The organism is Gramella sp. MT6, from assembly GCF_019357415.1.
Taxonomy (GTDB): Bacteria; Bacteroidota; Bacteroidia; order Flavobacteriales; family Flavobacteriaceae; genus Christiangramia.
The window spans coordinates 403,699-461,369 of record NZ_CP048410.1 but is presented as its reverse complement, the minus strand read 5'-3'; the positions used below and the strand labels follow the sequence as shown (position 1 = coordinate 461,369).

The 57,671-nt window shown below is 39.5% G+C and carries 51 protein-coding genes (1 of these 51 running past the window's edge); 25 read left to right on the top strand and 26 right to left on the bottom strand.

Annotated features, from left to right (window positions below):
* Positions 1 to 281, top strand: the 3' end of a protein-coding gene (gene tsaB, locus G3I01_RS02055; RefSeq protein ID WP_219550621.1) for a tRNA (adenosine(37)-N6)-threonylcarbamoyltransferase complex dimerization subunit type 1 TsaB. It extends 379 nt beyond the left edge of the window; only the last 281 of its 660 coding nucleotides appear in the window; its start codon lies off the left edge, out of view; its stop codon occupies positions 279 to 281.
* A gap of 3 nt (positions 282 to 284) precedes the next feature.
* Here tsaB and G3I01_RS02050 read toward each other — a convergent pair whose 3' ends face one another.
* Together G3I01_RS02050 and G3I01_RS02045 are read right to left on the bottom strand one after the other, a co-directional pair.
* On the bottom strand, positions 285 to 1,148 hold the full coding sequence (locus tag G3I01_RS02050; RefSeq protein ID WP_219550620.1) for a mechanosensitive ion channel family protein: 864 nt from the start codon (positions 1,146 to 1,148) through the stop codon (positions 285 to 287).
* 68 nt (positions 1,149 to 1,216) lie between these two features.
* Positions 1,217 to 3,265, bottom strand: coding sequence for a thioredoxin domain-containing protein (locus tag G3I01_RS02045; RefSeq protein WP_219550619.1), 2,049 nt, complete (start codon positions 3,263 to 3,265; stop codon positions 1,217 to 1,219).
* A 182-nt stretch (positions 3,266 to 3,447) separates the two neighbouring features.
* On the opposite strand from G3I01_RS02045, the gene G3I01_RS02040 reads away from it, so the two are divergent.
* Positions 3,448 to 5,718 carry an inorganic phosphate transporter gene (locus G3I01_RS02040; RefSeq protein WP_219550618.1) on the top strand — a complete coding sequence of 757 codons (2,271 nt, stop codon included), beginning with the start codon at positions 3,448 to 3,450 and terminating at the stop codon, positions 5,716 to 5,718.
* A gap of 57 nt (positions 5,719 to 5,775) precedes the next feature.
* Here G3I01_RS02040 and G3I01_RS02035 read toward each other — a convergent pair whose 3' ends face one another.
* Positions 5,776 to 6,693, bottom strand: coding sequence for a NifU family protein (locus G3I01_RS02035; RefSeq protein ID WP_219550616.1), 918 nt, complete (start codon positions 6,691 to 6,693; stop codon positions 5,776 to 5,778).
* A 124-nt stretch (positions 6,694 to 6,817) separates the two neighbouring features.
* Here G3I01_RS02035 and G3I01_RS02030 point away from each other — a divergent pair, with 124 nt between their 5' ends.
* Positions 6,818 to 7,807, top strand: a complete 990-nt coding sequence (locus G3I01_RS02030) for a type IX secretion system membrane protein PorP/SprF (RefSeq protein ID WP_219550615.1) — start codon at positions 6,818 to 6,820, stop codon at positions 7,805 to 7,807.
* Here G3I01_RS02030 and murI read toward each other — a convergent pair.
* The 8 genes from murI to G3I01_RS01990 all read right to left on the bottom strand — a co-directional run bounded on the left by murI (position 7,804) and on the right by G3I01_RS01990 (position 15,771).
* A complete protein-coding gene (murI, locus tag G3I01_RS02025; RefSeq protein ID WP_219550614.1) occupies positions 7,804 to 8,598 on the bottom strand; it encodes a glutamate racemase in 795 nt (264 codons plus the stop codon). The two genes, G3I01_RS02030 and murI, sit on opposite strands and share 4 nt — an antisense overlap.
* A gap of 71 nt (positions 8,599 to 8,669) precedes the next feature.
* Positions 8,670 to 9,179, bottom strand: a complete 510-nt coding sequence (locus tag G3I01_RS02020; protein ID WP_219550613.1) for an OmpH family outer membrane protein — start codon at positions 9,177 to 9,179, stop codon at positions 8,670 to 8,672.
* Between the two features lie 37 nt (positions 9,180 to 9,216).
* Positions 9,217 to 10,026, bottom strand: coding sequence for an OmpH family outer membrane protein (locus tag G3I01_RS02015; RefSeq protein WP_219550611.1), 810 nt, complete (start codon positions 10,024 to 10,026; stop codon positions 9,217 to 9,219).
* Between the two features lie 31 nt (positions 10,027 to 10,057).
* A complete protein-coding gene (gene bamA / locus G3I01_RS02010; protein ID WP_257710679.1) occupies positions 10,058 to 12,679 on the bottom strand; it encodes an outer membrane protein assembly factor BamA in 2,622 nt (873 codons plus the stop codon).
* 7 nt (positions 12,680 to 12,686) lie between these two features.
* Positions 12,687 to 13,427, bottom strand: a complete 741-nt coding sequence (locus G3I01_RS02005; protein WP_219550609.1) for an isoprenyl transferase — start codon at positions 13,425 to 13,427, stop codon at positions 12,687 to 12,689.
* On the bottom strand, positions 13,428 to 14,126 hold the full coding sequence (locus G3I01_RS02000) for a DUF6089 family protein (RefSeq protein ID WP_219550608.1): 699 nt from the start codon (positions 14,124 to 14,126) through the stop codon (positions 13,428 to 13,430). It lies immediately after the preceding gene.
* 100 nt (positions 14,127 to 14,226) lie between these two features.
* A complete protein-coding gene (locus G3I01_RS01995; protein WP_219550607.1) occupies positions 14,227 to 15,111 on the bottom strand; it encodes an NAD kinase in 885 nt (294 codons plus the stop codon).
* A 3-nt stretch (positions 15,112 to 15,114) separates the two neighbouring features.
* On the bottom strand, positions 15,115 to 15,771 hold the full coding sequence (locus G3I01_RS01990) for an acetoin utilization protein acuB (RefSeq protein WP_219550605.1): 657 nt from the start codon (positions 15,769 to 15,771) through the stop codon (positions 15,115 to 15,117).
* 90 nt (positions 15,772 to 15,861) lie between these two features.
* Between G3I01_RS01990 and G3I01_RS01985 the strand changes: the two genes are divergently transcribed.
* From G3I01_RS01985 to clpX, 8 genes are all read left to right on the top strand, one after another.
* A complete protein-coding gene (locus G3I01_RS01985; RefSeq protein WP_219550604.1) occupies positions 15,862 to 16,575 on the top strand; it encodes a pyridoxine 5'-phosphate synthase in 714 nt (237 codons plus the stop codon).
* Positions 16,576 to 17,337 carry an alpha/beta fold hydrolase gene (locus G3I01_RS01980; RefSeq protein ID WP_219550603.1) on the top strand — a complete coding sequence of 254 codons (762 nt, stop codon included), beginning with the start codon at positions 16,576 to 16,578 and terminating at the stop codon, positions 17,335 to 17,337.
* 121 nt (positions 17,338 to 17,458) lie between these two features.
* Positions 17,459 to 18,709: an outer membrane protein transport protein gene (locus tag G3I01_RS01975; protein WP_219550602.1), complete on the top strand. Its 1,251-nt coding sequence runs from the start codon at positions 17,459 to 17,461 to the stop codon at positions 18,707 to 18,709.
* An 8-nt stretch (positions 18,710 to 18,717) separates the two neighbouring features.
* Complete coding sequence (locus G3I01_RS01970) at positions 18,718 to 20,280, top strand: G-D-S-L family lipolytic protein (protein WP_219550600.1); 1,563 nt, start codon at positions 18,718 to 18,720, stop codon at positions 20,278 to 20,280.
* Positions 20,281 to 20,368: 88 nt separating this feature from the next.
* Positions 20,369 to 20,710, top strand: a complete 342-nt coding sequence (locus G3I01_RS01965) for a phage holin family protein (protein ID WP_219550599.1) — start codon at positions 20,369 to 20,371, stop codon at positions 20,708 to 20,710.
* A gap of 85 nt (positions 20,711 to 20,795) precedes the next feature.
* Complete coding sequence (gene tig, locus G3I01_RS01960; protein WP_219550598.1) at positions 20,796 to 22,118, top strand: trigger factor; 1,323 nt, start codon at positions 20,796 to 20,798, stop codon at positions 22,116 to 22,118.
* Between the two features lie 111 nt (positions 22,119 to 22,229).
* Positions 22,230 to 22,907, top strand: coding sequence for an ATP-dependent Clp endopeptidase proteolytic subunit ClpP (gene clpP, locus G3I01_RS01955; RefSeq protein WP_219550596.1), 678 nt, complete (start codon positions 22,230 to 22,232; stop codon positions 22,905 to 22,907).
* A 46-nt stretch (positions 22,908 to 22,953) separates the two neighbouring features.
* The gene (gene clpX / locus G3I01_RS01950; protein WP_219550595.1) at positions 22,954 to 24,186 is read left to right on the top strand and encodes an ATP-dependent Clp protease ATP-binding subunit ClpX; all 1,233 of its coding nucleotides are present in this window, start codon (positions 22,954 to 22,956) and stop codon (positions 24,184 to 24,186) included.
* A 64-nt stretch (positions 24,187 to 24,250) separates the two neighbouring features.
* Here clpX and G3I01_RS01945 read toward each other — a convergent pair whose 3' ends face one another.
* The 6 genes from G3I01_RS01945 to G3I01_RS01920 are packed head-to-tail and all read right to left on the bottom strand — an operon-like array spanning position 24,251 to position 27,970.
* Positions 24,251 to 24,823, bottom strand: a complete 573-nt coding sequence (locus G3I01_RS01945; RefSeq protein WP_219550594.1) for a pentapeptide repeat-containing protein — start codon at positions 24,821 to 24,823, stop codon at positions 24,251 to 24,253.
* A gap of 26 nt (positions 24,824 to 24,849) precedes the next feature.
* Positions 24,850 to 25,677: a TPM domain-containing protein gene (locus G3I01_RS01940; protein WP_219550593.1), complete on the bottom strand. Its 828-nt coding sequence runs from the start codon at positions 25,675 to 25,677 to the stop codon at positions 24,850 to 24,852.
* Positions 25,631 to 26,074, bottom strand: coding sequence for a TPM domain-containing protein (locus G3I01_RS01935; protein WP_219550591.1), 444 nt, complete (start codon positions 26,072 to 26,074; stop codon positions 25,631 to 25,633). Before G3I01_RS01935 ends, G3I01_RS01940 begins: the two co-directional genes overlap by 47 nt.
* Positions 26,075 to 26,077: 3 nt before the next feature.
* A complete protein-coding gene (locus G3I01_RS01930) occupies positions 26,078 to 26,662 on the bottom strand; it encodes a LemA family protein (RefSeq protein ID WP_219550590.1) in 585 nt (194 codons plus the stop codon).
* A 1-nt stretch (position 26,663) separates the two neighbouring features.
* Positions 26,664 to 26,993: a MerR family transcriptional regulator gene (locus G3I01_RS01925; protein ID WP_219550589.1), complete on the bottom strand. Its 330-nt coding sequence runs from the start codon at positions 26,991 to 26,993 to the stop codon at positions 26,664 to 26,666.
* Positions 26,993 to 27,970, bottom strand: a complete 978-nt coding sequence (locus tag G3I01_RS01920) for a M23 family metallopeptidase (RefSeq protein ID WP_219550588.1) — start codon at positions 27,968 to 27,970, stop codon at positions 26,993 to 26,995. Before G3I01_RS01920 ends, G3I01_RS01925 begins: the two co-directional genes overlap by 1 nt.
* Before the next feature lie 131 nt (positions 27,971 to 28,101).
* On the opposite strand from G3I01_RS01920, the gene alaS reads away from it, so the two are divergent.
* The 3 genes from alaS to G3I01_RS01905 all read left to right on the top strand — a co-directional run bounded on the left by alaS (position 28,102) and on the right by G3I01_RS01905 (position 32,630).
* Positions 28,102 to 30,717: an alanine--tRNA ligase gene (gene alaS / locus G3I01_RS01915; protein ID WP_219550587.1), complete on the top strand. Its 2,616-nt coding sequence runs from the start codon at positions 28,102 to 28,104 to the stop codon at positions 30,715 to 30,717.
* A 45-nt stretch (positions 30,718 to 30,762) separates the two neighbouring features.
* Entirely contained in the window at positions 30,763 to 31,713 is a 951-nt protein-coding gene (locus tag G3I01_RS01910; protein WP_219550585.1) for a GSCFA domain-containing protein, read from the top strand.
* A 302-nt stretch (positions 31,714 to 32,015) separates the two neighbouring features.
* Complete coding sequence (locus G3I01_RS01905; protein WP_219550584.1) at positions 32,016 to 32,630, top strand: DUF4230 domain-containing protein; 615 nt, start codon at positions 32,016 to 32,018, stop codon at positions 32,628 to 32,630.
* Here the strand turns inward: G3I01_RS01905 and G3I01_RS01900 are convergent.
* The 4 genes from G3I01_RS01900 to G3I01_RS01885 all read right to left on the bottom strand — a co-directional run bounded on the left by G3I01_RS01900 (position 32,627) and on the right by G3I01_RS01885 (position 37,238).
* Positions 32,627 to 34,384 carry an aromatic amino acid hydroxylase gene (locus G3I01_RS01900; RefSeq protein WP_219550583.1) on the bottom strand — a complete coding sequence of 586 codons (1,758 nt, stop codon included), beginning with the start codon at positions 34,382 to 34,384 and terminating at the stop codon, positions 32,627 to 32,629. The genes G3I01_RS01905 and G3I01_RS01900 overlap by 4 nt on opposite strands.
* Before the next feature lie 118 nt (positions 34,385 to 34,502).
* Positions 34,503 to 35,045 (bottom strand): DUF4136 domain-containing protein, encoded by a 543-nt coding sequence (locus G3I01_RS01895; RefSeq protein WP_219550582.1) that lies wholly within the window; start codon positions 35,043 to 35,045, stop codon positions 34,503 to 34,505.
* 27 nt (positions 35,046 to 35,072) lie between these two features.
* Positions 35,073 to 37,061, bottom strand: coding sequence for a urocanate hydratase (locus tag G3I01_RS01890; protein WP_219550581.1), 1,989 nt, complete (start codon positions 37,059 to 37,061; stop codon positions 35,073 to 35,075).
* A 6-nt stretch (positions 37,062 to 37,067) separates the two neighbouring features.
* Positions 37,068 to 37,238, bottom strand: coding sequence for a DUF5522 domain-containing protein (locus G3I01_RS01885; protein ID WP_011708162.1), 171 nt, complete (start codon positions 37,236 to 37,238; stop codon positions 37,068 to 37,070).
* 32 nt (positions 37,239 to 37,270) lie between these two features.
* Here G3I01_RS01885 and G3I01_RS01880 point away from each other — a divergent pair, with 32 nt between their 5' ends.
* The 4 genes from G3I01_RS01880 to hemL all read left to right on the top strand — a co-directional run bounded on the left by G3I01_RS01880 (position 37,271) and on the right by hemL (position 40,829).
* A complete protein-coding gene (locus G3I01_RS01880; RefSeq protein WP_108170351.1) occupies positions 37,271 to 37,597 on the top strand; it encodes a hypothetical protein in 327 nt (108 codons plus the stop codon).
* 95 nt (positions 37,598 to 37,692) lie between these two features.
* Positions 37,693 to 38,625 (top strand): pyridoxal-phosphate dependent enzyme, encoded by a 933-nt coding sequence (locus G3I01_RS01875; protein WP_219550579.1) that lies wholly within the window; start codon positions 37,693 to 37,695, stop codon positions 38,623 to 38,625.
* Position 38,626: 1 nt separating this feature from the next.
* Positions 38,627 to 39,436 carry a glucosaminidase domain-containing protein gene (locus G3I01_RS01870; protein ID WP_219550578.1) on the top strand — a complete coding sequence of 270 codons (810 nt, stop codon included), beginning with the start codon at positions 38,627 to 38,629 and terminating at the stop codon, positions 39,434 to 39,436.
* A gap of 103 nt (positions 39,437 to 39,539) precedes the next feature.
* Entirely contained in the window at positions 39,540 to 40,829 is a 1,290-nt protein-coding gene (gene hemL / locus G3I01_RS01865) for a glutamate-1-semialdehyde 2,1-aminomutase (RefSeq protein WP_219550577.1), read from the top strand.
* Positions 40,830 to 40,887: 58 nt separating this feature from the next.
* Here hemL and G3I01_RS01860 read toward each other — a convergent pair whose 3' ends face one another.
* The gene (locus tag G3I01_RS01860; RefSeq protein ID WP_219550576.1) at positions 40,888 to 41,484 is read right to left on the bottom strand and encodes a sugar O-acetyltransferase; all 597 of its coding nucleotides are present in this window, start codon (positions 41,482 to 41,484) and stop codon (positions 40,888 to 40,890) included.
* 18 nt (positions 41,485 to 41,502) lie between these two features.
* Entirely contained in the window at positions 41,503 to 43,014 is a 1,512-nt protein-coding gene (locus tag G3I01_RS01855; RefSeq protein WP_219550575.1) for a GH3 auxin-responsive promoter family protein, read from the bottom strand.
* A 113-nt stretch (positions 43,015 to 43,127) separates the two neighbouring features.
* Here G3I01_RS01855 and G3I01_RS01850 point away from each other — a divergent pair, with 113 nt between their 5' ends.
* Both G3I01_RS01850 and G3I01_RS01845 read left to right on the top strand, forming a co-directional pair.
* Entirely contained in the window at positions 43,128 to 43,925 is a 798-nt protein-coding gene (locus G3I01_RS01850; RefSeq protein ID WP_219550573.1) for a DUF2797 domain-containing protein, read from the top strand.
* A gap of 392 nt (positions 43,926 to 44,317) precedes the next feature.
* Positions 44,318 to 45,508, top strand: a complete 1,191-nt coding sequence (locus G3I01_RS01845; protein ID WP_219550572.1) for a histidinol-phosphate transaminase — start codon at positions 44,318 to 44,320, stop codon at positions 45,506 to 45,508.
* A gap of 207 nt (positions 45,509 to 45,715) precedes the next feature.
* Here the strand turns inward: G3I01_RS01845 and G3I01_RS01840 are convergent, their stop codons facing one another.
* Both G3I01_RS01840 and G3I01_RS01835 read right to left on the bottom strand, forming a co-directional pair.
* A complete protein-coding gene (locus G3I01_RS01840; RefSeq protein WP_219550571.1) occupies positions 45,716 to 48,418 on the bottom strand; it encodes an AsmA-like C-terminal region-containing protein in 2,703 nt (900 codons plus the stop codon).
* A 66-nt stretch (positions 48,419 to 48,484) separates the two neighbouring features.
* Positions 48,485 to 49,177: a queuosine precursor transporter gene (locus tag G3I01_RS01835; RefSeq protein ID WP_219552745.1), complete on the bottom strand. Its 693-nt coding sequence runs from the start codon at positions 49,175 to 49,177 to the stop codon at positions 48,485 to 48,487.
* 130 nt (positions 49,178 to 49,307) lie between these two features.
* Between G3I01_RS01835 and folK the strand changes: the two genes are divergently transcribed.
* The gene (gene folK, locus G3I01_RS01830) at positions 49,308 to 50,444 is read left to right on the top strand and encodes a 2-amino-4-hydroxy-6-hydroxymethyldihydropteridine diphosphokinase (protein ID WP_219550570.1); all 1,137 of its coding nucleotides are present in this window, start codon (positions 49,308 to 49,310) and stop codon (positions 50,442 to 50,444) included.
* Here the strand turns inward: folK and G3I01_RS01825 are convergent.
* Positions 50,441 to 50,986, bottom strand: a complete 546-nt coding sequence (locus G3I01_RS01825) for an RNA methyltransferase (RefSeq protein WP_219550569.1) — start codon at positions 50,984 to 50,986, stop codon at positions 50,441 to 50,443. The genes folK and G3I01_RS01825 overlap by 4 nt on opposite strands.
* A gap of 160 nt (positions 50,987 to 51,146) precedes the next feature.
* Between G3I01_RS01825 and G3I01_RS01820 the strand changes: the two genes are divergently transcribed.
* The 4 genes from G3I01_RS01820 to G3I01_RS01805 all read left to right on the top strand — a co-directional run bounded on the left by G3I01_RS01820 (position 51,147) and on the right by G3I01_RS01805 (position 57,565).
* On the top strand, positions 51,147 to 51,578 hold the full coding sequence (locus G3I01_RS01820; RefSeq protein ID WP_219550567.1) for a hypothetical protein: 432 nt from the start codon (positions 51,147 to 51,149) through the stop codon (positions 51,576 to 51,578).
* A 69-nt stretch (positions 51,579 to 51,647) separates the two neighbouring features.
* On the top strand, positions 51,648 to 53,675 hold the full coding sequence (locus G3I01_RS01815) for a S9 family peptidase (RefSeq protein WP_219550566.1): 2,028 nt from the start codon (positions 51,648 to 51,650) through the stop codon (positions 53,673 to 53,675).
* A 61-nt stretch (positions 53,676 to 53,736) separates the two neighbouring features.
* Positions 53,737 to 57,003 carry a S41 family peptidase gene (locus G3I01_RS01810; protein WP_219550565.1) on the top strand — a complete coding sequence of 1,089 codons (3,267 nt, stop codon included), beginning with the start codon at positions 53,737 to 53,739 and terminating at the stop codon, positions 57,001 to 57,003.
* 226 nt (positions 57,004 to 57,229) lie between these two features.
* Positions 57,230 to 57,565: a hypothetical protein gene (locus G3I01_RS01805; protein ID WP_219550563.1), complete on the top strand. Its 336-nt coding sequence runs from the start codon at positions 57,230 to 57,232 to the stop codon at positions 57,563 to 57,565.
* Positions 57,566 to 57,671 lie beyond the last annotated feature (106 nt).

The following is a 57,671-nucleotide window of genomic DNA, read 5'->3' as shown; positions in this document are numbered from 1 at the left end:
TTTACGATTCAGGTCTTAAACAAATTAGAGATACTAAGGCCCAGGTTCTTGATGAATTTGCTTTCGCTGAATATCTTGAAAAATCAAAGGTGCATTTTATTGGAAATGGGGTGGCGAAATTTGAGGAGGTCTGCAAACATCCTAATGCTGTTTTCCATACCCAGCAATATCCTTCAGCAAAGGAAATGGTTGAAATCGCTGAATTAAAGCATCAAAAAAGCGACACCGAAGATGTCGCTTATTTTGAACCTTATTATTTAAAAGATTTTATTGCCGGTTAAGATCTACTCAGACTGTTTTTCTCTTTCAGTACCTTTCATCTTGGTTTGATCATATAGATAAACATCTCTTTGTGGATATGGAATTGTCATTCCTGCTTCTTCCAGTCTTATTTTACCTTCTTCGATCATGTACCAGTGAATATCCCAGAATACCGCATTTGGAGCGAAATATCTTACTGAGAAATTGACCGAACTGTCCCCTAGCTCTGCTACCAGTACTTGAGGAGCGGGATCTGTAAGTATATCCTTTTGTTCTTTTACAAGATTAGTAAGCACTTCCTTAGCTTTCTTAATATCATCATCATAAGATATTCCGAAAGAAAGATTTTCTCTACGGGTACCGTTAAAGCTATAGTTAATGATATTGTCATTACTTAGTTGCCCGTTAGGAACGACTGCACGCTGGTTCCCAAAGGTATCGATCTTAGTGTAGAAAAGAGATATCTCTGCAACGCTACCAGATACTCCCTGAGCTTCTATCCAGTCACCAACTTTAAAGGGTTTTAATACTATAATAAGTACACCACCGGCAAGATTGGAAAGTGATCCCTGTAATGCCAGACCAATTGCTAAACCTGCAGCACCAATCGCGGCTACAAGCGAAGCACTTTCAACTCCCAGCTGTGTGATCACCAGAACAAATAATATGATCTTTAAGCCCCAGCTAGCCGCATTTAACGTGAATTTCTCCAGTGTAGGATCGTAATCTTTTTTATCAAATAACTTTCTAAGATACCCTACAATTAATTTAATAACCCATAAACCTACGAGTAACAGTACAATAGCGCCAAGTAAGGTAGGTAAATAATCTATGAATTTACCAGCATACTCTTTAGCGATATCCCTGTAGTCATTTAGCTTTTCCATATTTTTTGTTAGTTAATTTTTAAACCCTAATTGTAAAAAAATAGAGCTTATTTCCTGTTTAAATTATGTTAAACTTCCGAGATCAGTGGCATAGCGTCCGATACATTCTCTACCGGTAACTGGCAACTTCCTTCTTTACAAATATAAATTAGATCTTTTCCTTTTACCAATCTGTCTTTTAAAAGCGCCAGGTCTGAATCCAGATTTGTGGCAGCTATAACTGTATTTGGCAGATATTTTTCCAGAAATACACGGGCTGTTTTTTTAAAGTTTTCACCGGTAATCGCAATTTCGTAGAATGGAAAACTGAAATTCATCATCAGGTCCAGCCAGTTGGAATGTGATTGGGGATATTCAGGGATCTTATCTGTGATATTATGAAGCATTTTTTCAGCTCTTTCAACATGAGAGTTATTACCAGTTAATTTTCCAAACCGAAACAGGTTTTTTGCCATTTCTGAATTGGAGGCCGGGATAACATTGTCGCTGATCTCGATTGTTTTTGTTACCAATGGCCTATCCTGAGCGGAGGTGAAAAAGTATAATTCTGAAGTTTCATCGTAGAAATCCTTACGGACTATTTCAAAAAGTTCTTCAGATTTTTCCAGGTATTTGAGATCGAAAGTAGTTTCATAAAGATCTAGAAATGCAGAGATCGTAAAAGCATAGTCTTCAAGATATCCATTTATGCTGCTTTTACCGTTCTTGTAGCTATGGTATAGACGCCCGTTTTTCTGGATTTGGTTTTTTAGTATGAAACCGGCACTATTAACCGCGACCTCTAGATATTCCCGTTTTCCAAAGGCTTTATATGCTTCACAATATCCGCTAATCATCAACGCATTCCAGGAGGTAAGCGATTTGTCGTCGAGTCCTGGTTTCTCCCTTTTGGATTTTTCTTTTTTGAGTTTTTTATGACATTCGTGGATCCTCTTTTTCAATTCATCTAAAGTGATTTCAAATTCAGAAGCGATAGTCTCCCTTTTCTTTGTTCTTATCAGGACATAATTATTTTCTTCCCACTTGCCGTAGTTGTTGATATTATAATATTCAGAGAATAATTGAAAATCGTCCTTTAGAATATCCTGCAATTGAGGTTTGGTCCAGACATAATACGCACCTTCTTCTTTAACGCCTTTATCGTTCTCGCTGTCTGCATCCAGCGCCGAATAAAATGCATTAGAAGGATCGGTCATTTCACTGGCGATAAAATTAAGGGTATCTTCAACCACCTCTTTATACCAGTCATCTTTAGTGATCTTATAGGCTTTGGAATACAACCGCACCAATTGTGCATTGTCATACAACATCTTTTCAAAATGAGGAACATGCCATCTTTCATCTACCGAGTACCTGGAGAATCCACCTTCTATTGGATCATAGACGCCGCCCCAGGAGATCTTGTCTAGAGTTAGGAGACAGTGCTCCATCAATTCTTTGTCTGAATTCTGATGAGCATATCTCATAAGGAATTCGAAATTATTAGGCATCATGAATTTTGGTGATCTCTGATATCCTCCATTCTTAGAATCAAAGGAACGTTTCCATTTCTCAATAATAGGGATGAAAAAATCACGATGAAAACTATTTAAATCCTGATTAGGCTCGATGATTTGAATTTGCTGTAAGCCCTTCTCAAGCTGATCAGCATAATCTATCATTTTTTCCGGTTGATTTTTATATAAATGCGCAATCTGCTTTAAGGCATCCTTCCATTGTTCTTTCCTGAAATAGGTTCCTCCCCATACTGGACGACCATCTGGTAAGGCAACAACGTTCATTGGCCAGCCACCCATTCCCGTCATTACCTGTACTGCATTCATGTAGACCTGATCGATATCTGGTCTTTCTTCCCGGTCTACTTTAATGCAAACATAATTTGAGTTCATGATCTCAGCCACAGCTTCATCTTCAAAACTCTCGTGTTCCATCACATGACACCAGTGGCAGGCTGAATAGCCCACACTTATTAAAAGCAGTTTATTCTTTTCCTGCGCTTCCTCCAGAACGGCATCATTCCAGGCCTTCCAGTTCACCGGATTGTGAGCGTGCTGAAGCAAATATGGACTGCTTTCGTGAATAAGATCATTGGTGTATTCTGCTGATTTCTGGCTCATATAAATGTTTGAGAATTAAAGATATTGAGGAAAGAGGGCAAAAACTAGCCGAAAACCCTAAAATTAGTATAATATCAAAGCAAACTGAAATGGGTTTTGTATTATTAATCTTTTAATAACTTTAAAGCTCAGCCGGTTAATGGAAAAAACAACAATTTTGCTGGTTGATAATTGATCTGTTTATGGAAGATATTTACATAGTGATGCTAGTGGCCCTTTTTGCCCTTGCGATTACAGATTTGGTGGTTGGAGTAAGCAATGACGCTATCAATTTTCTAAATTCTGCTATAGGTTCAAAAGCAGTTTCTATGCGAACCATCATGATAGTCGCAAGTATAGGAGTAGCTGTTGGTGCGATATTCTCCAGTGGATTGATGGAAGTGGCTCGTAAAGGTATTTTTATGCCGGGTCAATTTTATTTTGAAGAGATCATGATCATTTTTATGGCGGTCATGATCACTGATGTATTACTACTAGACTTTTTTAATTCCCTTGGGCTTCCTACTTCTACCACCGTTTCTATAGTATTCGAATTGCTAGGTGCCGCAGTTTGTATGGCAGCTATCAAAATATATACACAGGGAGACGGCGATCTGGCTGCATTAACGCAATATATAAATACCGCCAAAGCAACCGAGATCATCGTAGGTATTCTGATGGCGGTAGTGATCGCTTTCCTTATAGGAGCGATCGTTCAGTATGTTTCCCGTTTAGTGTTTTCCTTTCAGTTTGAGAGAAAGATGAAATATGTAGGAGCTATTTTTGGAGGTCTCTCCCTAACGGCTATCCTTTATTTTATCCTTATTAAAGGGATGAAGAGTGTTCCTTATATTTCTCAGGAAACCATGGACTATGTAAATACACATACGGTCTTAATTGTCCTTATTGGGTTAGTTCTATTTACAGGAATCTCGCAGTTTCTAATGAGTGTTTTAAAGATCAATATTCTAAGAACTATCATTATCATAGGAACCTTTGCATTAGCCCTGGCTTTCGCGGGAAATGACCTGGTGAATTTTATTGGAGTTCCTATTGCTGCCTGGCAGTCCTTTGATCTTTGGCAAACGGCAAATGCAGCTACCGGAGTTTTACCTTCAGAATTTTCCATGACCGGCCTTTCCGGAAGCGTCCCAACCCCAGAAATACTTTTGATCGCAGCTGGAGCGGTTATGGTAATTACGCTTTGGTTTTCCAGTAAAGCACGATCGGTGGTTGATACCGGAATAAATCTTTCCAGGCAAGGGGATGCGGTAGAAAGGTTTGAGCCTAACTGGTTATCCCGTGGAATTGTAAGATATTCAGTTCTTTTTGGGAATGCTATTAGCACCGTTCTACCTGAGAGAATGCGGACTAGGATCGAAAATAAATTTGATAAACCTTCAGCCCATTCCAGGAGTAAGAGATTTGATGCTCCTGCCTTCGATATGGTACGCGCTTCAGTAAATCTAGTGGTAGCAAGTGTCTTGATTTCAATAGGTACAAATATGAAGTTGCCGCTGTCAACTACCTACGTGACCTTTATGGTAGCAATGGGTACTTCGCTGGCAGATAGGGCCTGGGACAGGGAAAGTGCTGTTTACAGGGTTGCCGGAGTTCTAAATGTGATTGGTGGCTGGTTTGTAACTGCCATCGTTGCCTTCACCGCTGCCGCTATCTTTGGTGCGATTATATATTTTGGGGGAGCCATCGCACTGGCGGTCCTTATTATTGTTGCATTGGTTCTTGTGGTTAGAAGCGGAATTATTCATTCCAGAAAAGCAAAAGAAGAGCAGACCAGAAAAAGGTTTAAAAAAAGTGATATCATTACGATCAATGAGATAACCTCTGAAACCTCTGAAAATATTTCGAATGTGATTGGGGGTATAAACAAGATGTACTCTAAAACAGTAGACCAGTTAGGCTATTACGACCTAAGTAAACTGAAAAAGAATTATAAAAGGATAGAAAAACTGGAGACCGAGGTAGATGAATTAAAAGATAATATCTTCTATTTCATTAAATCGCTAGATGAAGACTCAGTTGAAGCCAGTAAATTCTATATACTCACTTTGGATCATTTACAGGACATGGTTCAGTCTATTGGCTTTATAACCAGAAACAGTTACAATCACGTACATAATAACCATAAGAATCTAAAATTCAATCAAATTCGGGATCTTAAAAAGGTGGATGATAAGATGCAGATCCTTTTTGATGAGATCACCGAAACTTTCGATAACCATGAATTCGGGAATATCGATAATCTTTTAAGCGAGAAGCAGGATCTTATGGAATATGTAAGTGACCTTATTCAGAAACAGATACAAAGGATCCGTACTTCAGAATCCAGCCCGAAGAATACAAAACTTTATTTCGGGATTTTACTGGAGACAAAAGATCTTATTGGATCAACCATGAGTTTACTGCAACTTTTTCAGGAATTCTATAACGAAGCCAGAACAACTACTTATTAAAAACAAAAAATCCCTTTATAAAAAGGGATTTTTACTTTGAGCTGTTTTTTATCAGTGCTAGCCGTTAATAGCCTCCACATATTCTACTTTTCCTCTTAGCATATCTCTAAGCATGGTTTCAATTCCACTTTTTAAGGTCATGGTGGAAGACGGGCAGCCGCTGCAAGCTCCCTGTAGAATTACCTTTACTGTTTTACTTTCTTCATTGTAGCTTTCAAAAAGAATATTTCCTCCGTCACTAGCTACTGCCGGTTTAATATATTCATCAAGGATAGCCACGATCTGTTGTGAGGTGTCATCCATTTTTTCGAAATCTGCCTTCTTGGTTTCAGCTATTTCTGCATTGGCAGACTTGGAAGTTTCAACACTTTCTTTAGTAAGCACTTCATTTCCTTCTTCCAGGTAATTTCTGATGAATTCCCGAAGTTCCATAGTGATCTCTTCCCAGCTGGCCACGTCGTACTTTTGTATAGAAACGTAATTCTCATCGATAAAAACCTCTTTTACGAACGGAAAATGGAAAAGTTTCTGAACCAGCGGAGCATCTTTAGCGTCATCAATATTCTTGAATTCAGCAGCGTGCAGAACCAGTTTCTTGTTGGCTACGAATTTCATCACCGCGGGGTTCGGGGTACTTTCGGCATACACAGTAACCGGTACTTTCCCAGTTTGTGTCTTTGTTTCCTTAATAACTTCTCCGCCTTTATTAAGATAGGTTTTGATCTGTTCAGCAACTTCTTCCTGAACATCTGCCCAATCTACAATGTCATATTTTTCTATCGCGATAAAATTCTGAGCGATATAAACCGTTTTAACAAAAGGTAGATAGAATAATTGTTGTGCAAGAGGAGATTTCGCCGCTTCATCTATGTTTTTGAATTCATAGTTTTCGTGACGGGTAAGGAATTTATCAGCTTCAAATTTTACAATTGAAGCCGTGGTGGTTGGAACTATATTTATAGTGAAATCTTTCATCTCAAAATTTTTGGCAAAAATACTAAAGAAAATCAAGGTAATACATATATTTACAGCCTTTATGACTAGTTCTATACATTTAAATCCTTGCTTTAATTCTCAATTTTTCAGGTTAAAGTTTATAATGTTTTTAGTGTCGATATTATTTTTCAATAATTCTTCATTAAAGGCACAGGAGGTCATTCCTACTTATTCAGATTACCTTACCGATAACCTTTACCTGCTTCACCCTTCAATGGCAGGAGCTTCCAATTATGACCAGATAAGGCTCACCGGAAGACTCCAGTGGTTCGACGTGGAGGATGCGCCTAACTTACAAACCGTTTCTTACAATTCTAGGGTAGGGCAGAAGATTGGGTTAGGAGGAATCCTTTTCAGGGACGAGAACGGGAACTTTTCCAAGATGGGGGCATATGCGACTTTTGCGTATCACCTTATGTTTTCCAGAAGCACTGCAGATTTAAATCAGTTATCATTTGGATTAAGCATTGGTGCCATACAGCATAGACTTGATACCAGTGGATTTTCAGAATTCGATCCTTTATTAGGGGATAGCAATACTGATATTTTTGGGAATATGGATTTTGGGATCTCTTACTATGTTAGTGATCTTTATTTCCATTTTGCGGCTAAGAACATTCTCCTGGTTAACCGTGAGTTATTTTATTCAGATGCGGTGCCCAGTAATATGAGGAAATACCTGTTTTCTGCCGGCTATGTTTTTTCACTCAACCAAAATGATCCATGGAGTTTTGAACCTTCAGTTTTATTCCAGGCCAGGGAAGCTACCAGTGAAATGGCTATAGATGCGAATATGAAGGCGTACTATGAGCTTGAAGATGGTAATAGTATTTGGGGAGGTCTATCCTACAGGAATAGTTTTGAGAGTTCAGAAATTACATCAGACGGGCAGGAAGTTAATCGCCAGCAACTACGCTATATCACTCCATTTATTGGTGTTAATTATAAGAAATTCGTGATTGGGTATACCTACAGTTATCAACTTAATTCATTGGTTCTTAGTAATGGTGGGTTTCATCAAATAACCCTGGGATATAATTTTGGCGAGAGCAGGGAGCGATATGATTGTAAATGTCCTGCGATTAATAATTAAAAGTCCAACCGGGTTACCTTGTAGCCGTGATTCTTTGCCTCGATAATATTCGATAATACTTCAGGATCTATATTGCTGAAAAATTCCGGTTTTTCGGTCTTACCCTCCCCAGTATTTAATAACCCATTTTGTTGCAGTATAGCTTTGGTTTGTTTTGCCACCGCTTCGCCAGAATCTATGATCTCCACATTCTTAGGCAATATTTTTTTTAGCAGCGGAATCAAATAAGGATAGTGGCTGCAGCCAAGTACAAGGTAATCTATTTCTGCTTCGAGCATTGGCTTTAAAAGCTTCTTAAGTAGATCTTCGGCTTCTTCAGAACCTCTCTTTCCACTTTCTATCAATTCTACAAGTCCGTTTCCTTCCACTTCAATCACATTGATATCTCTCGCATATATCTCTGAAGTTTGTGTGAATAATTCACTGGTGAGAGTACCACGAGTGGCAAGGATGCCAATCGCTTTATTATTGCTTTTTAGAGCTGCGGGTTTAATAGCGGGTTCAATGCCTATAAAAGGCACTTTATAGGTCGATCGCAGAACTTTTATGGCATTCGTAGTGGCAGTGTTGCAGGCCACAACAATGATCTTGGAATTCATCTCTAAGAGCTTCTCAGTATTTTTTATAGAGAGCCTGATGATCTCTTCCTGGGTTTTTATGCCGTAAGGGGCATTTTTACTATCTGATAGATAAATTGTTTTTTCGTTAGGCAATAACTGGTGAATCTCCTTCCAGATAGAGGTGCCGCCTACACCTGAATCAAAAATGCCAATTGGTCTGGGATCGTTCATATAGGTGTAAAAATAAAAACTGCGTACAAATATGTACGCAGTTTTCTAAATTTATTAGTAAAAGGAATCAATTACATTCCTAATTCTTTCTTTACGTCTGGCATAAGGTTGTACCCATCAGCTAAAAGAACTCCTGTTCCGGTTGTTGAATCAAGAACATAGTCATATCCTTTCGCTCTTGCTACTTTCTGGATAGCAGTACGAACTTTTTCAAGGATTGGCTTAAGAAGATCAGTTTCTTTCTTTTGAAGATCCTGTCTTGCTTTAGCACTGTGTTCCTGAATTCTTCTTTGTGCAGCTTGCAATTCGGTAGCACGCTTCTGGTTCTCTTCTTCAGACTTTGTATTAGCTTCTGCCTCGTAACGTTGCATTGTGCTTTGAGCCTCAGATAACATATCTTTTATCTCTGCATCATAAGTCTTCTCAAGTTTTTGAAGCTGATCCATCGCGCTTTTATACTCTGGAAGGTCCTGTACCAGTTCCTGAGTAGCAATATGGGCAACTTTAGACTGTGCATTTGTAAAAGCAGTAGCGCCAATCATAAAAGCTAAAGCTATAAAAAGTGTTCTGAATTGTTTCATTGTAATCGTCGTTAAGTTTAATTTAAGGTTAAAAAATTTAATTTATTGTATCGTTCTTTTTCTCTCTTGCTTTAAGGATGGAGTCTTTCTTTCTTTCTCTGTCAGCGAGAATTTTAGCTCTCCTTTCCTCAAATTCTTTTTGTCTCACTGCTTTAAGCGAGTCCCTTTCTTTTTTCTTGGCTTCTATAAAGGCTTCCCGTTCAGATTTACGCTGCTCCACCAGTTCTTCTCTTTTGGTGATCTCGGCGTCCTGTTCCACAGTACGGTCTTCAGCCTTTTCCAGTTCTTCGATCTCTTCTTTACTTTCGAGCTGCTCGCGATTAGCGGTTCTTTTTATAGTTCTAAGAACACTTTCACTAACATCGTATTGCTTATCTGCATATATCATTCCAATATCTGCAGTCCTGTCAAAAACGAAATCCAGATTTCTGGTTTCGGCGATCTGCTGCACGGCGGTAAATACCTGATCCTGGATTGGTCTCACCAACTGTTTCTTCTGGATCATATAATCACCATTCGGGCCAAACCTGTTTTGCTGATATTCCATGGCCTGTTGTTCCATGTAAGCAATTTCGCTCTCTCTTTCTTCTATTAGCTCTTTAGTAAGCAAAGCTCTTTCATTGTCCAGCCTGGTTTTCATGTCTTCCACTTTGCTCATTTTCGCTTCAGCTTCAACTTTCCATTCCTGAACCCTGTTATCTAATTGTTTTGATGCTTCCTGATATTCCGGGACATTCTCAAGAATATATTCCATATCGATATAACCAAGTCTAATGGTTTTTTGAGCCGTTACCGTAGAAAGGCTTAAGGCTGCAATTGCGAAAATGGTAAATACTCTATTTTTCATTTAGATCGAATATAGAAAATATCATGCCAAATTAAAATTGTTGGCCAATGATAAAATGTGTTTCCCATCCATTTGGACCAGGTTGACCAACAATTGGGTCAAATCCATATCCAAAATCAATACCTAATAATCCGAAGGTTGGCATGAAAATTCTCAATCCAACTCCCGCAGATCTATTCAATTGAAACGGATTATAGTCTCTAAAATTGTCATAAGTGGCACCGGCTTCTAAAAACGAAAGTGCATAAATAGAGGCAGCTGGCTTTAATGTAATAGGGAAACGCAGCTCCAGTGAATATTTGTTGTAGATCACTGCACCATCATCTCTCTGATCTGCAGGCCTGTCAATTGGCACTACAGATTGGTTAGGATAACCTCTTAACTGAATTGTTTCTCTACCATCCAGGCTGTAGGCCCCAAGACCATCACCACCTAAATAAAATCTTTCAAATGGAGGAACTCCTCTTTCGTTATTGTATGCTCCAAGGAAACCGTATTCAGCGTGTGTTCTTAGAACAAGGTTACTACTTGGTCCAAAGCTGAAAAGGTTGGTGTACCATGTTCCGGCGAATTTAATTTTATAGAATTCCAGCCAGTTATATTTCTTCTGGTCTACCTTTTCCTGATCTGGAACTGAATTTTCAGGAGTTACCCTGTTACCCTGCTGGTCTATAAGATTGCCGTCCTCATCTCTTAACTGGTATTCGTCTAGATTCTCAAGATTTGCATAATCTACACCATTCCATAAAGAGTAAGGAGGTGTTAACTTGGCTGTAAAAGCAAATTTAGATCCTCCTGTTGGGAAGATCGGGTTCACCCTTGTATTATCTCTAGTGATCCCTAACTGATAGTATAAGTTGTTAGAGTGTCCATTTCCAAAAGTAAATAAACCTGTGTTGTAGTTGTTCAGATCATATCTCTGGAAACCAACAACATTCGATATAGTTACATACTGGTCTGGGGCAGTTAACCTTTTCGCAAGTCCTACGCTTACCCCAAGTATATCAAAACTCCTGCTTTTATCTGCTTCTCTTTCTACATAGTCATAAAGGAACTGTCTTGTATAGCTGAAAGAAGTTGATAGACTCACTGGCCTTTTACCTCCTAACCATGGCTCTCTGAAAGAAAGGCTATAGGTCTGGTAAAAAGTACTCGCCTGTGCTCTCAAGGAAAGGGTTTGGCCGTCTCCCATTGGGATTGGTCTATACGCATCTTTATCAAAAAGTCCCTGAATGGAGAAGTTGTTGAAAGATAGACCAAGTGTACCAATGAAGCCACCTCCACCGTAACCACCCTGAAGTTCTATCTGGCTGGCTCCTGCTTCTACTACCTGATATTCCAAACTTAATGTACCTTCTCTTGGATCTGGATCTACGAATTCAGGATTTAACTGCTCTGCATCAAAGAAACCTAAAGCACCAAGTTCACGTACCGTAGCAACTACCGCTTCCTGGCTATATTTCTGTCCTGGCTTGGTTCTAAGTTCACGGTAAATCACATGGTCTTTAGTCTTGTCGTTACCGGTAACCCTGATTTCATCAAAATAAGCTTCTTTTCCTTCCACGATCCTGATCTCAAAATCTATCGTATCATTATATACGTTGGTCTCTACAAGGTCAATATTTGAGAATAAATAACCATTGTTCTGGTATTCGTTAGCGATAGAGGTTTTATTAGGTTCTCTTCCCTGAACTCTTTCATCCAACAGAACTCCATTGTAAATATCTCCCTTTTTAACCCCTAAGAAACGGCTAAGCTGAGAATCTGAATATTCGTTATTCCCAAGAAAATCGATATTCCCAATGTAGTACTGATTTCCTTCTTCGATCTCCAATCTTAAGGCTATGTTCTCCTCGTCTTTTTTGATAAGAGTATCTGAAGTTATTCTGGCATCTCTAAAACCTTCTTCCTTGTATTTATCTATAATAGATTCTTTGTCTTCCTGATAATCGTTTCGAACGAATTTAGAACGCTTCCAGAATCTGAAAAGATTCTTTTGCTTAGTGTTCTTCATATTTCGTTTCAGTTTAGCATCAGATAATTCCTCGTTTCCTGTGAATTCAATATCAGAGATCTTTACACGATCACCCTGGTTTACATCAACCACCATGTTCACCCTGTTGGCGTTTGCGGTGTCTGCAACTTCAGAAGTCCTTATGTCTACCTTAGCGTTGAAGTAACCTTCTTTCTTGTATTTGTTTTCAATATAGTTTTTGGAAGTAGTGATTAGGTTCTCTGTAACCTTAACTCCTGGTTTAAGGTCATTTTCATCAATAAGTTCTTCTTTCTCGCTTTTCTTTTTTATTCCGGCGAAACTAACCTTGTTCAACACAGGAACTTCCTGGATTTCAAGTTCAAGGTCTGCAACATTTCCCTCTACATTGGTAATGTAGAAATTGATATCACTAAACAGGTCCAGTTTCCATAATTTGTTAATTACGTCCCGTAATTTTTCACCTGGAATGTAGATCTCTTCACCTTCTTTTAGACCGGTATAGGCAATTACCGTTTGTTCGTTATAAGTGGTGGTTCCGGTGACTTTTATATCTCCAATAGTATATTTTTTAGAATCTCCAAGGGGTAGGTCCTGTGCTTTGGCAGCTATACTGAATATGAAAAAAAATGCAAAAAGTGTAAAAATCTTTTTCGTCATGAATGCACTAACTGAGTTGCTCACTTGTTTTTCCAAATCTTCTTTCTCTGTTTTGATAGTTGTATATGGCTTCAAAAAGGTCTTCTCTTCTGTAATCTGGCCATAAGATTTTCGTAAAATACAATTCGGCATAAGCGATTTGCCACAAAAGGAAGTTGCTTATACGCTGTTCACCACTAGTGCGGATCAAAAGATCTACATCTGGTAAATTTCGGGTGTAAAGATGCTCATTTATAACGGATTCATCAACTGCATCAAGGGTTAATTCATCACTTTTTACTTTAGCAGCAATCTGAGTGATGCAATTTGTAATTTCTTCCCTGCTACCATAGCTTAACGCAAGGGTTAGAGTCATGCGCTTGTTGCCAGAAGTTTTTTCAATCACATCTAACAATTCTTTCTTTGCTTTGGTAGGTAAACTGGAAATGTTCCCAATGGAATTCAGCCTGATCTCATTATCTTTCAGGGTTTTCATTTCTTTTTTTAAGGAAGAAACCAGAAGTTTCATCAACGTGTCAACTTCTAATTTCGGGCGATTCCAATTTTCTGTGGAAAAAGCATATAGAGTAAGATTTTTCACTCCAATTTCAGCGCAGCCTTCAACAATATCCCTCACCGCTTTCGTGCCTTCTTTATGTCCAGAAGCCCTGAGGAAACCTTTTTGCTTCGCCCAGCGACCATTGCCATCCATTATTATGGCGATGTGCTCGGGTAATTTATCAAGGTTTAAATTGTCTTTATAATTCATTTAAAAGCAATAACATGGCTTTCGGCCAAAGGTAAATGTGAATGTTATACCGGTAAATACATACCAATCTTTTGTGTTTCTGTTTCCGAATTCTGCGGAAGGTTCTCTACGCCCCAAATATTCCTCCGGCCAGCTACCGTCAAGGTTATCGGTAAGCGTATACCTTGCTCCAATTTCGAATGCGCCTATGATGTGCTCTGTGACCGCTTCTTTATATCCCATAACCATTGGGATCGCGAATTCATAATTTGAACCTTCGTTCACCAGGTTATTGGCCCTTCCGTTCTTTAGCCAGACGTGATCTGCCCTAAAATAGGTGATCCCTGTGTAAAGATACGGCGTGCTTTGCGGTAATGGGTTCGTAAGATCAAAATCCCAGAAATTGAATTCTAATCCTAATGAAGCTTCGGCAATTGTATTTTCAAAAGAATAGCCTCGCTGCTGCCTTCTGGTATCTGAAGATTTAGTGTCATCTGCAGAAATCTCTGCATATAGCAAGGATAATCTTAGAGCATGCCTGCTGCTTCGATTCCATTTTGCGATCAAACCTCCTACCGGCGTATTTGGTAGAATATAATTGGTTCGACCCACATCACCAATAAAATTTGCACCTCCGGCAAAAACTCCAACCTCGACTTGCTGCGAGTATGTGGTTGTTGTAAAAAATGCCATCACTACAAATGCGATAAGGTACCTCATAGGTTTTCAAAAGTTTGCAAATATAACAATTCTGTTTGCTCTGCAATAATTTGAGCAGATTTGTGCATAATTATAAACAGCTTTTGGAAGATTTTATTGCTTAGTTACGCTTGTCTTCGCCCCAAAGCAGTTTTTTTCGAAGAGTATTTAAAAAACTATCTTCTCTTAATTCAACAAAATTAATGGTGTAGGGTGCTTTCGTGATAATGATCTCAGTATCGTTCTCTAAAGTTGCAATTCGGGAATCCATTGATACTAAATGGGTGTTTTCCCGGCCCGAAACTTTTAACTTGATCCTGGTATGATCTTTAATTACCAATGGCCTGGCATTCAGGTTGTGCGGTGCAATAGGTGTGATCACCAGGGAATCTGCATCTGGTGTGATTACTGGTCCTCCGCAGCTGAGCGAATATCCCGTTGAACCGGTGGGAGTAGAGACGATAAGGCCATCTGCCCAATATGAGGTAAGATATTGATCGTCCAGCCAGGTATCTACCGTGATCATGGAAGTAGTGTTTTTCCTGCTAACGGCGATCTCATTGAGCGCGATATGAGAAAAAACAGGATCAAAATTTTTGGGATTTGTTTCTATTGTCAAAACAGATCTTGGAGAAAGGCTGAATTTTTTCTCGAGAATTTCATCGAGAGTACTTTCTATCTGTTCTTTTTGGATAGTAGCCAGAAAACCTAGCCTTCCCGTGTTTATCCCCACAATAGGGATGTCAAGGTTGCGAATATAATTTATAGACTTTAAAATAGTACCATCGCCACCTATACAGAAAAAAAGGTCATAGGAGTTATCTAATTCTTCAAAAGCACTAAAATGGTCGTAATCTTTTTCTATGCTGTTGTTGCTGTGAATTAATTTCAGAAAATCTTCTTCGATTAAAACTTCAATATTCTTTTTGTCTAAAAGTTCCAGTAGCTGGCCTATGTACTGTGCAGCATTGGCATGGTAAAACTGACCGTAAATGCCTATTTTCATAAATTATATGTTCAGATATTTATCAAGGTATTGTGACCTGTCCTTGAGGTTTTTGTTGAAAGTATCTTCCTGATGTTCAGATATGATGATGTATCCATATCTTCTAAAGGCCTGGATGATCTCGTTCATTCCCGAAGGTGTGACCTTTATTGTGATCTCGGCCATGTCATCTTCCATTTTAGAAACAAACGCTCCCAGAAGGTGGGCGTTATTAGATTCTACGATCTGGCTAACTTCTCCAAAGGTAAAATCCTTAAATGCCTTTTCTATGACCAGGATATTGCCGGGTTCGTGTAAAAATGGTGTTTCCTTGAACAAGGAGATCATCTCATTCAGTTCTACGTAACCCAGATAATTATTGTTATCATCAAGAACCGGGAGGATATTAGAATTGTTCTGTGCGAAAGCCTCAAGACTGTCTAGCCAATAATTACTTTCTCTAACATAAAATCCTTCTAACGCATAGCGGTAATCATCGATGGTTTTTTTATTCTCAAAGCATCTGATATCATTTTCGGAAATACAGCCAACATACGCACCTTCGCTTTCTACAGGAAGATGAGTATAGGTTAGTTGATTAAAAAGTTTCTGAATGTCTCCGATATTATCAGAAACACTTAAAATTCCTACATCATTCAATATGTGTTTTTCCAAACTCATTTTTTTCGTTTCCTTTTCTGCAAATTAATCAAAATAAAATTCATTGAAGCAGACTGCACTTTGTATTTTTGTTAATAAAACAAGGGAAAAATGACGAAATTAAGTGTCAATATCAATAAAATAGCCACTTTGAGAAATGCTCGTGGAGGGGATATGCCAAATGTTGTGGAAGCAGCCAGAAAGATTGAATCGTTTGGAGCGGAGGGAATCACAGTACATCCCAGGCCAGATGAAAGACATATTAGGTATGCAGACGTTAAAGATCTTAAACCGGTGCTTACTACAGAATTCAACATTGAAGGCAAGCCTATTCAGCAATTCTTAGACCTCGTATTGGAAACACGACCGGCGCAGGTCACTCTGGTGCCAGATGCAGAGGATGCCATTACTTCTAACGCTGGTTGGGATACTATAAAGCATAAAGATTATTTGAAGGAGGTGATCGCAAAATTCAAATCACACGGAATAAGAACTTCCATTTTTGTAGATCCGGTAAAGAAATTCATTGAAGGTGCTGCTGAAACCGGCACTGACAGGATCGAATTATATACCGAAGCTTTTGCGGTAAATTATGCGAAAGGTAATCAGGATGCAGCTAAACCATATGCCGAATGTGCTGAACTTGCTCATAAACTCGGGCTTGGGGTAAATGCGGGTCACGATCTGTCTCTTGAAAATCTAAAGTTCTTTAAGGATAATGTTCCGCATCTAGCTGAGGTTTCTATAGGTCATGCGTTGATCTCAGAAGCACTTTATCTGGGCCTTGAAAAAACTATTTATGAATATTTAAAACTTTTAAAATAGATGGAGTTACATTCTACAATTCTTGGAGAAGGTAAGCCCTTTCTTATCCTGCATGGTTTTTTAGGGATGAGCGATAACTGGAAAACCTTAGGGAAACAATTCGCAAAAGATGGATTTCAGGTTCATTTAATAGACCAGCGTAACCACGGAAAAAGTCCGCACAGTGATGATTTTTCCTATGAGCTAATGGCTAAGGACATAAAGGAATATTGTGACACAAAAAATTTAAAGAGTATTATTTTGCTAGGTCATTCTATGGGCGGGAAAACCGCTATGCTTGCGGCATGTAAAAATGAAGATCTGGTAGAGAAATTGATAGTAGTAGATATTGCTCCAAAATATTACGCTCCCCATCACCAACAGATCTTGAAAGGCCTAACTGCGTTAGATGAAGCTAAACTGACCTCTAGGGGAGATGCTGAGGATTTTTTGAAAGAATATATACCCGAAACCGGTGTAAGATTATTTTTACTGAAAAATCTTTACTGGAAGACAAAGAAGCAGCTGTCCTTAAAGCTGAATCTTGATGTTCTTAAAGAGAATATCGAAAATATTGGGGAGGCTCTGCCAGTGGATAAATCCTACCAGGGTCCTGCACTTTTCGTGAAAGGGGAAAATTCAGATTATATAAAACCGGAGGATGAAACTGATATCAAAAGGCAATTTCCATTCGCTGAAATTCAGGAAATTAAAAATGCCGGTCATTGGGTTCATGCTGAAAATATGGAGGACTTCTACGAGGCTGTAGTGAGATTTGTTTAAAATCTTTCTAAATTTATTATGTATGCATAATAAATACCGCTGAATTGTTGCATAATATCTATTTTATGCTATTTTTGGCGCTAGCTTTTTAAGACATATTAAATATAATCCTAATTAAATTATGAAAAGACTATTTTTACTTGGCCTGGTATTATTGGCCACGGCCACAACTTATGCCGGTGGTTACAGGGTAAGTCTACAGGGACAACGTGGACTTGCTATGGGACACACTGGAGTGGCAGTGGTAAATAATGCGGAATTGGCCTTTTTTAACCCGGCCGGACTGGTTTTCCTTGAAAACAAGATTAATGTTGCAGTTGGAGCGAGTGCCGTATTTTCTGATGTTGTATGGCAAAATGAAGAATTTGGACAGATGGCTAGAACAGATAGCCCTGTTGGAACACCGTTTTATGCTTATTTTTCCTACCAGTTAAGCGAGAAGTTCAGTGTTGGACTTGCTGCATATACTCCATATGGTAGTTCTGTTGCATGGGAAAAAGACTGGGCAGGATCGCACCTTGTTAATGATATCGAACTTTCTGCAATTTATGTGCAGGCGTTAGCTTCTTATAAAATTACAGATAATCTTTCAGTAGGTGGTGGACCTATCTACGTTAGTGGATCAGTTAATTTCAACAGAAACCTTAACAGAACCCTTACAGATCTTGACGGAAATCGTTCGAATGTAACGATAGATGCTTCTGGCGTAAGCGCATGGGGATGGTCTGCAGGAGCAATGTGGAGACCTATAGACAGTCTTACCATTGGTGTTAATTACCGATCTGAAATTTTAGTTGAAGCTGAAGGTGGAGATGCCGATTTTGAAAATATCCCGAATTCACCATTAACTCCGTTTAGCGATACTCAGTTTGATGCTACTTTACCGCTTCCTGCTGAACTTACTATTGGAGCATCTTATCAATTAAATGACCAATGGTTATTCGCTTTTGACTATAACCGTACTTTCTGGGATGTTTACGAATCTCTTGATGTAGATTTCGCAAATCCAAATATTCCAGATTCAAGGAATCCAAGGAATTATAAGGACGCATCTATTTATAGATTTGGACTTCAATACATGGCTAATGAGACCTTTACTTTAAGAGCTGGTTATTATTTCGATGAATCTCCAGTACAATCAGGATATTTTGCTCCTGAAACTCCTAGAAACGATTCGAATAACTTCACCGGGGGACTTTCGGTAAACGTAACCGATAAAGTAGCTATCGATGCTTCCTTTCTTTACAGCAGATTTGAAGATGTTGAAGAATCCTATAATTACTATCAGGAGAATGGTCAGAATGTACCTTTCGGAGGAACATACAAATCAAGCGCGTTTGTACCTGGTCTAGGTGTAACAATTAAAATTTAATGAGAACGATGAAGAACTATTTTAAATATATCGCAATATTAGCCTTAGGGGTTGTATCCTGCGAACCTGAATTAGAAAATGCTATTGAAGATGGCGAAGTTTATTCCAATGGGGAAGCAGATTTCTCAAATTACGTAGCCCTTGGAAATTCACTTACCGCTGGTTATGCAGATGGTGCACTTTATATCACTGGCCAGGAAAATTCATATCCTAATATCTTAGCTCAGAAGTTTGCGGTAACTCAGCCAACGAATGGTTTTACACAGCCATTGATGAATGATAATACTGGTGGTCTTTTATTAAGCGGAACCCAAATCACTGAAAACAGGCTGGTTCTTGCTGTAGGTTCTACAGGGCAACCACGTCCTGCCAGATACACCGGAGCTGCTCCTACAACAGATGTAGCAAATAAACTTTCAGGTTCATTCAATAATATGGGCGTGCCTGGTGCAAAATCCTATCACCTGGTTGCTCCAGGATATGGGAATGTTGCTGGAGTTCCTGCAGGATTAGCTAATCCTTATTTTGCGAGATTCGCAAGTGCAGATAATGCAACTGTATTAGCAGATGCTTTAGCTCAGGACCCAACTTTCTTTACTTTATGGATTGGGAACAATGATGTTCTTGGGTATGCATCTTCAGGAGGTACTGGTGAATTTCAATTAGGAAATACAGATTTTACTTCTTATGGAGAAAATGATATTACAGATCCTACTGCTTTTTCAATGGTATACGGTCAGATCGCCGGAGCTTTAGCTCAGACTGCAGACGGAGTGCTTTTAACTATTCCAGATGTGACTTCTGCGCCATATTTCACTACGGTTCCAAATAACGCATTAGCGTTAGATGCCGCTACTGCAGCTCAATTAACCGGGTATTTCCAGGCTGTTGCCGGAGTTTTCGCTGGTGGATTAATGGCTCAGGGAGTACCTGCAGAGCAGGCTCAGGCTTTAGCTTCTCAATATGCTATTCAGTTTAACGAAGGTTCAAACAGATTCCTTATTGATGTTCCGGTTACTCAGGCAAATCCTCTTGGATTCCGTCAAATGACCGAAAATGAACTGCTTCTTTTAACGATAGATCAGGCAGCATTGGCTGGTGGATATGGTTCTGTTCAATTAACCCAGGAAGTTGGGGAGGTTCTTGCAATATTACAGGCAGGAGGAAGCCCAACTCCAGAGCAGGCTCAAATCCTTTTCGGAGCAGTTAGCGGTATAGATGATAAAGATGCTTTAGATTCAGAAGAACTTCAATACATCAGCCAGGCTACAAACCTTTATAATGATGCTATTGAAGCAAATGCTGAAACTTTAGGTCTTGGATTAGTAGATGTAAATGAAGTGCTAAGTCAGTTAAAAGGGCAGGGAATTCCTTTTGACGGCGGTGTAATTACTTCAGATTTCGTTACAGGTGGTGCGTTCTCTTTAGATGGTGTTCACTTAACTCCTCGTGGATACGCGGTTGTTGCAAACGAAATTATTGCTGAGATCAATGCTACTTATGGATCTAATGTTCCAAAGGCAGATGTTGGTACATACGGAACTGTGACTTTAAGTCAGGACGTTCAGTAATATTAAAATTGCCATAAAATTTAAAAAGGCCGGGATTTTCCCGGCCTTTTTTTTGCAACTTTACTAAATAATCAACCATTGTAATATTATGAATTTTATACTAAGATTATTACTTACCGCACTCGCCGTGGTGATACTGGCGAAAGTCTTGCCGGGAGTAAGTGTAGATAGCTACTGGACCGCGATAATCGTAGCGCTGGTACTGGCATTGCTTAACTTTATCGTGAAACCTCTTTTGATCCTTTTCACCCTGCCTGTGACCATTCTTACCTTAGGATTATTCCTACTGGTCATTAATGCGATTATCATATTTATGGCCGACGGATTTGTTGGAGGATTCGATGTGGATGGATGGTTTATTGCCATAATTTTTAGTTTGTTACTGTCCCTGGTGCAATCTTTGCTCTTTTCAATTCTGAAATCAGATTAGATTTAACTGAATTTCAACAAATTGAAACTTTGCAGACTTTAAGAAAAAACGTAATTTTGCACTCCAATTTTTATAATAGATCAAAATGAATATTACCAGAGAGAATATTGATGAATTAAATGCGGTAGTTAAAGTTGATATCGCTAAAGAAGATTACGCGGGCAAAGTAGATAAGATTTTAAAAGATTACCGTAAGAATGCCAATATTCCCGGTTTCAGAAAAGGTCACGTACCTATGGGGATGGTAAAAAAGCAATACGGCCAGGCTGTATTGGTTGATGAGGTAAATAAATTACTTCAGGATAGCCTTAACAAGTACCTTACTGAAGAGAAATTAGACGTTCTTGGAAACCCGTTACCAAAAGAACAGGAAAATTTTGATTGGGATAAAGATAACTACAGCTTCGAATTTGAACTAGGTCTTGCACCAGAATTTGAAGTAGATCTTGATCTTAAAAAGCCTGTTACTAAATATAACATCGTTGCCGATGAGAAAATGGTGAACGATCAGATAGAAAGTATCCAGAAACAATACGGTAAACTTAAAACCAAAGATGTGGTTGAAGAAGGTGATACTGTAGCTGGTACTTTTAAGAATGAAGAAGAAGGGATAGAGAACGATACAACTATCGAACTTTCAAATATAAAAGGTAAACGCAACATTAATAAGTTTGTTGGAGCTAAGGTTGGTGACACCGTCACTTTAAAGACTAAAGGTCTTTTCGAGGATGATCACGCATTGATCAACCACCTTAAGATCGAACATGATAAAGCTCATGATCTTGATATCGAGGTTGAATTCACGATCTCTGAGATCAATGAAAGGGAACTTGCAGATCTTGACCAGGAATTGTTCGACAAACTTTTCGGGAAGGATAAAGTGAAGTCGGTAACCGAATTGAAAGAAAAGATCAAGGAAGATGCCGCTAAGCAATTTGAGCAGCAGAGCGACCAGCAGTTGATGAATGATATTACTGAAGCGCTTATAGAAGCTACAAACTTCGAACTGCCTAAAGAATTTCTTCAGAAGTGGATCCAGACGGTTGGTGAAAAACCATTGACCGAAGAGGAAGCTGCAGAAGAATACGAAAAAAGCGAAAAAGGACTTCGTTACCAGTTGATCGAAGGAAAGGTTGTAAATGATAATAACCTTAATGTAGATTTCAACGATCTAAAATCTTTCACTACAGAAAAGATCAAACAGCAAATGGCACAATTTGGCCAGATGGATCCTTCAGAAAAAGAACTTGACGATATCGCGGCCAGGATCTTATCTAACCAGGATGAAGTGAAGAGACTTTCTGAGCAGTTGATGAATGAAAAACTTCTTGAATTTTACAAGGAGAACATGAAATTCGACGAAAAAGAAGTTACTTACGAAGAATTTGTGAAAGCGATTTATAAGTAAGCCTTTTTACGATATATTACCTATCTTTAAGGCGTTAACTCATTATTGAGTAACGCCTTTTTTGGTTTTAACCGGATTTTTAATTAAGATTAGAAAAACAATAAAAAATTGATGGATTACGGAAAAGAATTTCAAAAATATGCTGTCTCAGATCATAACATAAACAGCAATTATTACGATAAAATTGTTAGCAGCATGATGCCGGTAGGCATGACTCCGAATATTATCGAGGAAAGACAAATGAATGCTGTAGCCATGGATGTTTTTTCCCGTCTAATGATGGACAGGATCATTTTTCTTGGAACAGGTATCAACGAGCAGGTGGCGAATATCGTCCAGGCTCAATTACTGTTCTTAGAAAGTACAGATGCTTCCAAGGATATTCAGATATATATCAATTCTCCTGGAGGAAGCGTTTATGCAGGTCTGGGGATATATGATACCATGCAGTTTATTAAACCAGATGTTGCAACTATCTGTACAGGAATGGCTGCATCTATGGGAGCTGTTCTTTTATGTGCCGGAGAGGCAGGTAAACGTAGCGGACTTCCTCATTGCAGAGTAATGATCCATCAGCCAATGGGAGGAGCCCAGGGTCAGGCTAGTGATATAGAAATTACGGCCAGAGAGATTGTAACTTTAAAAGAAGAATTATATAATATCATAGCGAAGCATTCCGGCCAGACGTATGAGAAAGTTCACGAAGACAGTGATCGTGACTTCTGGATGAAGGCTGAAAAAGCCAAGGAGTATGGTATGATCGATGAGATATTAAAAAGAGAAGGATAAATTGTAATTAACTATTTCGCAATAGTAATTACCGAAAATTTAAATAATGGCGAAAGAAGATTTAGAATGTTCCTTTTGTGGTAGGAAAAAACCCGAAACTAACCTACTTATTGCTGGTCTGGATGCCCACATCTGTGATCGCTGCATAGAACAGGCGCATGGAATCGTAGTTGAGGAATCCAAGCAGGGGGAAGCCAGAGAGCTTTCTTCAGACCTTATGTTGAGTAAACCAAAAACGATCAAATCGTTTTTGGATGAATACATTATTGGTCAGGAAGAAACCAAAAAAGTGATGTCTGTTGCTGTCTACAATCACTACAAAAGATTGTTACAGCCAGAAAGTGATGATGATGTTGAGATCCAGAAAAGTAATATCGTGATGGTTGGAGAGACCGGAACAGGGAAAACCCTTATGGCCAGAACTATCGCGAGAATGCTTAATGTTCCTTTAGCTATTGTCGATGCTACGGTTTTAACCGAAGCAGGATATGTTGGCGAGGATGTTGAAGGTATTTTGACCAGGTTGCTTCAGGCAGCAGATTATAATACTGAAAAAGCAGAACGCGGAATCGTTTTTATCGATGAGATAGATAAAATAGCCCGTAAGAGCGATAATCCTTCTATCACCCGTGACGTGTCAGGAGAAGGTGTTCAGCAGGCTTTATTGAAATTACTTGAAGGAACAACGGTTAACGTTCCGCCAAAAGGTGGGCGTAAACATCCCGATCAGAAATTCATTGAAGTGAATACCGAAAATATTCTGTTCATTGCCGGTGGTGCTTTTGATGGTATTGAAAGAATCATCAGTAAAAGGTTGAATATGCAGGCGGTTGGATTCAGCGCTTCAAAAAGCGAGGATACTATCGAGCGAACCAATCTTTTAAAGTATATCATTCCAAAAGACCTCAAGGAATTTGGATTGATCCCTGAGATCATTGGTCGTTTACCAGCCCTTACCTATATGAACCCGTTGGATAAAAAGACCCTTAGGGCTATCTTGACCCAGCCTAAGAACGCGATCATCAAACAGTATAAAAAGCTATTCGAAATGGATGATATCGAATTTGATATTACCGATGATGCTTTAGATTATATTGTGGATAAGGCAGTTGAATACAAACTTGGAGCACGTGGATTGCGTTCTCTTTGTGAGGCTATTCTAACCGACGCGATGTTCGAGATGCCTGAAAGCGAAGAAGCACATTTCACGGTTACCCGCGAGTATGCAGATGATAAATTGAATAAATCTACAATGAGTAAATTGAAAGCTGTTTCTTAATCAACTTTCAGTTATAATGCACATATAAAAAACGCCATCAATTTGATGGCGTTTTTATTTTATCCTAATCGATCTTTAGTTTGTATTTATGCAATAGACCTGTGACTTCTGGTAGTGAAAACTGAGCTTCATTGATCTTATTATTTTCTGGGTCTATATGATAGTTGATTGCTGACTTAAGATTTGTCTTCTCAAGAATGGTTTGGTTGAAAGTAGCTTCCAGGAAATCACAACCAGTTAGGTCAGACTGGCTAAAATCGCAAGCACTGAGGTCTGTATTCCTGAATTTGGAATTCAGGATTCTCGTTTTGGAAAGATTTACATTGTATAGTATGGAATGATCAAAAACTGAATTTTCAGCTGAAAATGAAAACCCAAAGCTTTCACAATGGTCAAAATTTAAGCCTATAAGTTTACATCCGGAAAAATGACAATCCTGAAATGCTGTTTTAGATAATTTGCAATTGCTAAGATCGCACTCTTCAAAATCACATTCTGTGAACCTGAAATTGCTAAGATCATAACCTGAAAAATTACAGTTGCTAAAAGTACAGCCTTCATAGTCGGCTCTGCTAAGTTCTTTCTGAGTGAAATTTGTATTGCTGAAGTGCTCGTCTGTAAAGAACCGCTCATTCATTCTAAAATAAATTGTAGGTTTGCTAATTACCAGCTTCCACCGGCGCCTCCGCCACCAAATCCACCGCCACCGAAGCCTCCTCCGAAGCCTCCACCACCACCAAATCCACCTCCGGAACTTCCTCCTCCAAAACTTCCACGGCCCAGAGAGCTTAAGATAATGGCATCCCATAATACACTGCGTCCGGTTCTTCTTCCACCATTTTTCCCACCTCCGCGTTTATTGAACATAGAAATAAGGATAACGATAAATATAAAGAAGATAATGATCGCTTTAAGGGGGATTCCTCCGCCGGAACCTCTTGAACCTGGAGCTCCCTGAAAAGTGCCATTAAGGACCTGGAAAATAGCCGTGGTTCCCTTGTTAAGTCCGGCATATATATCGCCGTTCCTGAATTCGGGTAGAATTATAAGCTCAATAATTTCTTTTGTCTTAGCGTCGGTAAGATATTCCTCAAGGCCATAACCGGTAGTGATCCAGATTTTGCGTTCTTTTTGAGCTACTAAAACTAAAAGACCATTGTCCTTATCACTTTGGCCAATTCCCCACTCATGCGCCCAGTGTGCTGCGTAGGTGCCCTCGTATTCGCCTTCAAGCGATTCTATAGTGACCACTACGATCTGAGTGGAAGTGGTGTCGGCATAATTAATTAGCTTTTGCTCGAGCCTTTGCTCATCTGGAGCCGAGAGCATATCTGCTTCATCGTATACGCTGGTCTGTTCTGACGGTTTTTGAGGGATATCACGTTGCGCTACTGCGGTGAATCCCGTTAAAAATATCAGTAATAGTATAAATCGTTTGATATGCTTATGCTTTTGAAATTTGATCTGATAACTCGTTGGTATTGTTCTCATCCCAGGGGAAATGTTTTTGCAGCTGTTCTCCAGCTTTCAAAACGCCTTCTACAAGACCATCCTTGAAATGACCTTTTTTAAAGTGTGAAACGATAAGTTCTTTAGTGCTTTCCCAGAAATCATCTGCCACCACTTCATTAATTCCCTTGTCTCCATAGATCACAAAATTCCTGTCTTCTACAGCTACATATATGAGTACGCCATTTGCATCTTTCGTATTATCCATTTTAAGAGCATGAAAAACTTCCATGGCTCGTTCAAAGATATCTTCGTCGCCCGTACTTGGCTCAAGGTGAACTCTTATTTCACCGCTTGTCTTTCTTTCTGCCTGTCTTATGGCTTCAACAACTTCCTCTTCTTCCTTTTTGCTTAAAAAGGCCTCGCTTTTTATACTCATTTTTTAAAAATCGAATTCTACATCTGGTGCATCTTCAGCTCCGGCATCAGACTGGAAACCTTCCATGTCATCAAAGCCAAAAAGTGCCGCGGTGATATTGCTCGGGAATTTCCGGCGTGTTTTTTCATAACTTGCCACAGCTTCATTGAACCTGTCTCTGGCAACATTGATCCTGTTCTCTGTTCCTTCCAGCTGAGATTGCAATTGCAGGAAGTTTTGGTTCGCCTTTAATTCAGGATATCTTTCAACAGTCACTAATAATCGGGAGAGGGCAGAAGTAACCCCTTGTTGAGCTTCCTGATATTGCTGAATTTGAGCTGCACTCAAATTACTTGCGTCAACATTTACTGAAGTTGCTTTTGATCGCGCTTCAATTACATCTGTAAGTGTTCCTCTTTCAAAATCTGCAGCACCTTCAACAGTTTTAACCAGGTTGCCTATAAGGTCATTTCTTCTTTGGTAAGAACTTTCTACATCATTCCATGCCTTTTCAGCATTCTCTTCTTTATCCACGAGGGAGTTATATGGAGATGCGATTAAAATTATCAGGACTATAATGATTCCCGCCGGGATTAGCCACTTTTTCATATTACAATTGATTTTTAAGGTTGATTAGTTCTGCTTTTACGCTTTCCAGTTTTCGAATAATATCAAAGTTGCTAAGCGTTTTATGTTTTTCTTCTTTTAAATGAATTTTAGCTCCCTCCAGGGTGAAGCCTCTTTCTTTGACCAGGTGATAGATCAATTCAAGGTTCTTAATATCTTCAGGCGTGAATTTCCTGTTGCCTTTTGCATTTTTCTTTGGTTTGATCGCATCAAATTCCTTTTCCCAGAATCTAATCAGGGAAGTATTCACTTTAAATGCTTCGGCAACTTCGCCAATGCTGTAATAGCGTTTTTCAGGAAGATCTATGTGCATTAATCAAGCGATTGATTTTCACGTTGTGCTTTTTCCAGGACCTCTCCAAACTCCTCCGGAGAAAGGTTTCCGTAGTAGAAATTAATAGGATTTATCCTATTGTCGTCCTTGAATATTTCATAATGTAAATGAGGAGCTTCAGATCTTCCGGTACTGCCTACAAATCCAATCACATCACCTCTTTTTACTCTCTGACCACGACGAACATTGTATTTATATAAATGTGCATATAAACTAGTGTAGCCATAGCCATGATCTATTCTGATATGATTTCCGTAACCCGTAGATCTGCTGTCTGCTCTCACCACACGACCATCTCCGGTAGCGTAAACAGGGGTTCCTCTTGGGGCGGTGAAATCCATGCCATAATGAAACTTCCTTACTTTAGTAAACGGGTCTGTTCTCCAGCCGTAACCAGAAGCGATCCTGCTAAGATCTTCATTGTTTACCGGTTGTATCGCCGGGATGGCAGATAGCAATTCGCCTTTTTCCCTGGCAAGTTCGGCAATCTCATCAAGAGATTTAGATTGGACTACCAGACGCTTGGTAAGGACATCCATCCGTTTGGTGGTTTCGGTAATAAGTTTACTATTGTCAAATCCTTCCAGTTGTTGATAACGGTTCACACCTCCAAAACCTGCCTTTCTTTGCTCCTCGGGAATAGGGTTGGCCTCAAAATAAAGCCTGTAAATATTATTATCCCTGTCTTCAATATTAGCCATCACATCCTGTATCTGGTCCATCTTCCTGTTAAGAAGACCGTATTGAAGTTTCATGTTCTGTAATTCACGCTTCAGCGCTTTTTCTTTAGGTGTTTCTATTTGAGGAATGTTCAAATAGATTATAAGAAGTATAAAACCGGCCAAAAATGAACCGGTAATACTAAGCAGGACAATACCTATGCGCCTGCCTTTCTTTTGCTCGATCTTTTTGTAAGAAAGGGTCTCGCTATCGTAATAATATTTAACCTTCGACATGAGTTAAATTTATGCTATTTTTGCGTCCAGAAACGGCTCAAATACCGTGTAATTAAATACGGTAAACGAACAAATATATGAATTGTTTTGCCGTCTTCATAATTTAATGAATTTTGCAAGAAAATAACTGAATGAAGTCACAGGATATCCGCAAACAGTTTCTCGAATTTTTCAAATCGAAATCACATAGCATTGTGCCATCTGCGCCTATGGTCATAAAAGATGATCCCACGCTTATGTTTACCAATGCGGGAATGAACCAGTTCAAGGAGTTTTTCCTTGGAAATTCAGTTCCGAAGAATAACAGGGTAACCGATACTCAAAAATGTCTTCGCGTAAGCGGAAAGCATAATGACCTGGAAGAGGTAGGGCATGATACCTATCATCATACCATGTTCGAAATGTTGGGTAACTGGAGTTTTGGAGATTATTTCAAAGAAGAAGCCATTAATTGGGCGTGGGAGCTTTTAACCGAAGTTTATAAGATCAATCCTGATAATCTATATGTTTCAGTATTTGAAGGTAGTGATGATAAAGATGATCTGGGTCTGGATACCGAAGCTTTAGAGCTTTGGAAAAAGATTGTTCCGGAAGAAAGGATCATTTACGGGAATAAGAAGGATAATTTCTGGGAAATGGGAGATCAGGGGCCATGCGGACCTTGTTCAGAGATTCACATAGATATTCGTTCAGAAGAAGAGAAAGCTAAGACTCCGGGTAGAGACCTGGTAAATATGGATCACCCACAGGTGGTAGAGATCTGGAACCTGGTTTTTATGCAATATAACCGCAAGGCTAATGGAGATCTTGAAGAATTGCCAGCAAAGCATATAGATACGGGAATGGGATTTGAACGCCTGTGCATGGTGCTTCAGAACAAAAAATCCAACTACGATACAGATGTATTTACCCCGCTAATCGGGGAGATCGAAAAGATCACCGGGACAAAGTATGGTAATTCTGAAGAGGCTAATATTGCGATGAGAGTGATCGCAGACCACGTTCGCGCGGTGGCCTTTTCTATAGCAGATGGCCAGTTGCCGAGTAATACAGGAGCGGGATATGTAATAAGACGAATATTAAGGAGAGCCATTAGATATGGTTTCACCTTCTTAAATACCAAAGAACCTTTTATCTATAAACTGGTTCCTATACTTACTGAGCAAATGGGAGGTACTTTCCCAGAACTTAAGTCTCAGCAAAGCCTTATGGAAAATGTGATCAGAGAAGAGGAAGCCTCATTCCTGAGAACACTGGACCAGGGATTGGTACTGCTGGAGAATTTGATGAAAGAATCAAAGGATAAGACGATTTCAGGGGAAAAGGCATTCGAGCTGTATGATACTTTTGGTTTTCCGATAGATCTTACTGCTTTAATATTAAGAGAAAATTCTTATGATCTTGATGAAAAGGGGTTCGAAGCTGAATTGAAAAAGCAGAAAGATCGTTCTCGTGAAGCCACTGCCGTAAGCGCTGGTGATTGGATGGAATTGAATGAAGTAGAAGACGAGTCTTTTATAGGTTACGATCAGCTGGAAGCTGAAGTGAAAATCGCCAAATACCGAAAGGTAGAATCCAAGAAAAAAGGGGAGATGTACCAGGTGGTTTTAAATAAAACGCCGTTCTATCCTGAAGGTGGAGGCCAGGTTGGTGATAAGGGTATCATTATGTCTTCAGATGGTGAAGTGATCGAAGTTATGGACACTAAAAAGGAGAATAACCTTATTGTACATTTCACCAAGAAATTACCAGGTAATACAGAGGCAAGTTTTGAAGCTATCGTGAATAAAACTGATAGATCTAAGACTGCTTCCAATCATACCGCCACGCATTTATTGCACCAGGCGCTAAGAAGTATTCTAGGGACGCACGTAGAGCAAAAAGGGTCTATGGTGCAGAGTGACTATTTAAGATTCGATTTTTCTCATTTCGGTAAAGTAAATGCTGAAGAATTGGAGAAAGTAGAGGATTTTGTAAATGCTAGAATTCACGAACAAATAAACCTGGATGAACAGAGAAACATTTCTTACCAGGAAGCTTTAGACCAGGGAGCGATCGCATTATTTGGTGAGAAATACGGAGATTCGGTTAGAGCGATACGTTTTGGTGAATCTATGGAATTATGCGGGGGAACACACGTTCAGAATACTTCAGATATATGGTATTTTAAAATTACCGGAGAATCTGCGGTTGCTTCAGGAATTAGAAGAATAGAGGCGATTACCGGTGAAGCTGCAAGGAAATATTTTGAAAAACAAACTCATATCCTGGAAGAGATCAAAAGCGGATTGAAGAATGCGAACGATCCGGTTAAGGCTATAAATACGCTTCAGGAAGAAAATACGGCTTTAAAGAAGCAGGTGGAAAGCTTATTAAGGGATAAGGCTAAAAACCTGAAATCTGAGCTTAAACAGGAAGTTAAACCGGTAGATGGAGTTAATTTCCTTGCTAAAAGAGTTGATCTTGATGCTGCCGGTATCAAGGACCTGGCTTTCCAGTTAGGTGAAGAGATGGATGATCTTTTCCTGCTTTTCGGGACAGAGCAAAATGGAAAAGCTTTGCTTTCATGTTATATTTCTAAAAACCTGGTTAAAGATAAAGATCTTAACGCTGGGCAGATTGTTAGAGAACTCGGTAAGTATATACAGGGTGGAGGCGGAGGCCAGCCATTCTTCGCTACCGCAGGTGGTAAGAAACCTGAAGGTCTCAATGAAGCGCTTCAAAAAGCAGAAAGTTTTATAAAATAATACGAAAATCCCGGTTTTTTAACCGGGATTTTTTAATTTAAGTATATGGATTTCAGAACCAAAGTTCCCGTTAAAGAAGGTGCTCCCAAGATTGATCATTCATCAGGGGTATTTCTTATTGGCTCTTGCTTTGTGGAGAATATAGGTGATAAACTGGAATGGTTCAGATTTAAAAATCTTCAGAATCCTACCGGGATTATTTTTCATCCTTCTCCAATTCGTAAGTTCTTTCAACGTCTCTCTAATAATGAAGAGTATCAGGAAAAAGATGTGATGGAATTCAATGGAGGTTGGCAATCCCTGGAAGCGCATTCAGATATGCGACGGGATACCAAAGAAGAATGTCTGCAGGATCTTAATGCTGCCCTTCAGCAAAGTCGTGATTTCATTCAAAAGGCTTCTCACGTAGTTATTAGCCTGGGAACGGCCTGGGGCTATATTTATGAAGGGAAGGAATCTATCGCGGCAAACTGCCATAAGATTCCTCAAAAGAGGTTTACCAAAGAATTGTCTTCGGTTACCGAGATTATGAACGATCTGGAAGTGATAGATCATTCTGTTTCTCAAATGAACAAAAAAGCTAAGGTTATATATACTGTCTCCCCGGTGAGGCATTTAAGGGATGGGTTTACCGAGAATCAGCAAAGTAAGTCGCATTTGATTACAGCTTTACATCAATTCCTTGTTGAAAGTGATCGATCGGTCTATTTTCCCTCTTATGAGATCATGATGGATGAGCTTAGGGATTATAGATTTTATTCAGAAGATATGCTTCATCCAAATAAGGTGGCTGTAAATTATATCTGGGAGTTATTTTCAGAGAACTGGATCTCAGGAAAATCGATTTCTTTAAATGTGGAAATTGACAAAATTCAGAAAGCACTTTCACACTCTCCGCGCGCAGAAAATTCAGATGCTCATAGGAAATTTCTTACAAATTTGCAACGAAAAATCGAGGAAATTCAAAAAAAATACCCTGAAATTAACTTTTCTTAACCCTTGTCATTATTGAGTTTGTTAAATTTTTAATAATCTCGAAACGTTAATTTTATACTTTATGTCAAATTATTTGTATTTTTACAAAGCAGATTTGAAATAAATACTTGTTGGTTATGATGATGTACATCTCAAATAATCAATTAATTATGGATAATTTGTTTTCTAAAATTTGTTGGGGTAGATTTTAGAATATACTAAGGGACGGGTGGGGCCGCCCCTTAGTTTTTTTATAAGAATTATTTAACTCTCTTTGGCTTTTAGTTATTATCTCTCTCCTCTTTTTTTTCTAATTTCAACTCATGAAGAATATTCTATTATCCATCCTGATGGTGGCAGTCATAATTCTTGGATTTATGTACTGGGACCAGAAGAACGATGAGAAAGAAAGCCTGGAGGAAAATACCGCCCTTATTCAGGAACAGATCAGGAACGTTGGGAAACTCGTGGTGACCGAAGGAACTTTCTCCCAGGTTTTTACCTATAAAAACTCTAAGAGCTTCTATTTAGATATATTTTCTGCCCGCAAGAAGGCACTAATCGTGGTAAATGCAGAGGTTAGTATTGCTTACGACCTTAGTAAACTGGATATTGAGATCGATGAGGAAGGCAAAAGGGTGATCATAAAAGATATTCCAGAAGAGGAAATAAGTATTAATCCGAATATCAAATATTACGATGTGACTCAGGATTACCTGAATCAATTTGAAGCGGAAGACTACAATAAGATCAAAGCAAAAATAGAAAAGGGCTTAAAAACTAAAATCGAAAATTCAAGCCTGAAGTCTAATGCTAAGAACAGGCTGGTAAGCGAACTTCAAAAAATATACATCCTTACAAGTTCTATGGGCTGGACTTTAGAATATCAAGATCAAGCCATTGAAAATGAAGAAAGCCTGGAGCGTATCAAGATCTAAGGAGTAACCATACTCGATTCGGTCATTTCTATACCATCATCAATTAAATGAGCTACCTCCGGTCTTTGCTTTTTGATCTCCTGTAATCTTGTTTTAACCTCTTCGGCCAGTTTTAGATCATTTTCGGAGGCCAGTTCGTAGATCTCTACGGAAAGTAACCAGTCTTTTGGGTGGTGCTTTTTTACGATGTCAAAAGCTGCATTCAATGAGAATTTAGTATTCTCTCCATTCCGGATATTTCTTATAGCCTTATAAAGCGATTCTAATTCTTCCCTATCAGGTGTTTTTTTGCTCTTAATGGTAGTTGTAGAAGGAGTATGAGTAATAAGATCAAAAGATTCATGATCTGCAGGTCCTGCGAAAGCTGAAATTATCTCTTTACCCACTGCCATATCATAACGACCCCATTCAGGCTTAAATAGAACTTCATCATTATAGGTAACCGTACAATCCTTAAAGCTGATAATAATAATTTTACCCTGTAAATTCCTTGTTCCGGTGATGATCTCACCTTCAACTTTTACACCTCCTTCAAATTCCAGGCTTACCTTTTCACCCTCATATATCGCATAAGCTCTAAGATCCCTGGGACTCATATCTTCTATAGCCAGGTTGATACCCTTTAATAAACCAATAGGTGAGCCAAAGCCTTCAGGATGCGTTGAAACGCCATGTCCCACGAGTTCCTTTTCGCGATAGGAAAGGGCAGTCTCGCCTTTGGTTTGGATATATACAGGTTTTCCTTCATGTTCAATCACATTGGAAAAATTACCCGAAACCTGAATTCCGGTACTAAATTCAATAGTACCCAGATTCTTGGAGTCTATAAGTTTTTGAATTCCTTCCAGTCCTCCTTTTCTTAATGCCATTTTATTAGCAAACTCTTCCAGAACGAGACTTAAATGAGCAAAGTCTGGGGTTACATAAAGCTGAGGTTGAGGTTTGGTGATATCAAATTCTTTCTTGGCTGCTTCTATTGTGTACGGAAATTTCTTTACAACATCGGTCATACAGGATTTGCTTTCTCCAATTGAAGAAAGAAGCCCGGCGCCATATATTTTTGGATCTTCTACAGTGCCAATTAGTCCATATTCTACAGTCCACCAGTGCAGGTTTCTTATCTGAGACATTTCACTTGGTTTAACATCTGCATTCTGAAGCTCATCTACTCTTTTTTCGACCTCTTCGATCTTTTCCTTTGGGGTGTCTTCAGCCTCTTTTAAAATTGAAAGTTCACGAATCGCCTCATAAACCTCATAGTCATGAGAACTCGATATCGCCTTACAGCCTATTTCTCCAAAGCGCCTTAGATATTCGGCATATTCAGGATTTGCGATAATAGGGGCGTGGCCGGCGCCTTCGTGAATGATATCAGGAGCCGGAGTATATTCTATATGTTCTAACTGTCTTATATCGCTCGCGATTACCAAAACATTGTAAGCCTGGAATTCCATAAATGCAGCTGGAGGAATAAAGCCATCTACGGCAACCGCAGCCCAGCCAATTTCTTCCAGGATACGATTCATTCCATACATGTTGGGAATGCTGTCTATCGAAATCCCGGTTTTCTTCAATCCGTCCAGGTAAGATTCGTGCGCTACCTTGCTCAGGTAATCCACATTTTTACGCATTACATATCGCCAAACTGCCTGATTAATAGGAGTATAATCTTCATAATTTTGAGGCTTTATATATTGCTGTAAATGGGCAGGTAACCTGTCCAGAATCTCGTTGGATTGAATTTTATCTAACATGGTTTGTTTTAACTAAAACGTTTGCGTTAAAAGTACAAAATTTGGCAGAGAAACAGAAGGATATTAGTTAACGACCTGGTATAAAAAAGCCCCTGATTCAGGGGCTTTCTTTTAATTTTTATTTTTCCATTCCCGGAGGATATTTTTCCATGATCTTGCTTACGATCTCATTGATACGCTCCTGTTTTTTATTGACCTCGCGGGCAAGAGCAGCAGTTCCCATTCCCTGCCAAACAAGTTCTTTACCTTCAGAATCTATAAGGTCTATATAAAGGGTTCCTTCACTGGTACTGCTCACTGTATTAAATCCGCTTCCCCAGTACCATGGGTTCCATCCCCAGCCATAACCCCAGTAAGGGTAAGTATTATTATATATGTTTATGTTCTCATTGGTCTTTGTGAAAATACTTACGAGAAGATCAGGATCTTCAGATTTAGTAAATCCTTTTTTCTCCATTTCAGTTTCAATAGCTCTTAAAATTCTTTTCTTATCAAGATCAGAGATTTCAGCTTTATCAATACCCGGCTTAAAGAAAGCGTATGTTCCATAATTCGAGAAATTAGCTTCACGATCATAATCTGAAGCAACCTTTACACTGCTACATGAAGTTAATACTACCGCGAATAACAGTAGAACAGGAGTAAATCTTAGAAATTTCATAGGTTAGATTTTAAATTTATATAAATTTTAATCCAAAAGACCCGGGTCTACCAGATTAGGAATCGTCACTTTTAATTGTGGATTCATATCCATCGCGCGCTTCGCAGCGAATATGGCTTCCTTATTCCTTGCCCAGGATCTACGAGCTATTCCGTTATTTACATCCCAGAACAACATAGATTTTAAACGGTCTTCTGATGCTTTATCACCTTCAAGAATCATGCCGAATCCGCCGTTAATAACCTCTCCCCAGCCAACGCCACCGCCATTATGGATACTTACCCAGGTCGCTCCGCGAAAACTATCGCCTATAACGTTCTGGATAGCCATATCTGCCGTGAACCTGGATCCGTCATAAATATTAGAGGTTTCACGGTAAGGTGAATCGGTTCCCGAAACATCGTGATGATCACGCCCCAGCACCACCGGACCGATCTCCCTGCGACCAATGGCGTCGTTAAATGCTTTGGCAATAGCGATCCTTCCTTCAGCATCGGCATATAAAATCCTCGCTTTGGAGCCAACAACCAGTTTATTCTCCCGGGCACCTTTGATCCACTGAATATTATCCTGCATTTGCTGCTGAATCTCAGCCGGTGAATTTTTCTTTAGTTCATAGAGAACCTTTGTCGCGATCTCATCGGTTTTCTGGAGATCTTCGTCTTTGCCTGATGCACAAACCCATCTAAAGGGGCCGAATCCATAATCAAAACACATTGGTCCCATGATATCCTGAACATAGCTAGGATATCTGAAGCCCTTGCCATCTTCGCTCATAATATCTGCACCTGCCCGGGAAGCCTCCAGTAAAAAGGCATTTCCGTAATCAAAGAAATAAGTTCCTTTAGCCGTATGCTTATTTATTGCGCTCGCCTGTCTTCTTAAACTTTCCTGTACTTTCTCCCTGAACTTTTCAGGATTGGAAGCCATCATTTCATTTGCTTCTTCAAAACTCAGTTCAACCGGGTAATAACCTCCGGCCCATGGGTTATGAAGCGAAGTCTGGTCGCTTCCCAGGTCTATGTAGATATCATTTTCAGCGAAGTATTCCCATACTTCGACCACATTACCCTGGAAGGCAATAGAGACAACTTCCTTACCTGCTTTTGCTTTCTTGACTCTCTTGGCAAGAGCTTCCACATTATCGATAACCTCATCTACCCAGCCTTGTTTATGCCTGGTTTGGGTAGCCTTGGGATTCACTTCTGCGCAGATCGTGATACACCCGGCAATATTTCCTGCTTTAGGCTGAGCACCACTCATGCCACCAAGCCCTGAGGTCACGAATAGCTTCCCTGCCAGGTCTTCACCGTCCTTGGCGATCTTTCTACCGGCATTCAAAACCGTGATCGTGGTTCCATGAACAATTCCTTGCGGACCTATATACATATAGCTGCCGGCGGTCATCTGGCCATACTGGGTTACTCCAAGCGCGTTGAATTTCTCCCAGTCATCTGGCTTTGAATAATTAGGGATCATCATACCATTGGTTACCACAACTCTTGGCGCATTTGGATGCGACGGGAAAAGTCCCATGGGATGTCCAGAATACATCACAAGGGTCTGGTTATCATCCATCTCTGCCAGGTATTGCATGCACAATCTATACTGTGCCCAGTTTTGAAAAACGGCTCCGTTACCGCCATAAGTGATCAATTCTTCAGGGTGCTGGGCCACTTCAGGATCCAGGTTATTCTGGATCATTAACATGATTCCATTCGCCTGAACGCTTTTCCCTGGATATTCGTCAATAGGCCTGGCATAAAAATCATAATCCGGCTTTAAGCGGTACATATAGATCCTGCCATATTTTTCCAGTTCTTCCTTAAATTCCGGAAGCAGGGTTTTGTGATGTTTTTTGTCGAAATATCTCAAAGCATTCTCCAGGGCGAGTTTCTTTTCTTCCCTGTCCAGAATATCTTTGCGCTTTGGAGCGTGATTTAAAGATTCATCATAAGGTTTTTTAGCCGGTAGCTCATCTGGGATTCCTTCAAGTATCTGATCCTTAAAATTCATTAGTCTTTATTCTTGAGAGTTGGTTTTCTTGTTGTATCCGTAGGGGCAATGTCTGCAGCCGCTTTCACAGCAATAACCTCTTTTAAGATGATATTGTTCAGTAAAACAACGGTAGCCTTCAGGAGTCAGGTAATAGTCTCCATCCTCTAACGGGATTCTTTTTTTCTGAAAATTCATGGGGCTAAAATACAATTTCTTATCTTGAAAGCATGATTTTGATCGTCAACAAATGGCTGCTTAGCGGGAGGTTTAAGGGTATAAGTCTCTGGCCTTTTGTGATCCTGCAGAACAGGCATTTGAAACAGGATGTGTTCTTTATAAATCATGAAAAGATACATTTACGGCAGCAACTGGAAATGCTCATTCTCTTTTTTTATGTTTGGTACGCGATTGAATTCTTTGTGAGATACCTGGATTGTAAAGACGGAATGCTTGCCTACAGAAATATAAGTTTTGAACGGGAAGCTTACCGCCGGGAGAACGATCTCAATTATTTGAAGAACCGCTCATTCTGGGCGTTCCGGAATTTTCTCTAAGATGATCTTTTTAAAAGCTGCAGCAAGTTCAGCCTGACTCCCATATTATTTTAGTTAGTGATTGTATTCTGAATCCCAAGAGGTATTTTTGCAGTATGCAGGACTTTTTTGAAAGCGAGCTTGCTCGAACAATTCCAAATGAATTTATTACCGAATTCCCGGGTGGGATTCAGTTTTGGATCAAAAGAGAAGATCTTTTGCATGAAGAGGTCTGTGGAAACAAATTCAGGAAATTAAAATACAATATTGCAAAGGCGAGGGAATTTAAGCATTCAAGGCTATTAACCTTTGGAGGTGCCTTTTCTAATCATATTGCAGCTACTGCTGCTGCCGGTAAAATTTTCGGTTTTGAAACAATAGGCGTAATCCGGGGAGATGAACTTGCAGATCTTTCAAAAGATAAACTTAGTCCAACTTTAAGATATGCTGACGACTGCGGAATGAAGTTTCATTTTGTAAGCAGGGAGGCCTACCGGGAAAATGAAGATCCTGAATTTATTCAAAAATTAAAAGGGCAGTTTGGTGATTTTTACCTGGTTCCCGAGGGCGGAACCAATGAATTTGCCATCAAAGGCTGTGAAGAGATACTCACAGACAAGGAGAGCGATTTCAATTTTATATGTTCTTCGGTGGGAACCGGAGGCACCCTGGCCGGGCTCATCAATTCTTCCAGGCCAGATCAAAAGGTTTTGGGCTTTTCAGCTTTAAAGTCAGATTATTTAATAACGGAAGTTTCGGAACTGGTAAATAAGCAAAACTGGGAAATGATACTAAACTATCATTTTGGTGGTTATGCTAAGGTAAACAGGGAGCTCATAGATTTTATGAATGATTTCAGTGAAAAATATAAAATCATTCTGGACCCTGTCTATACAGGAAAATTAGTTTTTGGTATTTTTGACCTCGTAAAACAGGGATATTTTCCTGATAATTCGAAGATCCTGGCAATCCATACCGGAGGCTTGCAGGGAATAGAAGGAATGAACCGGTTGTTAAAGAAAAAAGGACTGCCCCAAATTGCGAGATAATATGAAGATCGTTCGTTTTGTATCATTTTTAATGCTCATCGTTTTTGCTGCTTCCTGTGGAAGTAAAAAGAAGGTAGTAACCAGAAAAGATGACGTAGAAATAAATAATCGGGGAGAAGAGAATCGTGAAACTCCCGCGGAAGTAGTAGATGATGTAAAAGAAGAGATGCCACGTAATTCCTACCATTACCGGGTAGAGGATTATATCAGGGATTATGCTCCTATTGCTCAGGAAGAAATGAGACTTTATAAAATTCCTGCAAGTATAACGCTGGCGCAGGGAATTCTGGAATCTGGAGCGGGAAATGGAGAACTTACCAGGAGAGCGAACAATCATTTCGGGATAAAATGCCATGATTGGGATGGTGAAAAAGTATATCATGATGATGACCGCCGTGGCGAATGTTTCAGAAAATATAAACACGCAAAATATTCCTATAGAGACCATTCCTTGTTTCTTTCTGGCCGTGGAAGATATGCAGAGCTGTTTGAGCTGGATGTCGATGATTATAAAGGCTGGGCGAAAGGACTTAGAAAGGCTGGGTATGCCACAGATCGCAGATATCCCGATAAACTGATAGATCTTATTGAAAGATATGAATTGTACAAATTTGATTCAGATATCACCAAACGTCCTTCGCCGGCATTTACTGTTAAGCCACAGGAAAGTTCAGAAACTCATGTGGTGAAAAAAGGTGATACGCTGTATTCTATTTCAAAAAGATACAATACCTCGGTAGAGGAAATTAGAAGAATGAATGGCCTTAACGGAAATACAATTTCTATTGGCCAGATCTTAAGTGTGAAATAAAAATGTTTTGTCATTCTGAAAATATTTCAGAATCTAAGAATATTAATTACCCTGAAACTCCGGAAGCTTCTGGAAAGGGTAAGAAAAAGTGAAAAAGTAATTTATGATTTATAAGAGAAGTAGCGAATTATTTGCAGAGGCACAAAAAGTAATCCCAGGCGGGGTGAATTCTCCCGTGAGGGCTTTTAAAGCGGTTGGTGGTGAGCCAGTCTTTATTGAAAGAGCTGAAGGTGCCTATCTGTATGATGAAGATGGAAATAAATTGATAGACTACATCAATTCGTGGGGGCCACTTATTCTAGGTCACGCTCATAAGCCAGTTCTTGATGCGGTTATAGAAAAGGCTAAAAAAGGAACTTCTTTTGGAACACCCACAGAGATCGAAACCAAGATCGCCGAGCTGGCGGTAAAAATGGTTCCGAATATCGATAAGATAAGAATGGTGAATTCCGGGACTGAAGCCTGTATGAGTGCGGTTCGTCTAGCCCGCGGATTTACCGGAAAGGAAAAGATTATCAAATTTGCCGGTTGTTATCATGGTCATAGTGATTCTTTCCTTATCCAGGCCGGTAGTGGAGCGGTAACTTTTGGAACGCCAAATAGCCCAGGAGTAACCCAGGGAACAGCCAAGGATACCTTGCTGGCAAAGTATAACGATCTTGAAAATGTAAAGGAACTGGTAGAGGCGAATAAAGACGAGATCGCCTGTATCATTATTGAACCTGTTGCTGGTAATATGGGATGTATCCCTCCTGCAGAAGGATTTTTAGAAGGACTTCGCGAGATCTGTGATGAAACTGGAATACTTCTGGTTTTTGATGAGGTCATGACCGGATTTAGACTGGCTCCGGGAGGAGTTCAGGAAAGAGCGGGAGTGAAGGCAGATATTCTTTGCTTTGGAAAAGTGATTGGTGGCGGCTTACCGGTAGGTGCCTTTGCCGCTCGTAATGAGATCATGGATTATCTGGCTCCGGTTGGACCGGTTTACCAGGCAGGAACGCTTAGCGGGAATCCATTGGCTATGGCTGCGGGATTAGCAATGCTTACCGAATTAGACAGCAAAAGAGAGATCTTTGAAAGTATCGATAAAAAGACCGAATACCTTCATAAAGGTATGGACAAGGTCCTGAGTCAAAATAATGTTGATTATACCATCAACAGGGAAGGATCTATGATCTCGGTTCATTTTGGAAAAGAACCGGTAACCGATTTCGATTCGGCGGCGAAGTCAGCTAATCTTGGCCTTTTCAATAAATTCTTCCACGGAATGCTGGAGAATGGAATTTACATTGCACCGAGTGCCTTTGAAACCTGGTTTATAAGTGACGCGCTCTCTTATGAAGATCTTGATAAAACAATCGAAGCGGTAGATAAGGTTACCAAAAACTTCTAAGTAATATTGCTGAAATATAATAGATCCGGAAGACTTCAGTTTTCCGGATTTTTCTTTTTTAGAACTTTCTATTTTTGAAATAATACTTTTTGTCTTCTTCGGTGATCTCCCTGATCACCTTGCAGGGATTACCGGCGGCCAAAACATTTGATGGGATATCTTTGGTGAGCACGCTTCCGGATCCAATAACGCAATTATCGCCAATCTTGATACCTGGATTAATTACCACATTTCCACCTATCCAGACATTATTTCCAATAGCTACGGGAATGGCATATTCCCAACCCTGATTTCTTTTTTCAGCATCTATAGGATGTCCCGCAGTAAAAATACTCACATTAGGAGCCAGCATCACATTGTCGCCGATCTTAACTTCAGCACAATCCAGGATGACGCAATTATAATTGGAATAAAAATTTTCGCCAATAGAAATATTGTAGCCATAATCACAATGAAAAGGTGGTTCGAAGTAGAAGTTTTCTTTGAAAGATCCTAGAAGATCTTTAAGAATGGTATTTCTTTCCTCAACTAAATCTGGAGTTAAAGAATTGATCTGGAAACAGGCTTTCTGGGCGCGAATCCGTTCTTTTGAAAGTTCAGGATCTGATGCGATATATGGCTTTTGGGAAAGCATTTTTTCTTTTTCACTAGCCATATTTAAAAATATTGAGAGTTATGACAATTCCAGTAATTCCTCGATATAAGTACGGGAATTCGAAAGCCTTGGGACTTTATGCTGCCCTCCAACTTTATTGTTCTTCTTCAGCCAGTCATAAAAAAGGTTTTTCCTGGCCTGGTGGATCTTCGGCATATTAAGGGTCATATTGTTATAACGCTTAGCCTCATAATCGCTATTCACTTCCTGAAGGGCGAGGTCCAGTTGCCGCTGGAAATTATCAAAATCCCTTGGAGGTGTTTTGAATTCAATTATCCATTCGTGCGCGCCTTTTTCCTTACCTTCCATGAAGATAGGAGCAACGGTATAATCGATGATCTCGCAGTTTGTCACCAGGCAAACTTTCTTAAGGGCTGTTTCGGCATTTTCAATGATGAGTTCTTCACCAAAAACATTTATATGATGTTTGGTCCTTCCAGAAACTTTGATCCGGTATGGATCTATATCTGTAAACCTTACCGTGTCCCCAATTTTATACCTCCAAAGTCCGGCATTGGTGGTGATCACAACCGCGTAATTTTTACCGATCTCAACTTCAGAAAGAGGAATCGCTTTTTCCTCTGAGGTTCCGTAGTCTTCCATCGGGATGAATTCGTAGAATATCCCGTAGTCGAGCATTAAAAGCAGGTCTTTAGTGTCGTTATGGTCCTGGCAGGCAAAGAAACCTTCAGAAGCATTATAGATCTCATAGAACCTGAAATCTTCCTTTGGAAGGATCTTCTGGTATTGCGAAGCATAAGGCTCAAAGCTTACTCCCCCATGGAAATAGACCTCCAGGTGTGGCCACACTTCAAATAGATTTTGCTTTCCGGTTGTTTCTAGGACATTGTTCAGTAAAACCAGCATCCAACTGGGCACTCCGGCCAGGCTGGAAACTTTTTCCTTGATGGTTTCATCTACAATAGCCTGCATTTTATACTCCCAGTCGTGCATCAGGGAAACTTCGTTGCTAGGTGTACTGCTAAATTCTGCCCAGAAAGGCATATTGTCTATAAGTATCGCTGAAAGGTCTCCGTAAGAAGTTCCATTTTCCTGGTATAATTCCTTACTTCCACCAAGTCTCAGGCTCTTACCGGTAAACAGTTGTGATTGCGGGTTGTTGTTCAGGTAAATGCAAAGCAGGTCTTTCCCCGCAGCATAATGACAGTCTTCGAGAGAGTCCTGGCTTACCGGAATAAATTTACTTTTTGCATTTGTAGTTCCACTTGATTTTGCGAACCATTTTATAGGAGTAGGCCATAAAATATTAGATTCGCCAAGTCGGCTTCGTTCTATGACCGATTCATAACCTTCATAATTCTGGATAGGAACACGTTCTCTGAACTTTTCATAAGAATCGATCTCATGGAAATGATATTTGTTGCCAAATTCCGTATTTCTGGCCTTCGAGATCAGGTTTTTAAGCAATTCATTCTGAACCTCGTTAGGGTATTTTATGAACAATTCCATCTGGTGGATTCTCTTTTTGAGAAACCATGAAGCTATGGAGTTGACTAATGGAATTGGCATTATTCTTCTTATCTTTAACGCTTATTATTAAAGGGCGTTCGGTTATTTGGTTAAAAATAAACGAAACTTTGAAGCCTGCAAAAAATTCAATCAGTCTTAAATTAAAAATTTAAATGAGATACGAGGGAGTTCTAACTAAAATGAGAACCGAAATTACCGATGTGGTTCAATATTACCTGGTTTGGGAAAATGATTTTATCAATATGAACCAACTACTTGATAAAAAGATCAGCCTGAATTTCCTTAGATATCAATGTCTTAATTGTGGTCTGGAAAAGAAGATCTATAGACAGGGTTTTTGTTTTGACTGTTTCACTTCCATTCCTCAAGCCGGCGACTGGGTTATTAAACCTGAACTTAGTAAAGCCCACTTAGATGAAGAAGATCGTGACCTGGATTTTGAAAAACGTGCTCAGCTTCAACCTCACGTTGTTTACCTGGCCAACTCTAGTGACGTTAAAGTTGGTGTGACCAGGAAAAGCCAGATCCCTACAAGATGGATAGACCAGGGAGCACATGAAGCGATCGAGATCGTAGAGGTCCCAAACCGGTACCTTGCGGGTATCACCGAGGTGGCATTAAAGGATCATGTTTCAGATAAGACCAACTGGAGAAAGATGCTTACCAATGATATAATAGATCTTAATCTGGCTGAAGAGCGAGAAAAACTAAAAGAATTTATTCCGGAAGAAGCCATGGAGTATTACCTGGCGAGTAATAAGGAAACAGAGATCAAATTTCCGGTAAAGCAGTTTCCGGAAAAGGTGAAATCTCTAAACCTGATTAAAAACCCTTACTTCGAAGGAGTTTTAAAAGGGATCAAGGGGCAGTACCTGATCTTTGAAGACGGAACGGTCTTCAATGTGAGAAGTAATGAAGGATTGGTGGTAGAACTGAAAGTACTGGTTTAAATTTTTTGAGATTATACTTCTAAAATAGTTGTGGCACTTAGCCTGTCGAAGTGCTTTCTAAACTTGTGAAAAACTCAAGGGAGAAATCTATAGCAAATCGAACCTGAATGAGATTTCTCCCTAAGGTCGAGATGATATACCTTTTTTCGTCATGCTGTCCTGAAGGTTCGGGAGTTTCAGCATTTGTTTAGACTCTGAAACAAGTTCAGGGTGACGACCTCGAGGAATACAATGATTTTCCATTTTTTGATCATAATAAAGCTGCCTGAGTTTCTAAACAAGGTAACGTAGTTAAATAAGTGTTTTATATTAATTGTCTCATTTTCAGTTTTTTAATTTAGGTTTCAGTCTTTGTTCTGCTTATTTTTATAGCTCGCTTTAAAAATAGACAGATGAAATCAAATGCTCTTCCCCGCCGCGAATGGATCAAAAAAGGTCTGCTTTCTGTAGGCGCTCTAGCTGTTACCCCTCAAATTCTCTGGGCTAACCGCGTAAATGAGGCCATTAGTTCGAAAAACAGATTTCTATTCAATACGTCCGGGTTTAATGAATTCACCCCTCCAAAGTTTCCAGACCTGGACAACCTGAAAGCGAGGCTAATGTGGAATGAGAATCCATACGGACCTTCAAAAGAAGCTGCGCAGGCATTTACCGAAAGTGTTTGGAAAGGAAATCACTATCCATCGAACAGCCTGGACCAGTTAACAGAAAAGATCGCCAGGAAAGAGGGAGTTTCAAAAGACCAGGTTTTGCTAGGGCCGGGATCTTCAGACCTGTTGGAAAAAACTGCCGTGGTTCTTTTTCAGAATGGCGGTAATGTGGTTAGCGCAGATCCTAGTTATATGGCGCTTATTTCTGTGGCAAAGGCAGCCGGCGGGAACTGGAAAAGTATAAAACTAACCTCTACTTATGAACATGACCTGGATGCGATGGAAGCAGCCATTGATGAGTCAACCAAACTTGTATATATAACCAATCCTAACAATCCCACTGCGACAATTACTAATGCCGATAAATTGCGGAGTTTCTGTAAGCATGTTTCTAAAAATCTGCCGGTTTTTATTGATGAAGCTTATATGGAATTAAGTGAAAATGGAATGGCAGATTCTATGGCGCCACTGGTTGCTGAAGGAAAAAATATCCTGGTCTCCAGAACATTTTCAAAGATCCACGGAATGGCAGGTCTCAGAATAGGATACCTTTTAGGTCAGAAAGAAATCCTGAACCAGATAAATGATGTTATAGGTACTGGAATGGGAATCACCGGGCCAAGTATAGCAGCTGCTACGGCGAACCTGGATAATGAGGAATTCCTTTCAGATTGCAGGGAGAAGTTTTTTGATACAAGAACCTTTTTTAAGAATTACCTGGCTAAAAGAGGAATTAGTCATATGCCATCCCAAACCAATTTTATCATTTTTTCTCTGGAAATGGCCGGGGACGAATTCCTTCAACAGGTTTACGACAGGAATATGGCGGTTCGTGCTTTCCAGTTCTGGGGTAAGGACTGGTGCAGGGTAAGCATGGGCACAATGGAAGAAATGCAATTATTCACGGAAGCTCTAGACGAGATTCTGGTTTGATATCTATAAATATTTCAGCATCTGTCTAAACCCTGAAACTCCTGAAGCAAAGGGACAGGGTGCCGCATGTTGACATTTTTTGAGATCATAGAACTAGCCTTAATTCAAGGTTCGTTGACGCACTGAGCCTGTCAGAGTGTATTTAATTGTGAAAAACTTGAAGTTTTACATATCGATATGTTCCGAAATAAGGTCTGTTCAGCAGCTTTAATTCTTTTTCGTTGTATCAGTTTTCTTCTTTGCACTATTTAAGATACCTCCCAGAATATTCTTAGCTGCATCTTCAACCTGTTTTTTTTGAGACTGATTAATAGAATCTTTTCTGGTCGAAACCGGGGCAGTTGTAGAATCTGTCTTTTGAGAATTTACAGCAGTAGTATCATTCTTGTTGAAAGGCTTATTAGGATCTCTCTTTCCCTGTAGAATATCGTTAATTGCGTCGACTGCCTTGTCTTCAAGGTTTTTACTTTGCTTAGCTACGATCTTCTGAGTAAGATTATTCACCGCCTGTTGCATATTCAGTTTGACCTGAGGACTATTAAAGTTCCCGGTAATTCCTATGGGTAACTCCACGCTCATATTGGCGATGCTTTCACCGCTTAACTTACCAAGTGCTCCACCAACTTCAGATCCCAGATATTTTGCCGGTACATCCAGTTTTAGATCATAATCCATGGTCATATCGAATCCGTGGCTTCCCGAAACCTGGAAGTTAATATCCTTAATATTAAAATCGAATGGAGCTATTTGAACCATCCCGTCATTGAAGGTGAGCTTTGTTTTTAAATTACTAAGATCCAGATCCTCAAAATTTATAAAATTAAGTTCAGAATCCAGTTTTGCTAACAGGGCTGCTTTTTCAGGATTAATTTCTGCAGTAAGTATTTCTGCCAAAGCATTCCCCGCGATGGTAGCGAGTTGAGGTGTTAAATCCTCATTCAAATTACCTTTAAGATTCAGATTCGACTGTAATTTTCCTTCCAGCGCGCTGGCAAGCGGGGCCAGGTTCTGCAATAGTTCGAGGCCGTTAAAAGACGAGGCAATATCGAGTGAATTCAGGTTAAGATCCATCTCAAAAACCGGCGTAGGATTTTTTGTGGAAACCATCCCATTCACACCTATACTTCCATTAAATATATTTGTCGATATGTCTTGCAACCTCGCAGTTTCATCTCTTATTACAAGGACTCCAGTGGCATTCTTTAATTCAAGATTGTCGTAGATGACCGTGTTGGCATTGAACTTCAATTCCATATCCAAAAATGATGGAATCTTTACCGCTTCCTCACCGGTGGTTTTCGCAACGGTCTTTTCCCTGCCATTTTCATCGGTAGTAGTTATATCTTCAGTTTCTGCAACCATAAAATCGTTAACTGAAAATTTATTTGACTGAACCTGAAAATTACCTTTCAGGGCCTGATCTGTAAAAAGAAATCCTATAAGATTTTGAAGCGTTCCCGCTGCGGTAAGATCGGTCTGGCCAGTGGTAAGATTCAAATTAGGGATACTAACGTTCCCCTGGTTGAAGCTCATATTGGCGTTGGCGATCTTAACCTCGCTTGGAATTTCAGGCGACAGATAGCTGAAATTCTTTATCGAAGCCGTTCCGCTACTTTTTACATTTTGATATTGTTCATTTTCGATGGAATTCATATCAAAACTGGTCTTAACATCGGCTGTAAGAATTCCATTAAGATCCTGTTCCATTTCTAGTGGATAAGCCTGGCTTAAATTAGCAAGATTTATAGTGCCTTTAAGCGCAAGATCTACCAGCATATTTTCGGTGATATTGCTAATATTCCCATTTGCAGTAAAACTATCCTGGTCTATTCTAAAGGTTGCATTATTAATGTTGATATAAGTTTCTTCAGCAAGACCGGTATCGTTTAGAACCACCATATCCAGATTAATATCCTGGACACTTTTTGGAAGGTCTGGATATTTGAATGAGGCATTATTGGATGTGATTTTAATATCCATTTTAGGAATGTAGAGATCATCTGCTTTCCCGAAAATTCTTCCGTCAACGATAAAATCTCCGTTGGTGTCGACATTTTCAATATTCTTCGCGTAGATCTCTGGGATCACCGCCAGGAAATTTTTGAAGTCGGAAGATGGTGTCTTAAAGCTAAGGTCCATTTCGGTATTATCCTCATTCACCTGCACATATCCGTCGAAGGTTAGCGGTAACTGATTTACATGTGCCTCATTTTCCAGGAAGGTATACCTCATTTTATCCAGGTCCATCTGGAAAACCGCGTCCAGGTTGATCAAATTCTGGTTCAGGTAATTTACCCCGTCGTAATCTAAAGAAACCAGGGCTTCAGAATAGGTGTCAAGTTCAGATTGGTCCAACGAGAAATCTCCGGTTCCTTCATGATTCAGATTTTCAACATCCAGAGAAACCTTAGTGGTTTTATCAACATATTTAACCCTGGAATTATTTATTTCATAATGCTTAAGATCTAGTTTAAAAGGTTGCCCTTCTGATGCTGAAGTTGTAGTATCCTCAATAGCAATATCATAATTCGCTTTTCCCAGTGAGTCAACTTTAATGTTTATATAGGCGTTATTCAATGTTAATTGATCTATGACCTTAGGTTCATCGCTGCTCTTAAAAAGTTCCTTAATAGACATCTCCAAAGTGACCTCTTCGGTCAAAGCCAGGGTATCTCCTTTGAACGGCTCGTTATTAATGATGCTTAGATCTTCAATTACAAGAGTTGCCTCGGGAAAACTTCTGAACATGCTTAGATCTATATCCTCGAAATCAACCTGTGCATTGAGATTCTTATTCATGGTTTTCCTTACCACGTCTTTAAGCTGAGACTCAAACACAAATGGCGCGACAATCAATAAAATGATGATCGTTAGTAGTATAAAACCCAGAATTTTTAAAGCTTTTTTCATGTGATAATGAAATTTGTTATTTATTGGTGTTTATTAAGAATTGGCATTTAGGTTAATATAAGCTATTTAAACTTCACTCCTGACTTCCTCGAGCCTAAGTTCTTCTGCCGGTTTTAAATTGAACAGGCCTCTAAGCCCATATACTGCGGCATACAGGAAGGGCGTATCCAGGGCTGCGATTAAAACCTTGAATAAGAATCCGCTAAGCAACAATCCTCCAAATAGTTCCCAGTCTATCTTGCCAAAGCTACAAAGCAAAAATAAGACCGAAAATGTGTCAACAAACTGGGATAGGAAGGTGGAAAAGTTATTTCGTAACCATAAATGCTTTCCTTTGGTGACCCTTTTCCAGAAATGAAAGATATGTATATCTATATACTGCGCTAGCAAATAAGCGATCATAGAAGCAAAAACAGCAATTGCAGTTGCACCAAAAACTTTACCGAACAATGCGTTATTTATTGGCGACCAGGTGGTGGCCGGTACGGCGTCTGATGCATAAACTATCAACAGCGAAAAGAAAGAAGCAAAAATTCCAGTGGTCACTACCAGGTTCGCTTTCTTTTTTCCGTAAACCTCACTTATGATATCGGTAATTAAAAAGGTGACCGGATAAGGTAATATCCCTACCGAAATTTCAAAAGTATACAGCCCGAAAAAATCCCAGTAAAAGAACTTTTGAAAAATGAGATTCGATACAACCAGGGAGGCGATAAACAAGGCACTCAGGATCATATAAATTTGTTGAGCCGTGAGCATATTTTTCAGGTGGAGTTTGGCCAAATTTTTTTATTAAGTCTTTCCCCAAAGTTAAGAGTATGTGCTTTTGTTTTGCTTAATTTGCTGTGAAATTATTTGGCGCTACCTATTAAAATTTTATTAATTCGCTTTGAAATCCCCTAAAACAGTAATATTAGCACTGGGAAGTAACCTTGGTGACCGTTCCGGTTTTATGCAAAAGGCCCTGCAAATGATCCATGAAAACATTGGTTGGGTCATCGATGTTTCTAGAATTTATGAAACTCCAGCCTGGGGATTTACCGGGAATTCTTTTTTAAACGCCTGCATTTCTGTTTCTACAAGACTCGAAGCCCAACAGGTACTTGAAGAACTTTTGGGTATAGAGAATGAATTAGGTAGGGAACGCAATGATGCCGGTAATTATCAAAACAGGACGATAGACCTGGATATTCTACTCGTTGAAGAAGAGATCATTGAAAATGAAACCTTGAGAATTCCGCATCCGGGAATCCCGGAAAGGAAATTTGTTCTGAAGCCTTTAGCCGATATCGCTGCTGCTGAAAAACATCCCGTATCAGGGAAGAAGATAAGTGAATTATTAAAAGATACCACAGATGGATCTGAGGTTTCGATCTCTAAGGAAGAATTAAAGAAGCCTGCCTTAAATTATAATTTTCCCGGTTGTAATTATATCGCGGTAGAAGGTAATATTGGTGCTGGAAAAACGAGTTTTTCCACTATGGTTTCTGAAGACTTTAATGCGAAACTCATCCTGGAGCGTTTTAAGGATAATCCCTTTTTGCCGAAGTTTTACGAGAATAAGGAGCGTTATGCTTTTCCGCTGGAAATGTCATTTCTGGCAGATCGTTATCAGCAACTATCTGATGACCTGGCCCAGTATGATCTTTTTAAGGATTTTGTAATTTCAGATTATGACGTTTTTAAATCCCTAATCTTTGCGAAGATCACTTTGCATGAAGACGAATATTCCCTTTATCACAAGCTTTTTCATTTGATGTATAAAGAGCTGGTAAAGCCTGAACTTTATATTTATTTATATCAGAATACAGAGCGTTTGCTTGAGAATATCAAAAAACGCGGCCGCGATTATGAGCAGAACATTCAGCCAGATTACCTTGTAGATATCAATAAAAGTTACCTGAACTTCATCAAATCCCAGAGCAATATGAAAGTGCAGGTGATAGATATTTCAGGACTTGATTTTGTTTCGAACCGTAAGGATTATCTATGGTTGCTTTCTGAAATTGATAAAGCAGTTCGTTAATCCTGAGCCAGTTGTAGTTTAGAAAACAGATCCCAGAGGACAACCCCCGTACTTACTGAAATATTCAGGGAATGTTTGCTTCCAAGCTGAGGTATTTCTATCACTCCGTCGCTGGCCGAGACCACTTTTTGTTGAACTCCTTTAACTTCATTTCCAAATACAACAGCACAAGTAGTTTCTGATGCTGGTTTGAAATCATTAAGCATCACCGAACCTTCTGCCTGTTCTATAGAATAAACTTTTATGCCCTCTTTTTTCAATTTTTCAACTAGCTCAATGCTATCCTCAACATATTCCCAGGAAACGGTTTCAGTCGCTCCCAGGGCAGTTTTCTGAATATCTTTATGTGGCGGTTGAGCGGTAATTCCGCAGAGATAGATCTTTTGAATCAGGAAAGCATCGGCAGTACGAAAAACGGATCCTATATTGTTCAGGCTCCTTACATTATCAAGAATTACAATAATAGGCGTCTTTTTAGCTTCCTTAAATTGATCGATACTTTTTCGATCAAGTTCGCTGTTGCGAAGTTTTCTCTTTTCCATGCGGCAAAAATAGAAATTTGAAGTTTGATATTTAATTTTTCAATTTACTGTTAATCAGAGTTATTTAATTTTATTAAATTTAATAAAATCTAATCCCTGCAAATTCTTCCGAACTTCCTGTTTTTGTGATGGTTTTAATTCTAACTAAAACTAAATAATCATGAAAATTTACAAAACAACAATCGCGATCCTGGTCTTATTATTTGTTAGTAGCTTCGGCTTTAGCCAGGAAATGAAAGCAGAGAAATATGATAATCCTGAATGGGTTAGCATGTCCTACATCAAATTCAAGCCTATGAAGAAGGATCCGGCCATGAGCATTATAGAAAATTATTTTGTTAAGGCAGATCAGGATGCAGGGATAGAGGCACCAACGGTTTTTCATTTTGTTACTGGAGATTATGATATGCTTGTTATTTGGGAAATGTCTGAAGGCGTAGAAACCTTAAATTATAAGATGACTCCAGATGATGCAAAGTGGATGAAATCAATGGCGAAAATTGCCGGTAGTGAGGAAAAGGCAATGGCAAAAATGGACGAATTCTTTTCTTATGTAGATAGCTGGGACAATACTCTCGCCAGGAAAGAATGATCTATAATTTTAAAATTGATAACTTAGATGGGATTTTTAAATCCCATCTTTTTATTTACAACATACTCTATGAAAAAATTTTTACTACTCTGTCTGTATTTGATAGCTTGTTTCCCGGCTTTGTCCCAGCAAAAAACAGAATTAGAACTCCTGGATATTTTCAACTATGAATTTGTCTCAGATCCGCAAATCTCACCCAATGGAGAAAAGATAGTTTATGTAAGGAATTTTAAAGATGTTATGACAGATAAGAACCTGTCAAATTTATGGATCATCAATTCAGATGGTTCACAAAACCGGCCTCTTACTACCGGAAACCAGAATGATCTGAATCCACGTTGGTCCAGTGATGGAAAAAGACTGGTTTTTCAGTCTAATATGCAGGACGATAAGATGAAGCTATTCTTAATGTGGGTAGATTCAAAGGAATACTTTCCATTAACAAATTCCACACAAAGTCCCGGTGAGGCTACCTGGTCCAATGATGGGAAATACCTGGCTTTTACTATGTTCGTTCCCGCTAAATCTGAAACTTTTATAGAATTACCTTCAAAACCCGAAGGAGCAAAATGGAATGATGCGCCAAAATTTATCGATAAACTTAATTATCGCGGCGACGGTCAGGGCTACTTAAAGGAAGGTAATGATCAGATCTTTATTATTTCTACGAATGGTGGTACCCCAAGACAATTAACAAGTTCTGATTTTGACCATGGAACCCCGGTTTGGTCTGCAGATGACAGGAAATTATATTTCTCTGCAAACATGCACGAAAATGCGGATCTTGATCCTATGAATTCTGAGATCTATGAACTTGAAATTGGAAGCGGGAATGTACAGGCAGTAACCAGCCAGCAGGGGCCTGCTTCAAATCCTGTAGTATCTCCAAATGATAATACCATTGCCTATTTAGGATTCGTGGATGAATACCTGGGATACCAGATCAGTGATATTTATATAAAAGATGCCAATGGAACTGAGTCTGAACTCATATCTGGTGATTTTGACCGGAATATTGAAGATTTAAAATGGGATGGTAAGGGCAAAGGTCTTTATTTCCAGTATACAGATCACGGAAAAACTAAAATAGGATATGCAGATCTAAAAGGCAATACCAGGGAAATAACAAGTGATCTTGGTGGACTTTCTCTTGGCCGGCCTTATAATTCCGCTGCTTTCTCGGTTTCAGACAACGGAGATCTGGCTTTTACCTATGGTACAACTGAAAATCCTGCAGACCTGGCTATTCTGGACGGAAAGAAAATGAAAAGGCTAACTAATCTCAATGAAGACCTTTTCGCTTTCCGCAAGCTTGGCAATGTGGAAGAGATGACCTGGAAATCATCTTATGATGAGCGAGAGATACAGGGATGGCTGGTGACTCCGCCAGATTTTGACCCTTCAAAAAAATATCCCTTTATTCTGGAGATCCATGGAGGACCATTCGCCAGTTATGGTAGTGTATATTCAGCAGAGATTCAGGCTTATGCCGCCGCCGGTTATGTGGTATTATATTCAAACCCTAGAGGAAGCAGTGGTTACGGAAAGGAATTTGGAAATTTAATTCATCACGATTATCCCAACCATGATTATGAAGATCTGATGTCTGGAGTAGATGCAGCTGTAGCCAAAGGTTTTGTAGATGAAGATAATTTGTTCGTGACTGGAGGTAGTGGCGGCGGAGTCCTTACAGCCTGGATTGTTGGAAAAACAGATCGTTTTCGTGCAGCAGTAGTAGCCAAACCTGTGATCAACTGGTATAGTTTTGTCCTGTATGCTGATGGGCCGGGATTTTTCAGTAAATACTGGTTTCCTAATAAACCCTGGGAAGATCCCGAACCTTATTTGAAAAGATCTCCTATTTCTTACGTTGGGAATGTTACTACACCAACAATGTTGCTAACAGGAGAGGAAGATTACCGAACACCTATCGCTGAATCTGAACAATTTTATACAGCTTTAAAACTAGAGGGAGTTGAAACCGCCATGGTAAGAATTCCAGGTGCTTCTCATGGTATTGCCAATAAGCCCAGTAACCTAATCGCAAAAATATCGGCGGTGCTGGCCTGGTTCGAAAAATACCGCGAAGAGGATTAACCAAGTAAGCTGAAAGTATACCGATTTACACCTAGAATCATTAAAAAAAATTATTAGTGCAATGAAACAAATAACACTCTCCGGATTATTAAGCATTTTTTTTGGAATTATTTGTAGTGCTCAGGATGGGGGAATCAATAAGGAAGACACACGTCTTTTATCTCAACCGGCCATAAGCGATTCGAAAATAGCATTTATTTACGCTGAAGATCTTTGGGTAGCCAATAAAGACGGATCAAATCCTAAAAGACTTACCGTAGATGAAGGAGTAGAGCGAAACCCCATATTCTCACCAGATGGAAAATCTATCGCCTTTAGCGCTGAATACGATGGGAATACCGATGTGTTTATAGTGCCTACAGAAGGTGGTATACCAAAAAGACTCACCTGGCATCCTTATGCAGATATCGTTCGGGATTTTACGCCAGATGGTAAGAATGTATTATTTCTTTCTCAACGTAGTGTTTTCACAAACCGCTACGCAAGCCTTTTCAAAGTAGATATAGAGCAGGGAAATGTGGAACCTTTAAAGATCCCGAATGCTAATTGGGCCACTTATAATTCTGATGGTAGTTTTATAGCATATACTCCAATAAGTGACCGTTTTGACCAATGGAAAAATTACCGCGGGGGGACGGCAACCAGGATATGGATCTATGATACTAAAACCTTTGAAGTTTCTGAGGTGCCAAAACCTGAAGGTGGAAGTAATGATTCCAATCCACAATGGTTAAATAATAAAGTGTTTTTCAGAAGTGACCGGGACGGGGAATTTAATATCTATAGTTATGATCCCGGAGTGAAAGAGGTAACAAAACATACGAGTTTCGAAGATTTCCCGGTACTGGATCTTTATGCCAATAAAGGTCAGATCATTTTTGAGCAGGCGGGTTACCTGCATACCTTAGATCCAAATACCGGCAATACCAGCAAAATAAAAGTGGGTATTGCTACAGACCTGCTGGAATTAAGACCTCGTTTTGTAAAGGGAGATGAATATGTTAGGGGCGTAGGAGTATCGCCAACTGCGGTAAGGGTAGTTATGGACTACAGAGGTGACATTGTTACCTTTCCTGCCGAAAAAGGTGATCCCAAAAATATTACTTCCACTCCCGGGGTTCATGAACAGGATCCTTCCTGGTCACCAGACGGCAAAACCATAGCTTATTTTTCAGATGAGTCTGGGGAGTATGCCTTGCACCTATATGATCAGAATGAAAATTCACCGGTAAAAAAGGTAGAGCTGGATGGGGCAGGTTTTTATGCGTATCCGCACTGGTCTCCAGATAGCAAGAAGATAGCTTTCGTAGACAACAGTAGAAGTCTGTACGTGTATGATTTGGATAAGAATTCTGTAAAAAAGGTCGCATCAGATGTACTTTATACTCCAGGTGTTTTCCGGGAATTGTTCGGCGACTGGTCTCATGATTCAAAATGGATCACTTATACCATTATTACGGGGACCAATTTTGAACAGGCCTTTGTTTATTCCCTGGATGAAAATAAATCCTATCCGGTTTCAGATGGTTATTCCAATGTGATGTCTCCTGAATTCGATCCTAGCGGAAAATACCTTTATATGCTGGCTTCAACAGATGCTGGACCTGTAGTAAACTGGTTCGATCAGTCCAACCAGGATATGGAGATGAGCAGTTCCATCTACCTTGTTACCCTTCAGAAGGATGTGGTTTCACCATTTTTTAAAGATAATGATGTGGAAGTGATCCAGAAAAAGGAAGAGGAGGAAGAGAAGAAGAAAAAGGCTGAAGAGGAAAATAAGAAGCCTGATACTCCTCCTTTGAAAATAGATTTTGAGAACCTGGAAAACAGGATCGTAGATGTTCCTGTTCCTGCCGGAGTTTATGAACATCTTGAAGCTCCTAAGGAGGGTGAGTTATATTATTTAAAGTTCTCCCAGCATGAAGATGGACCTGGTGAATTAAGGAAATATGATCTGAAAGAAAAGAAGGATACGCTTATCATGTCTGCTTCAGAATATGAGATTTCGGCCAATGCGGAAAAGATTCTATATAGAAAAGAAGGAAAAACAGGCATTGCCGAATTAGGAAAAAAACCAGATAAACCAATGCTGGATCTGGGTAGCGTTCAGATTAAAATAGATCCCCGGGAAGAATGGAAGAATATTTTCAATGAGGCCTGGAGAGTAAACCGTGATTATTTTTATGATCCTAATATGCATGGAGCCGACTGGGATCAAATGAAAGAAAAATACAGTCAGTTTTTACCGCATATAACCACCCGAAGTGACCTCTACGAGGTTATGGAGTGGATGTTCAGTGAATTGGGCGTAGGGCACCATCGTTTCTCCAGCAGGGGTGATGAATTTGAAACTTCAGAAAATATAAAAGGCGGACTGCTGGGTGCCGATTATGAAGTAGCAAATGGCCGCTACAGGATCAGCAAAATATATGGTGGGTTAAACTGGAACCCTAACATGCGTTCCCCTTTAACCGAGCCTGGGGTAAATGTTAATGAAGGGGATTATATACTGGCTGTTGACGGTGAGGAAGTTACTGCCAGTGATAACCTTTTCAAATATTTTGAAAATACAGCCAATAAGATCGTGACGCTCACCGTGGGCTCAAGTCCTGATATGAAGAATTCCCGAAAAGAAAAGGTGATCCCGGTAGAAAATGAATGGGATCTAAGAAATCGCGACTGGATCGAGGGCAATATCAAAAAAGTGAATGAGGCGACCAATGGTCAGGTGGCTTATGTATATGTGCCAAATACGGCAGATGCCGGCCATGAATATTTCAAAAGGTATTTCTATCCACAGGCCGATAAAAAAGCGGTCATCATTGATGAACGTTTTAACGGAGGCGGTCAGTTAGCAGATTATTATATAGACATGCTGAAAAAGCCTCAACAGGCCTACTGGAATTTTAGATATGGAGAAGATCTAAAATCTCCGAGTGCCTCCATACAAGGGCCAAAGGTGATGCTTATCGATGAAACTGCTGGTTCTGGTGGAGATTATCTGCCCTGGATGTTCAGGAAATTCAATTTAGGAACGATCATAGGAAAAAGAACCTGGGGTGGACTTGTGGGCGTACTTGGTTATCCTGAATTCATAGATGGTGGAATAGTTACCGCACCCAATGTCGCTTTTTATACTGAAGACGGTTTCAGGGTAGAAAATGAGGGAGTTCCACCAGATATCGAGGTAGAGCAGTTGCCTAAAGAAGTGATAGAGGGAAATGATCCTCAATTGCAAAAGGCGATTGAAGTTGTGATGAAGCAGTTGAAAGAAAATCCACCTAAAAAAGTGGAAAGGCCAGATTATCCTATTCGAGGTAATAATTAGATCCTTCACAAAAAATATAGCTTATGCTTCCTGTTCAATAAAAACAAGGAAGAGGTCAATTTTTCGATCAACTCAAAATATCTTTAAGCTTGTAAGTGTTTGTTATCTAATTATTTACTAGATTAGAAGTGATAATTCAGTTAAAAGTGAAAAATGGTTTCCTAAGCAGAGGATAGTTAATTTTTTAACTGAAAATTCATTTAAAATCAATCAAAAGCATATAGTCATGAATAACCAACAGCAACACTGGACCAAGACCGAACTTCAGATCTATATCTTAATGCTATGTGCAAATGCCGACTCAAAGGTGACGGAGGAAGAGCTTAGTTTAATTAAATCCAAAACAGATAAAGAGACCTTTGATAAAATATATCAGGAATTTTCCGGGGATACAGAGGAGGAGAGTCTTGAAAAGATTCAGGATAATCTGGTGATGCATGAATATTCCCATAAGGAACTTGCAAAATTGAGAAAGGAGATGTTTGAGATCTTCTTTTCTGATAAAAAGTTCAGCATGATGGAAAATACCCTGGATAAGATCCTGGATAATATACTTTATTAAGAGAAAGCTATAGTTCAATATTGTTTTAGTCGGTACCGGGAATACGGTTATGCCGGCAAGACTCCTTTTTTAAAGTTTTAATTTTCTGTGATCTATTAATTAAACC

What these genes read in the sequence shown, in the direction of transcription:
- G3I01_RS01855 (WP_219550575.1), bottom strand. Translation starts at nt 43,014, where the DNA reads ATGCCAATTCCATTAGTCAACTCCATAGCTTCATGGTTTCTCAAAAAG.
- murI (WP_219550614.1), bottom strand. Translation starts at nt 8,598, where the DNA reads ATGAACGATCCCAGACCAATTGGCATTTTTGATTCAGGTGTAGGCGGC.
- G3I01_RS02045 (WP_219550619.1), bottom strand. Translation starts at nt 3,265, where the DNA reads ATGAGCCAGAAATCAGCAGAATACACCAATGATCTTATTCACGAAAGC.
- G3I01_RS01835 (WP_219552745.1), bottom strand. Translation starts at nt 49,177, where the DNA reads ATGCTCACGGCTCAACAAATTTATATGATCCTGAGTGCCTTGTTTATC.
- G3I01_RS01985 (WP_219550604.1), top strand. Translation starts at nt 15,862, where the DNA reads ATGACGAAATTAAGTGTCAATATCAATAAAATAGCCACTTTGAGAAAT.
- G3I01_RS01840 (WP_219550571.1), bottom strand. Translation starts at nt 48,418, where the DNA reads ATGAAAAAAGCTTTAAAAATTCTGGGTTTTATACTACTAACGATCATC.
- G3I01_RS01980 (WP_219550603.1), top strand. Translation starts at nt 16,576, where the DNA reads ATGGAGTTACATTCTACAATTCTTGGAGAAGGTAAGCCCTTTCTTATC.
- G3I01_RS01910 (WP_219550585.1), top strand. Translation starts at nt 30,763, where the DNA reads ATGGATTTCAGAACCAAAGTTCCCGTTAAAGAAGGTGCTCCCAAGATT.
- G3I01_RS01890 (WP_219550581.1), bottom strand. Translation starts at nt 37,061, where the DNA reads ATGAATTTTAAGGATCAGATACTTGAAGGAATCCCAGATGAGCTACCG.
- G3I01_RS01940 (WP_219550593.1), bottom strand. Translation starts at nt 25,677, where the DNA reads ATGAGAACAATACCAACGAGTTATCAGATCAAATTTCAAAAGCATAAG.
- G3I01_RS01995 (WP_219550607.1), bottom strand. Translation starts at nt 15,111, where the DNA reads ATGAAAATAGGCATTTACGGTCAGTTTTACCATGCCAATGCTGCACAG.
- G3I01_RS02035 (WP_219550616.1), bottom strand. Translation starts at nt 6,693, where the DNA reads ATGAAAGATTTCACTATAAATATAGTTCCAACCACCACGGCTTCAATT.
- G3I01_RS01845 (WP_219550572.1), top strand. Translation starts at nt 44,318, where the DNA reads ATGAAATCAAATGCTCTTCCCCGCCGCGAATGGATCAAAAAAGGTCTG.
- G3I01_RS01930 (WP_219550590.1), bottom strand. Translation starts at nt 26,662, where the DNA reads ATGAAAAAGTGGCTAATCCCGGCGGGAATCATTATAGTCCTGATAATT.
- G3I01_RS01850 (WP_219550573.1), top strand. Translation starts at nt 43,128, where the DNA reads ATGAGATACGAGGGAGTTCTAACTAAAATGAGAACCGAAATTACCGAT.
- clpX (WP_219550595.1), top strand. Translation starts at nt 22,954, where the DNA reads ATGGCGAAAGAAGATTTAGAATGTTCCTTTTGTGGTAGGAAAAAACCC.
- G3I01_RS02000 (WP_219550608.1), bottom strand. Translation starts at nt 14,126, where the DNA reads ATGAGGTACCTTATCGCATTTGTAGTGATGGCATTTTTTACAACAACC.
- G3I01_RS01935 (WP_219550591.1), bottom strand. Translation starts at nt 26,074, where the DNA reads ATGAGTATAAAAAGCGAGGCCTTTTTAAGCAAAAAGGAAGAAGAGGAA.
- G3I01_RS01885 (WP_011708162.1), bottom strand. Translation starts at nt 37,238, where the DNA reads ATGAATTTTCAGAAAAAAAGAATCCCGTTAGAGGATGGAGACTATTAC.
- G3I01_RS02050 (WP_219550620.1), bottom strand. Translation starts at nt 1,148, where the DNA reads ATGGAAAAGCTAAATGACTACAGGGATATCGCTAAAGAGTATGCTGGT.
- G3I01_RS02005 (WP_219550609.1), bottom strand. Translation starts at nt 13,427, where the DNA reads ATGAATTATAAAGACAATTTAAACCTTGATAAATTACCCGAGCACATC.
- G3I01_RS01825 (WP_219550569.1), bottom strand. Translation starts at nt 50,986, where the DNA reads ATGGAAAAGAGAAAACTTCGCAACAGCGAACTTGATCGAAAAAGTATC.
- G3I01_RS01870 (WP_219550578.1), top strand. Translation starts at nt 38,627, where the DNA reads ATGAAGATCGTTCGTTTTGTATCATTTTTAATGCTCATCGTTTTTGCT.
- G3I01_RS02020 (WP_219550613.1), bottom strand. Translation starts at nt 9,179, where the DNA reads ATGAAACAATTCAGAACACTTTTTATAGCTTTAGCTTTTATGATTGGC.
- G3I01_RS01990 (WP_219550605.1), bottom strand. Translation starts at nt 15,771, where the DNA reads ATGAGTTTGGAAAAACACATATTGAATGATGTAGGAATTTTAAGTGTT.
- G3I01_RS01895 (WP_219550582.1), bottom strand. Translation starts at nt 35,045, where the DNA reads ATGAAATTTCTAAGATTTACTCCTGTTCTACTGTTATTCGCGGTAGTA.
- G3I01_RS01905 (WP_219550584.1), top strand. Translation starts at nt 32,016, where the DNA reads ATGAAGAATATTCTATTATCCATCCTGATGGTGGCAGTCATAATTCTT.
- G3I01_RS01970 (WP_219550600.1), top strand. Translation starts at nt 18,718, where the DNA reads ATGAAGAACTATTTTAAATATATCGCAATATTAGCCTTAGGGGTTGTA.
- G3I01_RS01880 (WP_108170351.1), top strand. Translation starts at nt 37,271, where the DNA reads ATGATTTTGATCGTCAACAAATGGCTGCTTAGCGGGAGGTTTAAGGGT.
- bamA (WP_257710679.1), bottom strand. Translation starts at nt 12,679, where the DNA reads ATGACGAAAAAGATTTTTACACTTTTTGCATTTTTTTTCATATTCAGT.
- alaS (WP_219550587.1), top strand. Translation starts at nt 28,102, where the DNA reads ATGAAGTCACAGGATATCCGCAAACAGTTTCTCGAATTTTTCAAATCG.
- G3I01_RS02040 (WP_219550618.1), top strand. Translation starts at nt 3,448, where the DNA reads ATGGAAGATATTTACATAGTGATGCTAGTGGCCCTTTTTGCCCTTGCG.
- G3I01_RS02015 (WP_219550611.1), bottom strand. Translation starts at nt 10,026, where the DNA reads ATGAAAAATAGAGTATTTACCATTTTCGCAATTGCAGCCTTAAGCCTT.
- G3I01_RS01920 (WP_219550588.1), bottom strand. Translation starts at nt 27,970, where the DNA reads ATGTCGAAGGTTAAATATTATTACGATAGCGAGACCCTTTCTTACAAA.
- G3I01_RS01945 (WP_219550594.1), bottom strand. Translation starts at nt 24,823, where the DNA reads ATGAATGAGCGGTTCTTTACAGACGAGCACTTCAGCAATACAAATTTC.
- G3I01_RS01925 (WP_219550589.1), bottom strand. Translation starts at nt 26,993, where the DNA reads ATGCACATAGATCTTCCTGAAAAACGCTATTACAGCATTGGCGAAGTT.
- G3I01_RS01860 (WP_219550576.1), bottom strand. Translation starts at nt 41,484, where the DNA reads ATGGCTAGTGAAAAAGAAAAAATGCTTTCCCAAAAGCCATATATCGCA.
- G3I01_RS01815 (WP_219550566.1), top strand. Translation starts at nt 51,648, where the DNA reads ATGAAAAAATTTTTACTACTCTGTCTGTATTTGATAGCTTGTTTCCCG.
- hemL (WP_219550577.1), top strand. Translation starts at nt 39,540, where the DNA reads ATGATTTATAAGAGAAGTAGCGAATTATTTGCAGAGGCACAAAAAGTA.
- G3I01_RS01875 (WP_219550579.1), top strand. Translation starts at nt 37,693, where the DNA reads ATGCAGGACTTTTTTGAAAGCGAGCTTGCTCGAACAATTCCAAATGAA.
- G3I01_RS01810 (WP_219550565.1), top strand. Translation starts at nt 53,737, where the DNA reads ATGAAACAAATAACACTCTCCGGATTATTAAGCATTTTTTTTGGAATT.
- G3I01_RS01965 (WP_219550599.1), top strand. Translation starts at nt 20,369, where the DNA reads ATGAATTTTATACTAAGATTATTACTTACCGCACTCGCCGTGGTGATA.
- G3I01_RS01975 (WP_219550602.1), top strand. Translation starts at nt 17,459, where the DNA reads ATGAAAAGACTATTTTTACTTGGCCTGGTATTATTGGCCACGGCCACA.
- G3I01_RS02030 (WP_219550615.1), top strand. Translation starts at nt 6,818, where the DNA reads ATGTTTTTAGTGTCGATATTATTTTTCAATAATTCTTCATTAAAGGCA.
- G3I01_RS01900 (WP_219550583.1), bottom strand. Translation starts at nt 34,384, where the DNA reads ATGTTAGATAAAATTCAATCCAACGAGATTCTGGACAGGTTACCTGCC.
- tig (WP_219550598.1), top strand. Translation starts at nt 20,796, where the DNA reads ATGAATATTACCAGAGAGAATATTGATGAATTAAATGCGGTAGTTAAA.
- G3I01_RS01820 (WP_219550567.1), top strand. Translation starts at nt 51,147, where the DNA reads ATGAAAATTTACAAAACAACAATCGCGATCCTGGTCTTATTATTTGTT.
- G3I01_RS01805 (WP_219550563.1), top strand. Translation starts at nt 57,230, where the DNA reads ATGAATAACCAACAGCAACACTGGACCAAGACCGAACTTCAGATCTAT.
- clpP (WP_219550596.1), top strand. Translation starts at nt 22,230, where the DNA reads ATGGATTACGGAAAAGAATTTCAAAAATATGCTGTCTCAGATCATAAC.